The sequence below is a fragment of the Flavobacterium daejeonense DSM 17708 genome (assembly GCF_000425425.1).
In the GTDB taxonomy this organism is placed as follows: Bacteria; Bacteroidota; Bacteroidia; order Flavobacteriales; family Flavobacteriaceae; genus Flavobacterium; species Flavobacterium daejeonense.
The window spans coordinates 1-57,671 of the sequence record NZ_AUDK01000017.1 but is presented as its reverse complement, the minus strand read 5'-3'; the positions used below and the strand labels follow the sequence as shown (position 1 = coordinate 57,671).

General features: G+C 34.0%; 44 protein-coding genes and 1 pseudogene (1 of these 45 running past the window's edge). 14 read left to right on the top strand and 31 right to left on the bottom strand.

What is annotated here, in order from left to right; all coding sequences use genetic code 11:
• From H599_RS0112315 to H599_RS0112215, 21 genes are all read right to left on the bottom strand, one after another.
• Positions 1-1,843: the 5' portion of an exo-beta-1,4-galactosidase gene (locus H599_RS0112315; protein WP_035141559.1), read on the bottom strand. The gene continues 1,058 nt to the left of window position 1, outside the view; only the first 1,843 of its 2,901 coding nucleotides appear in the window; its start codon is at positions 1,841-1,843; the stop codon falls past the left edge of the window.
• Positions 1,844-1,974: 131 nt separating this feature from the next.
• Complete coding sequence (locus H599_RS0112310; protein WP_026714416.1) at positions 1,975-2,958, bottom strand: M20/M25/M40 family metallo-hydrolase; 984 nt, start codon at positions 2,956-2,958, stop codon at positions 1,975-1,977.
• Positions 2,959-2,967: 9 nt separating this feature from the next.
• Positions 2,968-3,300: an L-rhamnose mutarotase gene (locus H599_RS0112305; RefSeq protein WP_026714415.1), complete on the bottom strand. Its 333-nt coding sequence runs from the start codon at positions 3,298-3,300 to the stop codon at positions 2,968-2,970.
• A gap of 9 nt (positions 3,301-3,309) precedes the next feature.
• On the bottom strand, positions 3,310-4,368 hold the full coding sequence (locus tag H599_RS0112300; RefSeq protein ID WP_026714414.1) for a sialidase family protein: 1,059 nt from the start codon (positions 4,366-4,368) through the stop codon (positions 3,310-3,312).
• Positions 4,368-5,702 (bottom strand): sugar MFS transporter, encoded by a 1,335-nt coding sequence (locus H599_RS0112295; RefSeq protein ID WP_035141558.1) that lies wholly within the window; start codon positions 5,700-5,702, stop codon positions 4,368-4,370. Before H599_RS0112295 ends, H599_RS0112300 begins: the two co-directional genes overlap by 1 nt.
• A gap of 82 nt (positions 5,703-5,784) precedes the next feature.
• Positions 5,785-6,507, bottom strand: a complete 723-nt coding sequence (locus H599_RS0112290) for a copper homeostasis protein CutC (RefSeq protein WP_026714412.1) — start codon at positions 6,505-6,507, stop codon at positions 5,785-5,787.
• Positions 6,508-6,640: 133 nt separating this feature from the next.
• Positions 6,641-8,209, bottom strand: a complete 1,569-nt coding sequence (locus H599_RS0112285; RefSeq protein WP_026714411.1) for a SusD/RagB family nutrient-binding outer membrane lipoprotein — start codon at positions 8,207-8,209, stop codon at positions 6,641-6,643.
• 10 nt (positions 8,210-8,219) lie between these two features.
• Entirely contained in the window at positions 8,220-11,327 is a 3,108-nt protein-coding gene (locus H599_RS0112280) for a SusC/RagA family TonB-linked outer membrane protein (protein ID WP_026714410.1), read from the bottom strand.
• A 320-nt stretch (positions 11,328-11,647) separates the two neighbouring features.
• Positions 11,648-14,308, bottom strand: a complete 2,661-nt coding sequence (locus H599_RS0112275) for a glycoside hydrolase family 3 N-terminal domain-containing protein (protein ID WP_026714409.1) — start codon at positions 14,306-14,308, stop codon at positions 11,648-11,650.
• A gap of 16 nt (positions 14,309-14,324) precedes the next feature.
• Entirely contained in the window at positions 14,325-16,565 is a 2,241-nt protein-coding gene (locus H599_RS0112270) for a GH92 family glycosyl hydrolase (RefSeq protein ID WP_026714408.1), read from the bottom strand.
• 9 nt (positions 16,566-16,574) lie between these two features.
• Positions 16,575-18,059, bottom strand: coding sequence for an alpha-L-fucosidase (locus H599_RS0112265; protein ID WP_026714407.1), 1,485 nt, complete (start codon positions 18,057-18,059; stop codon positions 16,575-16,577).
• 30 nt (positions 18,060-18,089) lie between these two features.
• Positions 18,090-19,973, bottom strand: a complete 1,884-nt coding sequence (locus H599_RS0112260) for a glycoside hydrolase family 35 protein (RefSeq protein WP_245600518.1) — start codon at positions 19,971-19,973, stop codon at positions 18,090-18,092.
• 23 nt (positions 19,974-19,996) lie between these two features.
• The gene (locus tag H599_RS0112255) at positions 19,997-22,300 is read right to left on the bottom strand and encodes a glycoside hydrolase family 20 protein (protein ID WP_026714405.1); all 2,304 of its coding nucleotides are present in this window, start codon (positions 22,298-22,300) and stop codon (positions 19,997-19,999) included.
• Positions 22,301-22,370: 70 nt separating this feature from the next.
• On the bottom strand, positions 22,371-23,309 hold the full coding sequence (locus H599_RS0112250; RefSeq protein WP_394330979.1) for a N(4)-(beta-N-acetylglucosaminyl)-L-asparaginase: 939 nt from the start codon (positions 23,307-23,309) through the stop codon (positions 22,371-22,373).
• Between the two features lie 84 nt (positions 23,310-23,393).
• The gene (locus H599_RS19655; RefSeq protein WP_035141556.1) at positions 23,394-25,628 is read right to left on the bottom strand and encodes a GH92 family glycosyl hydrolase; all 2,235 of its coding nucleotides are present in this window, start codon (positions 25,626-25,628) and stop codon (positions 23,394-23,396) included.
• Positions 25,629-25,635: 7 nt separating this feature from the next.
• Positions 25,636-26,733, bottom strand: a complete 1,098-nt coding sequence (locus tag H599_RS0112240; RefSeq protein ID WP_035141555.1) for a family 10 glycosylhydrolase — start codon at positions 26,731-26,733, stop codon at positions 25,636-25,638.
• Between the two features lie 31 nt (positions 26,734-26,764).
• Positions 26,765-27,889: a glycoside hydrolase family 18 protein gene (locus H599_RS0112235; RefSeq protein WP_026714402.1), complete on the bottom strand. Its 1,125-nt coding sequence runs from the start codon at positions 27,887-27,889 to the stop codon at positions 26,765-26,767.
• 37 nt (positions 27,890-27,926) lie between these two features.
• On the bottom strand, positions 27,927-28,994 hold the full coding sequence (locus H599_RS0112230) for a carbohydrate-binding family 9-like protein (RefSeq protein ID WP_026714401.1): 1,068 nt from the start codon (positions 28,992-28,994) through the stop codon (positions 27,927-27,929).
• Between the two features lie 5 nt (positions 28,995-28,999).
• The gene (locus H599_RS0112225; RefSeq protein ID WP_026714400.1) at positions 29,000-29,965 is read right to left on the bottom strand and encodes a glycoside hydrolase family 130 protein; all 966 of its coding nucleotides are present in this window, start codon (positions 29,963-29,965) and stop codon (positions 29,000-29,002) included.
• Between the two features lie 77 nt (positions 29,966-30,042).
• A complete protein-coding gene (locus H599_RS0112220; RefSeq protein ID WP_026714399.1) occupies positions 30,043-31,920 on the bottom strand; it encodes a sodium:solute symporter family protein in 1,878 nt (625 codons plus the stop codon).
• Positions 31,921-31,931: 11 nt separating this feature from the next.
• The gene (locus H599_RS0112215) at positions 31,932-34,175 is read right to left on the bottom strand and encodes a GH92 family glycosyl hydrolase (RefSeq protein WP_026714398.1); all 2,244 of its coding nucleotides are present in this window, start codon (positions 34,173-34,175) and stop codon (positions 31,932-31,934) included.
• Between the two features lie 125 nt (positions 34,176-34,300).
• Between H599_RS0112215 and H599_RS0112210 the strand changes: the two genes are divergently transcribed.
• Positions 34,301-35,359, top strand: a complete 1,059-nt coding sequence (locus tag H599_RS0112210; RefSeq protein WP_026714397.1) for a sensor histidine kinase — start codon at positions 34,301-34,303, stop codon at positions 35,357-35,359.
• Positions 35,360-35,418: 59 nt separating this feature from the next.
• A complete protein-coding gene (locus H599_RS0112205) occupies positions 35,419-36,132 on the top strand; it encodes a LytR/AlgR family response regulator transcription factor (protein ID WP_026714396.1) in 714 nt (237 codons plus the stop codon).
• 102 nt (positions 36,133-36,234) lie between these two features.
• Here the strand turns inward: H599_RS0112205 and nagB are convergent, their stop codons facing one another.
• Both nagB and H599_RS0112195 read right to left on the bottom strand, forming a co-directional pair.
• The gene (gene nagB / locus H599_RS0112200) at positions 36,235-38,148 is read right to left on the bottom strand and encodes a glucosamine-6-phosphate deaminase (protein ID WP_026714395.1); all 1,914 of its coding nucleotides are present in this window, start codon (positions 38,146-38,148) and stop codon (positions 36,235-36,237) included.
• 134 nt (positions 38,149-38,282) lie between these two features.
• Positions 38,283-40,379, bottom strand: coding sequence for an alpha-L-fucosidase (locus H599_RS0112195; protein ID WP_026714394.1), 2,097 nt, complete (start codon positions 40,377-40,379; stop codon positions 38,283-38,285).
• A 200-nt stretch (positions 40,380-40,579) separates the two neighbouring features.
• On the opposite strand from H599_RS0112195, the gene H599_RS0112185 reads away from it, so the two are divergent.
• The 4 genes from H599_RS0112185 to H599_RS0112170 all read left to right on the top strand — a co-directional run bounded on the left by H599_RS0112185 (position 40,580) and on the right by H599_RS0112170 (position 43,762).
• Positions 40,580-41,137 carry a DUF6642 family protein gene (locus H599_RS0112185; RefSeq protein WP_026714393.1) on the top strand — a complete coding sequence of 186 codons (558 nt, stop codon included), beginning with the start codon at positions 40,580-40,582 and terminating at the stop codon, positions 41,135-41,137.
• Positions 41,138-41,239: 102 nt separating this feature from the next.
• Positions 41,240-41,953 carry a DUF4339 domain-containing protein gene (locus H599_RS20355; protein ID WP_026714392.1) on the top strand — a complete coding sequence of 238 codons (714 nt, stop codon included), beginning with the start codon at positions 41,240-41,242 and terminating at the stop codon, positions 41,951-41,953.
• 27 nt (positions 41,954-41,980) lie between these two features.
• A complete protein-coding gene (locus tag H599_RS0112175) occupies positions 41,981-42,544 on the top strand; it encodes a 2'-5' RNA ligase family protein (RefSeq protein ID WP_026714391.1) in 564 nt (187 codons plus the stop codon).
• Between the two features lie 75 nt (positions 42,545-42,619).
• Entirely contained in the window at positions 42,620-43,762 is a 1,143-nt protein-coding gene (locus H599_RS0112170) for a saccharopine dehydrogenase family protein (protein ID WP_026714390.1), read from the top strand.
• Between the two features lie 95 nt (positions 43,763-43,857).
• Here H599_RS0112170 and H599_RS0112165 read toward each other — a convergent pair whose 3' ends face one another.
• Positions 43,858-44,880 (bottom strand): LacI family DNA-binding transcriptional regulator, encoded by a 1,023-nt coding sequence (locus H599_RS0112165; RefSeq protein ID WP_026714389.1) that lies wholly within the window; start codon positions 44,878-44,880, stop codon positions 43,858-43,860.
• 157 nt (positions 44,881-45,037) lie between these two features.
• Here H599_RS0112165 and H599_RS0112160 point away from each other — a divergent pair, with 157 nt between their 5' ends.
• The 4 genes from H599_RS0112160 (at position 45,038) to fucP (ending at position 49,098) form a co-directional block, all read left to right on the top strand.
• Complete coding sequence (locus tag H599_RS0112160; RefSeq protein ID WP_026714388.1) at positions 45,038-46,054, top strand: zinc-binding alcohol dehydrogenase family protein; 1,017 nt, start codon at positions 45,038-45,040, stop codon at positions 46,052-46,054.
• 2 nt (positions 46,055-46,056) lie between these two features.
• Positions 46,057-46,884 carry an amidohydrolase family protein gene (locus H599_RS0112155; RefSeq protein WP_026714387.1) on the top strand — a complete coding sequence of 276 codons (828 nt, stop codon included), beginning with the start codon at positions 46,057-46,059 and terminating at the stop codon, positions 46,882-46,884.
• A gap of 3 nt (positions 46,885-46,887) precedes the next feature.
• On the top strand, positions 46,888-47,679 hold the full coding sequence (locus H599_RS0112150) for an SDR family oxidoreductase (protein WP_026714386.1): 792 nt from the start codon (positions 46,888-46,890) through the stop codon (positions 47,677-47,679).
• Between the two features lie 90 nt (positions 47,680-47,769).
• Entirely contained in the window at positions 47,770-49,098 is a 1,329-nt protein-coding gene (fucP, locus tag H599_RS0112145) for an L-fucose:H+ symporter permease (protein WP_026714385.1), read from the top strand.
• A 96-nt stretch (positions 49,099-49,194) separates the two neighbouring features.
• On the opposite strand, the gene H599_RS0112140 is transcribed toward fucP, so the two are convergent.
• The 5 genes from H599_RS0112140 to H599_RS21025 all read right to left on the bottom strand — a co-directional run bounded on the left by H599_RS0112140 (position 49,195) and on the right by H599_RS21025 (position 52,788).
• On the bottom strand, positions 49,195-50,658 hold the full coding sequence (locus tag H599_RS0112140; RefSeq protein WP_026714384.1) for a hypothetical protein: 1,464 nt from the start codon (positions 50,656-50,658) through the stop codon (positions 49,195-49,197).
• A gap of 135 nt (positions 50,659-50,793) precedes the next feature.
• On the bottom strand, positions 50,794-51,912 hold the full coding sequence (locus H599_RS0112135; RefSeq protein WP_026714383.1) for a vWA domain-containing protein: 1,119 nt from the start codon (positions 51,910-51,912) through the stop codon (positions 50,794-50,796).
• A 102-nt stretch (positions 51,913-52,014) separates the two neighbouring features.
• Positions 52,015-52,392, bottom strand: coding sequence for a YchJ family protein (locus H599_RS0112130; RefSeq protein WP_026714382.1), 378 nt, complete (start codon positions 52,390-52,392; stop codon positions 52,015-52,017).
• Positions 52,393-52,402: 10 nt separating this feature from the next.
• Positions 52,403-52,633: a hypothetical protein gene (locus H599_RS0112125; protein WP_026714381.1), complete on the bottom strand. Its 231-nt coding sequence runs from the start codon at positions 52,631-52,633 to the stop codon at positions 52,403-52,405.
• A gap of 2 nt (positions 52,634-52,635) precedes the next feature.
• Complete coding sequence (locus tag H599_RS21025; protein WP_169736900.1) at positions 52,636-52,788, bottom strand: hypothetical protein; 153 nt, start codon at positions 52,786-52,788, stop codon at positions 52,636-52,638.
• 463 nt (positions 52,789-53,251) lie between these two features.
• On the opposite strand from H599_RS21025, the gene H599_RS20350 reads away from it, so the two are divergent.
• Positions 53,252-55,456, top strand: coding sequence for a PAS domain S-box protein (locus tag H599_RS20350; protein WP_162174262.1), 2,205 nt, complete (start codon positions 53,252-53,254; stop codon positions 55,454-55,456).
• The gene (locus tag H599_RS0112110; protein WP_026714380.1) at positions 55,453-55,845 is read left to right on the top strand and encodes a response regulator; all 393 of its coding nucleotides are present in this window, start codon (positions 55,453-55,455) and stop codon (positions 55,843-55,845) included. The genes H599_RS20350 and H599_RS0112110 overlap by 4 nt, the downstream gene beginning before the upstream one ends.
• On the opposite strand, the gene H599_RS0112105 is transcribed toward H599_RS0112110, so the two are convergent.
• On the bottom strand, positions 55,842-56,402 hold the full coding sequence (locus tag H599_RS0112105) for a hypothetical protein (RefSeq protein ID WP_026714379.1): 561 nt from the start codon (positions 56,400-56,402) through the stop codon (positions 55,842-55,844). The two genes, H599_RS0112110 and H599_RS0112105, sit on opposite strands and share 4 nt — an antisense overlap.
• Positions 56,403-56,487: 85 nt before the next feature.
• Between H599_RS0112105 and H599_RS0112100 the strand changes: the two genes are divergently transcribed.
• Positions 56,488-56,736, top strand: a complete 249-nt coding sequence (locus H599_RS0112100; RefSeq protein ID WP_026714378.1) for a hypothetical protein — start codon at positions 56,488-56,490, stop codon at positions 56,734-56,736.
• 158 nt (positions 56,737-56,894) lie between these two features.
• Entirely contained in the window at positions 56,895-57,335 is a 441-nt protein-coding gene (locus H599_RS0112095; protein WP_026714377.1) for a KTSC domain-containing protein, read from the top strand.
• 36 nt (positions 57,336-57,371) lie between these two features.
• On the opposite strand, the pseudogene H599_RS20900 reads toward H599_RS0112095, so the two are convergent.
• Positions 57,372-57,671: pseudogene (locus tag H599_RS20900) on the bottom strand (hypothetical protein); the annotation flags it as partial.

The window sequence follows — 57,671 nt, the reverse complement described above, 5'->3', positions numbered from 1 at the left end:
AATCCTGTAATCCTAACATTTGGAAACCACCGTAATCAGGAGTGCGAAGTATTTTTTCAATTTCATTTTTATAACAAAGTACTTGTAATTTTCCGGATGCATTCAAGAAATCTTTCGCCTGGTCGCCCATGTGATGATCGGCTAAATCCTGACGGAACATTTCAAAATTTTTGGCACGATACACTCCGGTATATTTTTGGATTTCATCAAAGTTTGGAAACACACAGTATTGCCCAATTTCATGTGCTACAAATGGCACTTGGAACTTTTGAATTTCAGCACTAAAATCGGAAACTGTTTCTAAAGTTTTATCCCATTTCAATCCGCGAACTCCTCCACGAACCAAATATTCGGCATTAGGAACCACTGGCCAGCTTCCTCCTACTGACATTCCTGTATAAACTCTTCTGCTGTCTTTTGTTTTCCAAAAATCAACAAATTCATTGAGATACTTCACCTGATTTCCTGCTGGTTCATTCCCGGCCGAGAGCATTGTAAAGGAAGCATAATTTCCATAATCCTTAACCATACGTTCGGTTTCTTCGTAAAGAAATTTATCCACGGGCTGTCCTAATCCAATTTTTGGCCCGTGATTTGGCCAGCTTGGTCCTTCGGGTTGTAAATAGAGACCAACTTTATCAGCAGCAATAAAAGCTTCTTCCGGTGGACACCAGGAATGAAAACGCACGTGATTCAATCCGTAAGACTTAATCTTTTTAAAAGTAACTTCCCACTCTTCCACCGTTGTTGCCGGATAACCCGTAAGCGGAAATTCGCAGTTATGAACCGTACCTCTCAAAACTACCGGAACACCATTTATCATAAAATGATTCCCTTGAATTTTAAATTCACGCATTCCAAAAGAAACCGTTTTCTCTGTTTGAATTGCTTTTGAATCTAATTTTACTTTCAAATTGTACAAAGCAGGATGGAATTCGTCCCAGGTCAACATTCCTTTGCCAAAAGACAATTCGAGCATAATAGTATTTTTAGACATTTTCTCCACCAAAAATTTCGAAGACACCTCTTTGGCTACATCAGAAGTCATACTATTAAAACTTTTAGCAGCTATTTCTATTGTTCCTTTGAAGGTATTTAAAGAATTGTTTGCAACAGAAATTTTCACAATCGCTTTACGGTTTTTCAAATCAGGATACACCTGAACATCATCAAAATAAACCAATTCGGAAGATTGCAACGCAATATCACCTATAATTCCATTCCAGTTTCCCTGCGTATGATCGGTTACACTATGAGAATCAGGACCTACGTTAATTTTTTTGATACTATTATCTATTCGAATGGAAATGCGCTGTTTTCCGGGAGTTAAAAAGTTAGTCAAATCATAATCATGTGGTGCCACCAATGAATTTTGCATACCCACTTCTTTGTCATTTATCCAAACACGGGTTTCAATATGCGCTCTTTCCAAATGCAAAACGATACGCTTTCCTTTCCAGTTTTCAGGAACATTAACTTCTTTTTGGTACCAGGCCGCCCCCACATAATGTCGGGCTGGCGTTAACCAAAAAGGAATATGAATATTTCCGGGTTGACGGTATTTTTCTAAACTGGGTCTGAAATAAAAAGAACTATCATAAATAGAACCTGTCCATTTGGTTTTCAAAGTAATTTTGTCTCCTTTTAAAAATTCAGCCATGGAACCGGGCAAATGAATTTTATCTGAAAGATTCTTATTGAACCATTTTTGCTGAATTCCTTCATCATTGCGGTCAATTTGAAATTGCCAGTCGCCCTTTAAACTGATTGTTTTTTCCTGAGCAAAACCACTTAGGCTAAAAAAAATCAAAAAAAGACTAAAGTAAAAATATCTTTGTATCATTAAAATGCATTTATAGTGTTAATAAATTTGTTAAACAATACAAATATTATTCTTTATTCCATGACTAACTAATTATTTCATTCAAACACTTAAATAATTAACGTTAATAAGAAATCAAAAAATAGGATAATCTAATCCTGATTGATAAAATACAACGCCTGCGGATAATTTGCTATTGCCATTAAAGCATTGTAAATATATTGACTCACCAAAGCGCCACCTTCAAAATTAATCAAATCAATATCATCCTCCGGAGTATGGTATTGTGGATGACCACCTGTATGAAATCCTACAGCCGAGATACCCGCTTTATAGAAAGAAACATGATCAGAACCTCCTACATCACCGGCATGAATAACCGGATTCAAACCACTATTTTCTCCTATTTTTTTCATCAGTGCTACGCCTTCAGGGAAAGTTCCTGCACCTCCCATATAAATTTGTTTTTCAGCATTTAATCGTCCTACCATATCCATATTCAGCATTACTTTTACAGCATCTTTAGGAACAGCCAGATGATTGATAAAATATTTTGACCCTAACAAGCCTTCTTCTTCTCCACTAAAACCAATAAAAACAATGCTTCTTGCAGGTTTTTCTTTAGACTTAGAAACTTTCTCTAAAATACAAAGTAAAGCAGCAACTCCAGAAGCATTATCGTCTGCTCCATTATGAATCGCCACAGTATCTTTCTTTTTGCTGCCAGAGCCTACTCCGCCCCAACCCCAATGGTCATAATGCGCGCCAATCACAATGTATTCATTTTTGAGTTTTGGATCTGAACCTTCAATAAATCCCACAACATTCTGTGTTTGCACTGTGTCTGATGGCATTTTATTCACCCCTTCTTTTACAAATAATTTGAAAGATTGATAATAACCATCGGCATTCAAAGGCTGTAAATGGTATTTCTGAAAATATTTTTTTATATAAGCTGCTGCTTCATTATTCTCCTTGGTTCCCGGAAATCTTCCTTCCATTTTATCCGAAGAAAGATATTTATCATGTTTATAAAATGTTTTTGCCAAATGGTTATTTTGAGCACGCACAGTACAACTAAAAAAGATTGCAATCACCCACAAATATTTCCATTCTATTCTTTTTACCAATAACATATTTAATGTTTATTTTAATTCAAAAATTTTATCCATCAACAACCATTTCTCTCCTGGTTGCGTATCCGGAAGTGCTTGTTGAAATTTCCACATTAAGGTTTCCCATTCCTGAACTTTTGGATTTATTGCATCCAATTTTGATTTTTTCGCAAAAGAAAAGTTTTCATCAACTTCCATAATCATCAGCAAACGATTTTGCACATTGTATATCTCCAAATTTATAATTCCGGATTTTTTTATACTCTCTATAATTTCAGGCCAAACATTCTGGTGGAAAGTTTTATATTCATCAATTAAATGAGAATCATTTTTTAAATCCAAAGCAAAACAGTATTTTTTCATAAACTACAATTATTTTTTCATTTCAAAACTTACATACTTACTATATCTCCTGTTATAAGTATATACAATGTGAATTTTACGATTAGCCGTTTGAATAATGGCGGGATAGCTAAATTCTCCTTCATTTTGATTTTCAAGATCCAATAACTTCTCCCATTTTATACCATTAGTAGAAAATTCAACATCCAAAACATTTCGCCCGTAAAACCAGTCTTTTCCTTGTGGCAATGGATTGTTAACTAATAAAAAAGAATGGTTTGATAAACTTAAAGCATCAATACCTGAATTAGAATTTACTACATCAATGATTTCAGCATTAGTCCATGTTTCTCCGTTATTAACAGACCAGCTAGTTACCAATTTATTATGCTTACTTCTAAAAAGTAATTGTAATTTTTTATTGGAATGTTCTAAAATTGTAGGCTGAATTATATCGTATTCCTCATCATTTGGGATAGAAATTTTAGACCAGGTATCAGTTAATTCATTATAGATTTCTATATGAGCTCTCCATTGGTTGTTTTCGACACTTTCGGTACTGCTCCCGCATAAAATAACACCTGGATTAACTTCAATAGCTTTATTTCTAATGGGTCCCAAAAATCCATCAGGCAGATATTTTGGTGCACTCCATGAATTTCCATCATCAATGGATGTAATCATTGCTCCAAACCATTCTCTCGGGTTTTTGCCAACTTTGTAAAATAAATATAATTTTTTAGTCTTCTTACTCTTAAATAAAACTGGATTCCAACAGGCTAAAGTATCGCCTTGTTTCACTGCAGGTTTTACAACCAATTGAGGTGGTGTCCAAGTACTTGCTTCTAATTTTGAAATATAGATAGCAACATCTTTTGCTCCTTCATAACTTCCTCCAAACCATGCTGCCATAATTTTATTTGGCTTATATTCAACTAAAGTTGCCGCATGGCTATTAATGGTTACTGGTTCACTTGCAATATAACTGTTTGTAACCTTAATGACAGAAGGTTTCTTAAGCAAGGCATTACAGGAAAAAAACATTGAAACAATCCCTAAAACAAAATATTTTAATTTTAAAAATTTCATTATTTTTCGCCTTTAAGTCCTAATTTATGTCCGGCAACAGCATAATATAAAATAACCAGATAACAAGGTAATAAAATCCAATAACCTTTAGTGGAAGCGGTAGCCGTTGCCAGAGCCTCGTCCATCCCCTGGGTTAAAAATTCCGCTTTATTTGCATCAACCCATTTTCCATACAGAGGAGGAATAATTGCACCACCAGAAATAGCCATAATTAATAAAGCAGAAGCTGTTTTAGTAAATTTTCCCAATCCGTTTAAAGTAAGGGGCCAAACAGCAGGCCAAACCAAAGCATTAGCAACTCCTAGAGCGGCTACAAATAATACTGAGGTAAATCCTGTTGTAAACACAATACAAAAAGATAAAATAATACCTAAAGTTGCACTCAATTTTAAAGCTAATGTTTGCGAAATATATTTTGGAATTAAAATAGCCCCCGTAGCATAAGTGGCTACCATTGCCATCAAAGTAAAAGTGGTAAAAAACTTAGCATCCGCAACAGGAATACCTAATGAAATTCCATAAGCAATAATAGTATCACCGGCAATAACCTCTACTCCCACATACATAAAAAGTGTGAGTACACCCAACCATAAATGTGGAAATTGAAAAATACTAGTTTTAGATGTACTTCCATCTTTTGATTCTTCAATCGGTTCTGCTTCAACATCAGGAAGAGGTGCTTTTCTAATTAAAACAGCTAAAATAAACAAAACAGAAGCCATCACAACATAAGGCATCACCACGCTATCAGCCATAGTATTTAATAATTCTGCTTTTTCGGCAGCGCTAACCACATTTAATTTTTCTTTGATTTCATCAATACCGGTTAAAAGCAATGCCCCAAAAATAAGCGAACCTAAAGCTCCTGCAACTTTATTAGCAATTCCCATAATGGAAATGCGTTTTGCAGCACTTTCAATTGGCCCTAAAATAGTAATATAAGGATTGGACGCCGTTTGCAACAAAGTCATTCCGGCACCTTGAATAAAAATTCCAGTTAAAAACATCCAATACGTTCTTGCTTCAGCAGCCGGAATAAAAACCAAAGCTCCCAAGCCCATAATAAATAAGCCCAAAGACATTCCTTTTTTATACCCAACTTTAGACAAAACATAAGAAGCTGGTAAAGCCATCACCACAAATGAAATGTAAGAAGCCGAAGCAACTAAAAAAGATTGGGCTGAAGTTAATTCATTAATGGTTTTCATAAACGGAATTAAAGCTCCGTTAATCCAGGTAACAAATCCAAAAATAAAAAATAGTCCTGCTATAATTAAGATTGGAATCAAACTATTATTTTTAGTTTGCGGTAAAGTGATGCTGCTAGTATTCATTTTAATTATCTTTTGTATGTTCAACCACATTTATGAGTTGAAACAATGAGTATTTATGTAAGTAGTATGCGCAATAGGCACTTTAACTAACGGATGCTAGTATTTTTTTAATTTTATCATAATCAGAATGAACGAGAATATGTTCATCAAAAAAAACAGAACTATTCATCGGTATTGTTCCCAATTTATTTACATAGTGTATAGTCGAAGCAGAACAATGAATTTCTTTAAATCCTGCTTCTTTAAATTGGAAGACATTTTCTGAATTGATTCCGCTACCGGGAAGGATTATTAATTGATTTTGGGCTTTGGATTCTAAATCTTTAAGGAGTTCAATTCCTTGCTGAGCCGTACTTTTTTTCCCAGAAGTCAAAATCCGATTTACATCAATAGTTTTTAATACTTCAAGTGCTTCAAAAGAATTCTCAACCCAATCAAAAGCTCTGTGAAAAGTAAAAGACAATGGTTTTGCTAAAGCAATTAATTCTTGCGTTCTAATAACATCAATGGTATTGTCTGATTTTAAAACGCCTGAAACAATTCCCTGACACCCCATTTTTTTACACAATTCAATATCGGCTTTCATAATTTCAAATTCTTCATCAGAATAAGTAAAATTTCCACTCCGTGGTCTTATCAATACATGTACCGGTATGGAAAGATTATCCTTTACTCTTTTGATTAAGCCATATGAAGGCGTAATTCCTCCTAAGGCTAATTCAGAACACAACTCTATACGATGTGCACCTGCATTTTGCGCATTTATAGCCGATTGATACGATGAAGCGCAGATTTCAAGTAGCATATTAAGTATTATAAGAATTCAGATAAAATGCAAAATAAAAATTTCACATTTGGAAAAAATAAAAGGAGAATTCCTTCTCCTTTTATTTTAATTATTAAATGAAAGAGACTAAAAAAACATCTCACAGGATGTATTAATTAACGTCCCACCAAAGTTTAGTACTTCCTTTATCAGCACCTCCTAGTAATTGAACCGCTGCATTAACCGCATCACCATTGGTACTATATTCATTAGGTAAATAAGTGATACGCTTCATAATTCCTTTTCCTATTGTAGGATCTTCTGTTGTAAGCAAAGGATATAAAATATTAGCATCCGTTCTGCGTAAATCAGACCAAGCTTCCCATGACTCTGGGAAAAGACCTAAATATTTTTGAACAGCAATTTGCTTTTTTTGATTTGCTACAGTACCTGACCATGCAACTGGTACATTCACAGGTGGTGTAGAATTGGTATACAAACTTCCAAATGTAGGTACAGCACCAGTAGTGGTTCCCGCGATATAAGCAGTTATTTGACTTTCGTCAGTTACACCCCATTGTTGTAGAGATAAGCGAATACCATCTTCATATAATTCTTTTGCGGTACTTCCCATACTCCATCCTTTCAAAGCCCCTTCTGCTCTATTAAAATCTGATTCCGAAGCCATCATTACTTCTATGTCTTTTGTTGCATTATCTGAAAATGTAGTTACCTGATTAGTTCCACTAAAATTTTTACCTTGATAAGGAATTGTTGTTCCAATACCATTAGGTAAGCCTACATACTGTCCTTTATATGTAGAAGTATTATCTAATACAGGGCTAAACCATTTTGCCATACGGGGATCATTATAACCTTTAAGAATACTTTCCATATCTGCAGTCATATAAAATCCCCAGTATTTCATAATATCTACAAAATTATTATAGGTATCTGAAGTAACTTTATAGTATGCATTATCACTATTTGACACCATCACTCCGGCACTTACAGCTGCTTCTGCTTCTGTTTTAGCTTTTGCAGCATCTATATCAGAAATTCTTAAAGCTAAACGCAATCGCAATGAATTTCCAAACTTTCTCCATTTTTCGACATCTCCGCTATATAATGCATCATAATCTTTAAATACACCAACAGTAGTTGCAGAACTGGTACTCAAAGTCGTATTAGCAGCATCCAATAGTTTGAAAAAATCAGTATACATTGCTTCTTGAGAATCATAAGCTACTGATTTACCTCCAATACCTGCCTGAGTATAAGGAATTGGTCCCCACTCATCAGTAAATCTGTGAAACATATAAACTTTCCAGATATCTAAAACAGCTAACGCTTCTGCATTTCCTGCAGCAGCTTTATAGGTATTTAAAAGAGATGGTACTGCTATTGTATAGAATCTTAACCAACCTCTACTTCTCCATCCATCATTTATTCCATTGGCATCTGTTGCTCCACCCGGATAGGCCATATAATGTGAAAAAACCATTGAATGTAAGGCTGTAGCTAATCCATAAGTTCCATAATCATCTCCTGGTAAACTCCAAGAAGCATTCCCTATTCCTTTATATAAAGCATTTGCAAATGATGGCCCTGCCATTGTTGCATCTAACTGATCAGAAGTAAGGGTATTTGGATTTGTATTTACTTCATTAAAATCCGAAGTACACCCTGTTATCTGAAACAAGAAAGCTATCGCTATAAATTTAACTATATTGTTTTTCATAATTTATTTATTAAAAGTTGAATTTTACATTAAATCCAAAGTCTCTTGTACTTGGAATGTTATAAGATTCTATTCCCTGAAGGTTACCTACACTAACTCCTTGTTCGGGATCAAAATATTTTGCTTTATTAACAAAGAAGAATAAATTTCTACCTACTAAAGAGAAATCAACTCCTGTAAATGGTGATTTTTTCAAAAATTTACTTGGAAGTGAATATCCTAGAACTACTTCTCTTAATCTGATGTTCGTAGCGTCAAAGACAAAATCTTCTGCTGATTTAGGATCTCTGCTGGCAACTTGTGACCAATAATTTTCAGCAGTTATGGAAGTTGCATTTGGTGAATAAGTACCATCCCCATTATCATTGACACCATTAACTACAAAACCATCTCTACCAGCTAAAGTAATTTCACTTGCTCCGGCTCCAGCCATTCTTGCCTGAGAGTAAGAAATCGTTTTACCTCCCATACGGAAATCTACCAAAAAGCTAAGTCTAAAATCTTTATATCTAAAAGTATTTTGTAAACCTGCTGTCCAGTCTGGATTAAAACTTCCAGCCAACACGTCAAATCCAGAAGTAAATTCAGGTAATCCACTTGTAGCATTTACAATAATTTCCCCAGCATCATTACGTTTAAATCCTCTAATATACAAATCTCCATAACCACCACCTTTTTTAACAATTGTTTGTGCTAACCTTTCATAACCAGTAGAAAGATTTAATTCATCCTGTCCTTCAGAAAGACTTAAAACTTTAGTTCTGTAAGTTGCAAAGTTTGCTGTTGCATCCCAACTAAATTTTTCATCATCGAAAATTTTAGCATTCAAGACCATTTCAAAACCTTTATTTTGAATTTTTCCACCGTTAATAACTTGTTTAGAATATCCTGAAGACTCTGGTAAGTTAATTGTAAAAATCTGATCCTTAGTATCAGTTTGGAACCAAGTAAAATCTAAACCAATTCTATTCTTAAAAAGTCTTGTATTCAAACCAAATTCTGTTGAACTTGAAATTTCCGGTTTAAGATTTGGGTTGTTCTTTAAAGTTGAAGATTGTACTACACCTCCGTTAAAACCATAAAAATACAATTGGTTAGCCAAAAGATAAGGATCTGTAGCGTTACCTACCTGAGCAAAAGAACCTCTAACTTTTAAGAAAGATAACACATCCGATTTAATATCTAACATATCGGTAACAATCCCTGATAATCCTACTGACGGATAAAAGAAAGACCTGTCATTCTCTGGCAAAGTTGAATCCCAATCATTACGTGCTGTAACATCTAAAAACAAATAATCTTTATATCCTAACTGAGCAGAACCATACAAAGAATTTACTTTTTTGTGACTATATTCTGGAGTTACAGTAGTGCTTTGTAAATTAGTCAATGTAAAATAATTTCTCTTAGTTAAAGTTCCCCCACTACTTAAACCAGTACTTTTTTGATTTCTGGCATTTCCTCCAAAATTGGCATTTAATTTAAAAACACCTAATTCTTTTTTGTAAGACAAAAGGAAATCGGTATTCATTTCTAAAACATCTCCAATCGACTCTGAATAACTTCCATAATCCTGATTTAAGATAGCGACTGCTGCATAACGAGAATTTTTAGATTTATTGGTAGCCTGATCTATACCTGATCTAACCATTAAACTTAATTCTTTTGTAAAATCATACGTTAAAGATCCAAAAGCGATAATTCTGCTTCTTTCATCAGTTCTTAAATTTCTTTTAGCTAACCAAAAAGGGTTTGCTCCCAAAGTACTTAAAGTATTTGCATCCGGATAATTATATCTAATTTGCCCGGCATCATCAATGTATTCAAAATCTTTATATTGACTGTAAGGTAAACTTCTTGGCATGGTGTAAACGGCTTCACCAATTCCTCCTTCACCAGCACCAATAGCATTTTCAATTTTTTGATTAATATAATTAGTTTTAACATCCAATTTTAATTTGTCTGTTAAGTTACTAGTCAAACGTAAATTCACATTATGTCTGTCAAGTTCATTACCAACAACAATGCCTTCAGCTGTAGTGTTTGTGTAAGAAAAATAACCTTGCGTTTTTTCATTACCCATTGATGCTGTTAAATTTTTAGACCAGTTATAACCACCTTTAAAAAAGTCTGAAGAGTTATTTGGTTGTGGGGTAAACGCATAAGTAGCCGGACCATCATAATTAGGGTTATGACTTAATTGCCAGGCAGCAACTGCCTGACCTTCCATTTTTGGTCCCCAACTAGTTTTTGATAAAGGATTATAAACTCCTCCGGCTCCTTGACCGTAAACATTTTGTTGATTCAACAAATTATAAGCATTTGATGCCATGAAATTTGAAGAAACTGAAATTTTTGCTTTTCCTTCTTTAGATCCGCTTTTAGTTGTTATCACGATAACCCCGTTACTAGCACGTGAACCGTATAAAGCTGCTGCCGAAGGGCCTTTCAATACAGTTATACTTTCAATATCTTCAGGGTTGATATTTGAAATTCCATCAAAACTTGTAGTTCCTCCAATATCTGTAGCTGGAGAAGTTACAGAGTTATCCATAGGAACTCCATCAATAACATATAAAGGTTGGTTATTCCCGGTTAGAGAACGATTCCCTCTTAATGTAATCCTGGAAGAACTTCCTACTCCTGAACCAGTAGTTGAAAAGTTAAGCCCCGCTACTTTTCCAGATAGTGAGTTCGCAACGTTTAAAGATCTTGCTTCCGAAAGTTCTTTTGTAGACACCGTCTGTGCCGAATAAGTCAACGATTTTTTCTCTCTTTTAATACCTAAAGCCGTTACAACAACCTCCCCTAATTGTTGTGCATCTTCAGATAAAGCAATGCTAATTGTAGTGGAATTTCCAACTACTACCTCTTTTGGAACAGAACCTATAAAAGTAAATACAAGAACTGCTGATTGATTAGGAACACTTATTGTGTACTTCCCGTCAAAATCTGATGACACCCCATTTGTCGTCCCTTTTACATTAATGTTTGCTCCTGGCAAAGGAACACCACTTTTTGCATCTGTAACTGTTCCTGTCACTTTAATTTGGGCTTGCGAATATTGAAACCCTAACAAGCAAAACACAAACAGTAGTTTTAATACATTTTGATTCATAATTTGGTTTTTGAGTTATTAATTTTGTTTACTTTACAATCAGCCTGAGGTTAATTGTTTGTTAAATTTATTATTATAAAACGTTATAAAAATATAATTTCGACCAATGACATATTTCAAAAGACGTTTGTCGTTTTTTTGTTTTTTAACACAAATAACAACTTTTGTAAACAATTAACAACTAATTACAAATAGCCTTGATTATTATGCAACAAAATAAAAGTTTTACTCAAAAAAAAACATCAACCTTTTATAAAGATTAATGTTTTTTATAATTTTAACAAAGAAAAGATTCTAAATCTTTTTTGTATCAGTAATATTTATTCACTAACACGAAATTTCACTTTTTGAACATCTTTTGAATTCCCTCCCACCATTACTTCAAAATCACCTGGTTCTACAACTCTTTTCATTTCACGGTTCCAAAGTGATAATTCATCAGGAGTTAATGTAAATTCTACATGTTGTGTTTCTCCTTTTTTAATGAATATTCTTTTAAATCCTTTCAATGTTTTTTCTGGAGTTGTAGTACTGCTATAAACATCATTAATGTAAAGTTGTACAACTTCTTCTCCGTCTCTGTCACCCGTATTTTTTACATCCACTGCTACTTTAATTTCACCATCCCTTTTAATTTCTGAAGCATTCAATTTTAAATTAGAATATTCAAAAGTGGTATAGCTTAATCCGTAACCAAAAGTAAATAATGGATTTTCGCTTTCGCTAACATATCTGTGAATGGCAGATGGTTTTTGGTTGTAATAAATTGGTAATTGTCCAACCGATTTAGGAACTGTAATAGGTAATCTTCCGGCAGGATTGAAATCACCAAATAATACATCTGCTACTGCTCTACCCCCCTTCTCTCCAGGAAACCATCCTTCTACTATAGCCGGAATATTTTCGGCAATCCAGTTCGTTGATAATGGACGACCGTTCAATAATACACAAACTACAGGAGTTCCTGTTTGCTGAATGGCTTCAATTAATTCCTGTTGCATTCCGTGTAAATCTAAAGTAGCCACATCTCTGTTTTCTTCAACCAATTCATTTGATTCTCCTAAAACAACAATGGCAACATCCGCTTTTTTGGCAGCTTCAATAGCTGGTTGTAAATTTACTTTTTCTAAATTCCAACGCAAGTGAGCTCTGGCTCCCCAGCCTCCTTCCCACATTTCGATACGAACTTTGTATTTTTTTCCTGCTTCGATATTTTTTGGCGTCGTTACAATACTTGTCGCTCCTTTTGTCCAGTTATCAATCACTAATTGATCATCAACCCACATTCTTATTCCATCATCTGAACTTAAACCCAACCATCCGTCAAAAGCTTTATCTGATTGAATATAGCCTGTCCAACGAATAGAAAAATCATCCACATTTACACCATCACCAGGTGCCCATGGCCAGTCAAATTCTAATTGGCTGTCGATACGGGTTAAAGCTGGAGTTCCTTCTAATTCTCTATTGTTAAAATATTCTCCTTTTAATCCGTTTTGAGATCCGTCTGAAGTAAATAAATATTTTGATGGAATAGCCTGTCCTTTTATAATCAAAGGAACTCCTTCTTCATAAACAACATTGGCCGTTTTTCCAACCAATTGCTGAATTCCTTCAAAAACAGTTACTCCTACACTATTCTTAGGAGCATAACCTCCCATTCTTGAAGCATTGGCATTTGGTCCAATAACTGCAATATTTTTGAGGTCTTTTTTTAATGGAAGAAGATTGTTTTCATTTTTCAATAAAATCATCGATTTTTGAGCTGCTTCTAAAGCAACAGCCTGATTTTCTTTAGTATGAAAACGTTCTTTGATTAGATTTTTTTCAGTAAATGGATTTTCAAATAATCCTAATAAGAATTTCAAACGTAAAACGTCTCCCGCTGCACGGTCAATGTTTTCCATTGTTAATTTCTTTTCATTTACTAATTCAACAATTGTATTTTGCCAAAATTCATTTGAAAAATCATAAAACTGCATATCAACTCCTGCTGAAACGGCTTCTCTGATACTTTCTTTCGGAGAATCAGATACTTTATGAGTCGTTTGGATGTATTTAATAGCGCCTAAATCGGATACAACAAGCCCTTTAAAACCCCATTCATTTCTCAAAACATCCGTTAATAACCAATGATTTGCAGCACAAGGAATTCCGTCTAATTCCGAATAAGCACACATGGTTCCTAAAGCGCCACCTTTTCTAAAGGCTTTTTCGAAAGACGGCAAATGATCTTCACGAGCTGAACGTTCTCCTACCAAAATTGGTGAAGAATTTCCTCCCGCCTGTGGAATACCGTGAACAGCAAAGTGCTTTGGTTCAGCAATAATAGAACGATCCGATTTTAAATCATCTCCTTGCAATCCTTGGATAAATCCTAAACCAATTTCACTATTCAGGTAAGCATCTTCACCAAAAGTTTCAGCAACTCTTCCCCATCTTGGTTCACGTCCTAAATCTAAATTAGGTCCAAAACCAAAATGAACACCATGAGCACGGGCTTCACTTCCAATAACAACTCCTACTTTTTTCATCAGCGCAGTATCCCAAGTAGCACCAAGTCCGATGTTCATTGGGAACGCTGTACTTCCTTCGTCTAAATATCCGTGAAGCATTTCACACATAATTAAAGCCGGAATTCCCCAACGGTTACCTTTAATGACATTAGTCTGTAGATCATTAATCATTTTTGCTGAACGCGGATAAAGGTCATGAATCGCTCCAATTCCTAATTTCCCAATTTTTTCAGCCGATTTAGACTTGGCAAAATCTTCATTTTCTTTAAAAAAATCACCTCTGTACATGTCCATTTGACGCACTTTTTCTTCCAGAGTCATTCGGTTTAATAAATCTTTTACCCGCTCCTCAACTCCTAATTTAGCATCCTGATACGGGTATTTTTTCTGGGCAAAACCGGCTTGACTAAAGCCTACAGCCATCACAAAAAGAATAGCTGTTTTTTTAATTTTTATTTCTAACATATTTTAGGCGTAATTTTTAATTCTGTATCACTTTTAAAGTCTTTCCATTAACCAAATTTTCATGAGAAATAAAATAACTGTTAAATGGTTTTCCGTCTAGTTGTATTGCGTTGATTTTTCCGCCAGTATTGCTTTCTTTTTCAATCACAATACGTTCGTTTTTATAATATTTAGGATCAAGTTTGATTGTTATTTTATCAAACATTGGTGTTGTAATTGTATAAACTGGTTCGCCAGGAACAATTGGGTAAATTCCCATCATTGAATACACCAACCAGGCCGACATGGTTCCGGTATCATCATTTCCAGGCAAACCTTTTGGTATATTTTGAAAATATTCGCGTACCAGTCTTTTTACATTTTCCTGAGCTTTCCATTCTTCGCCTTTTACATAATTAAACAAATACGGATTAGCAATATCAGGCTCGTTAGCCATATCAAACTGTTTGCTGTCAAAGATTTTCTGCAATTGCGACGAAAAGGCTTTATCACCACCCATCATTTTTTTCAATCCATTCATATCGTGTAAAACCATAAAATTATACTGCCACGCATTTCCTTCGATAAAACCAACATTCTCTTCAAAATTAGCTCCGGAATTAGGATCGAAAGGTTCGTACCAATTTCCATTAGCTACTCTTGGTCGCAATAATTTTAAATTTTTATCGAATAATTTTCGATACGATAAGGAACGTGCTTTAAAACGTTTCGCATCGGCTTTTTTCCCTAAAGCATCCGCTAAAAGTGAAATGGCATAATCAGAAATATTATATTCCTGAGTGGTCGAAACCGGACCTTTACTGTCAGTAGTTAAAAACCCTTTTTCAATATAATCTTTCAATCCCGGACGAAGCGGATTATTCTCCATTTGATCAGCTCCTTTCAGCATCGCTTTATAGGCTTTCTGAACATCAAAATCACGGATTCCTTTCAGGTAAGTATCAGCAATTACAATACTTGCGGGATCTCCTACCATGGTAAAAGTTTCCGTTGAATTCAATTCCCATTTAGGCAACCAGCCGTTTTCATCGTACATTTGAATCATACTTTTTACCATATTGGATTGCTGTTTTGGATACACCAAAGACATCAACTGATGTAAGTTTCTATACGTATCCCATAATGAAAATACGGTATAACGAGTACCATCGGTTTTACCTATTTTACTTCTTTTAATTTCCGGATATTCTCCATTGCTATCATTTAAAGTATTGGGATGAATTAATGTATGATACAAAGCAGTGTAAAAAATCGTTTTGTCGTCTTTAGAACCACCTTCGACTGCAATTTTAGATAACTCTTCGTTCCATTCGTTGTAAGTTTCTTTGTAAACTGCTTCAAAAGCTTTGTCTCCCACTTCTTTTGCTAAGTTTTCACGAGCATTTTCTATACTGACATACGAAATACCAATTTTCACTTCAACCGTTTCTTCTTTGTCAAATTTATACGTGAAATAACTTCCAATACTATCGCCTACAACGGTTTTAATTGTATTTTCCATCATCCTTGCTTTTCCATTGTAACCCATCCATTGTGCTTCAACACCATTATATTTCGCAGGTTTTTTCCACACACCAAATTTATCAGCCGGTTTAGAAAATTTGGCCACAAAATAAACCGGATACGCCTCTTCCGGACTGTTATAACAAAACGAACCAACAGAACGAATTCCTTCAATTTCGGTATTAGAAACCACTTTTATCATTGCCCCTTCTTCATTAGTTAAACCAACACCCAGATTTAATAAAACATTGGATTGTCCTTTCGGGAAAGTAAATTTGCTCACTCCTACTCTTTTTGAAGCTGTAAATTCTGCTTTGATATTGTATTTGTCAATATTCAGCCCATAATAAGCGGTTTTGGCTACTTCATTAGAATAAGTTGAACCGTATTTTAAATGATCTATTTCCACTTCACCAGTAGTTGGCATTAGTAAAATAACCCCCAATTCCGGACAGCCGACACCACTCAAATTCACCTGGCTAAATCCTGTCAAAAAAGTATTCTCATTTACATAGGGATTTGAAAGCCACTGACTGTCTTTTTCCAAAGGTCGATTCTGTGGCCCAGACACATTAAACGGACTAATACTTGCCATTCCACGTGGTGCAATAGGCCCGGGAAAAGCCGCTCCAAAATTGGAAGTTCCAATAAACGGATTTACAAAATCGGCTGGCTGCTGAGCAAAAATAGTTGCGCTAAAAAACAGTAAGCCAAAACTTGCTGTTAATCGTATTATTCTTTTATTTAAAACCATACTTGAGTTTTATCTGTTAATTGCTTCCATTTTTAAAGTCCAAGCTTCTTTACAAGGCAAATTATTTCTTAAACTTTCAGGAATTGTAACTTTGAAACCTTGGTCTAATTTAGTCCATTTTAGCGCCGTTTTAGAACCTAAAAGCGTAATCTTAGTTCCTTTTTTAGGACTGATTGATTTTACTGTTACTTCAGCCGGAATTTTGTCTTCTTCGTCTTTAGCTAAATAAAAAGCAAATACATTTCCTGCTTTATTTTGTGTAAAACAGATGTTTTCTTCTTTGTAAGGTTCAATTGGTTTTGTATTGTAAATCGCTATGCTGTTTACTTTCATCCAGTCTCCATAAGCCTGTAACAAATCATAAGCTCCTTTATCCCACTCCCCTCCAGGACTTGGAGCAATGTTTAATAATAAGTTTCCACCTTTTGCAACAATATCTACTAACATATGAATTCCTTCTCTTCCTGTTAAATATTTAGCATCCGGAGTATAGGACCATCCTCCGCCTGAAGTAATACAAGATTCCCAAGGATAAGGTAACGTTTTTTCAGGAACTCTGTTTTCTGGTGTAAGGTAGTTTTGATTTTTACCGTGAACTGCTCTGTCCACTACAATTAATCCAGGTTGTTTAGCACGAGCTTTTATTACCAATTCGTCCATTTTTGGATCCTGATCAACTACTCTGTGTTTGATAAAACCATTTTTAGATTCGTTTTCTGCAAATTTTTCATCATAGTTTTCTTTGATGTTTTGCGCATCTCTCTTTTTAACCCATCCGCCATCAAGCCAAAGAATATCAATTTTACCATAATCTGACAATAATTCTAATATTTGATTGTGCGTAAAATCAACATATTTCTGCCATTTTTCAGGATATAATGAAGGATCATAGTTTACGTTTCTGTCAAAAGGAGGAAAATAAGGATCCCAGTAGTTCTCATTATGCCAATCTGGTTTAGAGAAGTAAGCTCCAACAGAAAGTTTTTCATTTCTAAAAGCATTGAAAACTTCTTTTGCAATATTAGCTTTTGGGTTAGTACTAAAAGGAACCGATTTATCAGTCACTTTATAATCAGAATATTTAGTATCGTACATATTAAATCCGTCATGGTGTTTAGTCGTAAAAACCATATATTTCATACCTGCATATTTTGCCGCTTTAGCCCATTTTGCAGGATCAAATTTTACCGGATTAAATGTTTTTCTTAAATTTTCATAATCCTTAACATAGTCGGTATAATTTGAAGGATTACTCCCTTTTTTACGTTCACACCAGCCATAATCTTCAGGACAAATAGACCATGATTCTACTATTCCCCATTGGCTGTAAGTTCCCCAGTGCATTAACAATCCAAACTTTTTACCTTGCCATTCCTCTAAATTTTTCAATACCAATGGGTCGGTTTCCGGTACATAACGCTCATCTTCATAAATGGCTTGTGAAAAGATTTGTACTGAAAACAATAATGCTAAGATTGCTATGCTTTTTTTCATTCTTTCGTATTTTAATTCTTAAATCTGTTATTACTTAGTCTCTGTATTTAATGTTTCAAGTATCGGTTGGTCAGTAAATGTTAATTGTGTTTGCGCATTTTCATTTAGTTGTTCCAATACTACAAAGCTATTTACACCTTTATTCAACCAACAACCTGGTACATACAGTGTTTGTTGCGGTCCTACTTTCCAATAGCGTCCTAAATTATGTCCGTTTACAAATACAATTCCTTTACCCCAAGCTGACATATCCAGAAAAGTATCAGCAGGTTTATCAATATTTACAATGGATTCGTATAAAACTGGGCGTCCAAATTTTATTGTCTCATTTTTAACAAGCGGAACTTCATTCATTGGCATTTTATACATTTCCCAACCTCCGGTAATTTCATATTCATTAATTATTACAGGAGAAATAATTCCTTTGCTATTGTGAACAATTTCGGCCCCATAATTAATACGTCCCATGTTCTCAACCAAAATTTCTAAAATTCCATTAAAAGGAATTGTAACTGTCAATTCGTAGTTTTTGAAAACTCTGTTCAGTTCACCCACCTTTGATCCATTAACATAAATGGTAGCAAAGTCTCTTAATCCCTGTATTTTCATTGTACCAGAAATAGGTTGTGCGAATCTTTTTCGATATAAAACATAGCCATTACCCTGACCCAGTTTTTCAAAAGTCAAGGGTTGATCGTTTACAACTGCTTTTTCTTTTTTAATCCAGCTTAAAATATCCATGCTGGATTTTAAAGGCTGATTAGGAAATTTTGTTACTGGAATTTTCTCAGGTATAGCTGGTAATTTTGTTTTAGAATATTTTTGCATGACTTCACGAATTGCCATAAACTTTGGTGTTGTCCAACCCGCTTCGCTAATAGGTGCATCATAATCATAACTTGTAATATCAGGTTGTATATCACTTTCTTCATTATAATTAGCACCAGAAGTGAATCCAAAATTAGTCCCTCCATGAGCCATATAATAATTAAAAGACACGCCTGCTTCTAGGTACTTTTTGGTCTGATTTGCAATTTCTTCAGAACCTATTTTAACAAATGGTTCAGCCCAATGATCCAACCAGCCCGGATAAAACTCCGCTACCATATAAGGTCCTTGTCCTTTATGAAATTTATCAACCTGTTTCTTTAAATTTTCAATATTTGATTCTCCATTAGCAGTTGGCAAAACTCCGTCAACTGCTCCACCTTCAAACAACCAGGTTCCGTCAGAAGTAAAAAAAGGCTCCTGAAAACCAGTGGATTTAAGCATATTATAAATGGCTGTTTTGTATTCCTTATGCTCGTTAGGATTGATATCTGTTCTTTGAGAAACATAGGAACCAAATTCATTTTCAACCTGAACCATAATAATTGGCCCTCCCTGATTAGAAAAAAGTCCTTTTAGCTCGGCAGACAAATGTTCCAAGTAGCTTTTACAAGCTTCCAGGAATGCTTTGTTGTTAGTACGAACTACTAAATCTGGGTTATTTTGTAACCACCAAGGATAGCCTCCAAATTCCCATTCTCCACAAGCATAAGGTCCTGGTCTCAAAATCACATACAATCCTTCACTTTTGGCTGTGCGGATAAATTCAGCCAAATTTTTATTTCCCGTTTTAAAATCCCATACTCCCGGAGCTACTTCATGATAATTCCAAAATACATAAGTCGCCACCGTATTCATCCCCATAGCTTTAAGCATTTGCAATCTATGTCTCCAATATTCCTTTGGAATACGTTCATAGTGCATTTCTCCTGAATGTATTTTAGCAATTTTTCCATCTTGCTTGAATTCTCCATTAGCGATAGAAAATCCCTTTGTTTGCGCCTGATTAAACATTGGCATCAAACAAATTAATACTATTCCGAGTTTAAATAATAGTTTGTTCATTCTTTGTTCTAAATTATACATTTATAAAATTTAAAGTTGAATAGTTACTTCACTACAATTTCATCAAAGAACATAAAGGAACTATCTCCTTTAGGACTCTTTTTCAAATTAGTAGCCACCACTTTTACAAATTTTGCAGCAGTAGGTTTAAAGTTCATCTTAAAATCTTTTAATTCTACAGAAGAATTGATGGCAAATGGATGAACTAGCTCTCCAACTTCTTTATAATTTACTCCATCTGTAGACACAAATGCTTTGATCTCTGTAGGAAAATAGATTCCGGCTCCTTGATTTTCTAATGAACCTAAAGCCAGCTGACTGATTGTTTTTGTAGTTTCTAAGTCAATCACTACTTCCATATCATCAACTAACCAAGCCTGCCATTGTCCGTCGTGGAAATTTTTGCTTCCTCGGATAGAATTTACAAGTGTATGATCATCTCCTTTATAATTTGAATTGTAAAGCGTATTGTATTTTACTTTATTTGCAAAGGCTTTATGAAAAACAATCGAATCAATAAATGTTTTTCCAACTGGTTTATCATCTTGAAATAAAGAAGCTTTTAAAATTGTAGACTCTTTAATTTCAATTGGATTCACATATTTTACAGCATCAACTTCAATACTTTTATCACCTAAAACATAACGAATATCTGGATTAGGAAACTCATTTTTTAATTCAATTTTTATTGATTTGTTAGCTAAATCGGCTGAAGAAAAAGCTGTTACTAAATAAGCACTCTTTGAATAATTGATTCCTAAATAATCATAGCGTTTTAATAAAGGGAATAATCTTAAAGTAAAATCATTCCAACTACGATTTTCTTTTGGACTCCAAAGCGTTTCGGACAAAGCAGCCAACCTTGGAAAAATCATGTATTCTGAATCTTTTGGTGAAGACAGATATTCTGCCCATAAATTAGCCTGTCCACCTAAAACATGTGCAGCCTCTTTTGGTGACATAGATGAAACTACAGGATCAAATTTGTACACTTCATTTAAAAAATTATAAGCATTAAAAGCCAATGGTTCTTCGTTTTGAGGTCCCTGATAAAAATTGAAATAACAAGGGTTCTCAGGAGTCATAATCACATCATGACCTTGATCTGCTGCTTCAATTCCGCCTTTAGTACCTCTCCAACTCATCACAGTTGCATCCGGAGCTAAACCACCTTCTAATATCTCATCCCATCCTATTACTCTTTTACCTTTTGAATTGATGTATTTTTCCATACGCTTTACAAAATAACTTTGTAATTCATGGACATTTTTCAATCCTTCGTCTTTCATTCTTTTTTGACAATGAGGACATATTTCCCAATTGGTTTTAGTAGCTTCATCGCCTCCGATATGAATATATTTCGAAGGGAAAATTGAAATTACTTCGTCAATTACATTTTGCAAAAATTCAAAAGTCGATTCTTTACCAGCACAATAAATATCTGTTAACGGCCAAACTCCTCCGGATGGGACACCAATTCGCTGATTGAAACAAGCCAATTCAGGATATGATGCAATAGCGCTACTTACGTGTGCCGGCATTTCGATTTCAGGAATGATTTCAATATTTTTATTTTGAGCATAACTTACAATTTCTTTGAGTTCTTCCTGAGTCAAAAATCCACCATAAGTTCCTTTTTCATCAGGATTTGTCCTTAATCTCGCATTCCATATTAGATTTTCCTGATCTACTCTCCATGCACCAATATCAGTTAATTTTGGATATTTCTTGATTTCAATTCGCCATCCCTGATCGTCAACTAAATGCAAATGCAACACATTCATTTTAAGCATTGCTAAACGATCAATTGTGGCTTCGATATACGATTTATCAAAAAAATGACGGGATAAATCCAACATTAAACCTCTCCATTGAAAGCGAGGTTCATCAACAATATTTACATTAGGAATAGACCAATTTACATTGGCAACCGTTTTTTTACTTTCAATTGCAGTAGGTAATAATTGTCGGATTGTTTCCAAAGCATAAATAAAACCGGCATTTTCCTTTGCTGTTATTACAATATTTTTGGAAGTAACGTCCAATTTATAAGCTTCTCTATTTAAGTTTTTATCAACTTTAAATTCGATAAAATTATTTTTAGACTTCTTATTTGAAATTTGTGGTTTCCATCCTGCTGCAAGTTGAAATTTAGCAATCAATGCCTCTGCTATTTCCTTTTGTGCATCCCCTTTTACAATAAATGTGGAATTTGAAGAAAATTGAAACTTTCCTTCTTTAACTTCTGTATGAGCAGGTTTAGGTATAATGGTTATTTCTTCCTGTGCCACAACCGAAGTCGTAATCAGAAGTAAAAACAAGGCAATCGTAGTTTTAATTATTCTCATAAATTATATATTTAAAGGCTTCGTATATTTTTTAATAGCTATTATAGCTGTTATAATAAATCGAATCAAATTATTTATCCCAAGTCATTTTAAACTTTGCATCTTCCATTCGGTTTCCTTTTTCCTCATCACAAATGGCATAGTTAAAACCGGAACGCAAACTGTAAGCTCCATGTTCTCCTTTATTATTTAAAGCGATGAAACCAACCTGCAAATACTCCATATCACGGTGGTTTTTATGTTTTTCATAAATACGCTCAGTGATTTCTTTACAGGCTTCAAAAGGCGATTTCCCCTGACGCATTAATTCGACCACCATGGCACTACCCGCTGTTCTTATGACTGCTTCACCTAAACCGGTTGCTGCAGCTGCTCCCACCTCATTATCCAGAAAAAGACCCGCTCCGATTATTGGGGAATCACCAACGCGGCCGTGCATTTTCCAAGCAGCTCCGCTTGTGGTACAACCACCGGAAAGATTTCCATCGGCATCAATAACAAGCATGCTTATAGTATCGTGATTTTCTATATTGATAACAGGCTTGTATTTTGATTCTTCCAGCCATTTTTTCCAATCTTTTTCTGCTTCTGGTGTCAATAAATTTTCTACTTTGAAGCCTTCGGATAAAGCAAATTGCAAAGCTCCTTCTCCCGATAACATGACGTGAGGCGTGTTTTCCAAAACTCTTTTAGCGACAGAAATAGGATGCATAATTCCTTCTAAAAAAGAAACCGAACCACAATTACTATTATGATCCATAATACAGGCATCGAGCGTGACTTTTCCTTCTCTGTCAGGATAACCACCGTAACCCACACTTCTAACATTTGGATCGGCTTCAGGGATTTTCATTCCTGCTTCAATAGCATCTAATGTTGGTTTTCCAGCTTTTAATTGTTTCCAGGTTTCAGCATTAGCTGGTAAACCGTGATTCCATGTAGAAATAATTAATGGTTTCTTTTTAACTTTTACTTCGACACTTGAAAAAGGAGCCTCAGCTTTATTCATACCATTAGCGACTATAAAAGTTCCTAAACCTATAGTTCCTAAAGTCGTTTTTTTGATAAAATCTCTCCTGTTTGACATATATTTTTAATTATAAATTTTTGAAGATAAAGCCATACTGTTCGGATTGCTTTGTGGAGAATCTCCCATTGTAAAAACTAAAGTTCCACCTTGCATTATTTCTTTATGAGTGATGTAATTTCTATGTATTATTTTTCCATTTAATGCAACACTTTGGATATAAATATTTTTATCACAATTATTAGTAGCTTCAACTCTAAATTTTTTACCATTTTCTAAATTAATAGTCGCCGAATCAAACATTGGAGAACCAAAAACATAAATACTTTGTGCTGGATTTACAGGATAAAAGCCAAGTGAACTCAGAACATACCATGAAGACATTTGCCCGCAATCTTCATTACCACAATGTCCATTAGGTTCATTTTTGTACTGTGTCTCTAAAATTTCTCTAACTAATTTTTGAGTTTTCCAAGGTTTACCAATGTAATCATACAAATAAGCCACATGATGACTTGGTTCATTTCCATGGGCATATTGACCAATCATTCCTGTACTAAATATGGGTAATTTATCTTCTGCTGATGGTTTTAAACTAAACATCGAATCCAGCTTTTGTTCAAAACCAGTATTCCCACCCACTACTTTTATTAAACCTTCAATATTTTGTGGAACCGACCAGAAGTATTGCCACGCATTACTTTCACAGAAATAAGCAGTATACTCTTTAGGTACAAACTCATTTATAAACTGACCGTTTTTTAATTTAGGACGCATAAAAGTACTTTTGGTATCATAAAGATTTCTCCAATTTTCGGAACGATTCAAAAAATATTTATAATCGTCATATTGGTTTAAAGCTTTTGCAAATTGTGCCAAACACCAATCGTCATAAGCGTATTCTAAAGTTTTAGAAACCGACCAATTTTCGCCACTTTCATCCACTGGAATAAAACCTAATGTTTTATAACTATCTAATTGCCTAGAATCCACCATTGCACTTTCTTTACAGGCTTTATAGGCTAATGCAACATTGAAATTTTTAATTCCTTTAAAATAAGCATCTACAATAACAGGAATAGCATGATTAGCAATCATCATATTGGTTTCATTTCCTTGCAAAGACCAAACAGGTAATAATCCAGTCTCTTTATAATGAGCTAATAACGAATTGATCATACTTGACACTCTTTTAGACTGTAAAATAGTGTACAAAGGATGTGCAGCACGATAGGTATCCCAAAGTGAAAAAGTATCGTATCGATCAAATCCAATGGCTTTTTCAATCTTTCCATTAGCTCCTTTATAATCTCCATTTAAATCACTCAAAAGCGTTGGTGCCAACATAGATTGGTACATCATGGTGTAAAAAATTCTCTTTTTAACGGTATCTTTTGTTGTTACTTGAATTTTTTGCAGTTCTTTTTCCCAAAGATTTCTAGCTTTTGCTTTGTATTTTTCAAAATCAAAATCAGGTGTTTCAACAGCTAACGATTTATATGCTCCATCAATACTAGCCGTAGAGAGTCCCGTTTTTAAAATGATTTGGTCATTATCCGCTGTTTTATAATTTAAAATAATTTTAGTTTTTACGGCTTCAACTGGACTAATTGTCAACGAATCATTTTTATAAATTTGATAGGATTCAAATGGTTTAGAAAATTTCATTACAAAATATACTCTTTGATCTTTTGCCCATCCTGTAGATTTTCTAAAACCTTCAATGGTAGTACTATCAACTACTTTAATATATGTTTTTGTGGGTGCATCCCAATTTAAAGCATAACCCAAATCAATATGAATTTGTGAGGCATCATCTTTAGGAAAAGTATACTTATGAATTCCTGTTCTTGCTGTAGTTGTTAATTCTGCTTTAATATCAAAATCCAACAATTCTACGGCATAATAACCAGGAGACGCTTTTTCTTTTAGATGAGAAAAACTTGAAAAAGGCATAAAATTATTGCTCTTAATCCTTTTTACAAATCTACTATTGGTGGGCATTACTAAAATATCATATAAATCACCTGCACCAGTACCCGTTAAATGCATATGAGAAAACCCCGTAATAATTGAATCTTTATGAAAATAACCTGCTATTCTATCCCAGCCTGGTATTCCTATATCTGGACTTAATTGTACCATACCATAAGGAACAGTTGCCCCAGGATAAGTGTTTCCTGGACCATCTGTACCTATAAATGGATTTACATAACTCGTTAATTCAACAGCCTCAGCTTTCTTTAAATTACAGCTACATAAAAAGGTGGTTAGAAATATAAAAATTAGTCGAATTCTCATTCTAGTTTTATTTTAGACTTTCTTTAGTTGCTGCAATCACTTTTAAATAAGCATCAGATATCACATTTCCGTCAAAAAAAGCAACACCTTTAGCACCGTTTTCTTTAGCTGTCAAAATAGCTTTTCTTAAATCAGCTTCATTTTCTATTCCGGGAATATAAATCCCTGTATTTAATTTAGTTTTTCTTCCTTGCAAATCGGTAACCCCTTGCTTAGTAGCATACCCAATCCAATTGATTCCTTCATTATAAAAGTTATGATAAATCATTGGATAAACCTCATCAATATCCCATTTATCCCAACGCTGACGCACCATATGATCTGCCATTTCAGGATAAGGAAACACTGCTGCTGTTAATGTTTTTCCATATTTATGTGCAATTTCATAAGCGTGATTGACTACATTTCTAATTTGGTTCATACGAAATTGTTTCCATTCCATATCAATTTCAGGATGTTCTATTTTTCTTGGATCTCTGCCAAATGCCGCCATAAAAGCATTGACACTGGCATCTGAATAATCAAAATCATAATCCGGTAATTCGGTATTTTGAACTAAATTGTATTTTGGCAACAAACCAATTGGCAAAAACACATCAGGGTAACGAATATAATCTAAGTGTACACTTTCTACTCCTTCTACTTTGGCTAATCCTTCTAATAAATCATAGATATGCTCTCGTGCCTCAGGATGGCTTGGAGACAACCATTGATAATAATCTACATAAGGACGATTATCAAAACAGGATTTTCCGCTGCGGCTTACCATGTACCAATCCGGATGTTGTAAGGCAAGTTTATCACCAGGACGATTCATCGTCATAATCCAGGCATGAACTCTTAATCCTTCTTTCTTAGCCAATGGAGCAACACGTTTCAATAAATCAGGACTTGTACCTGTATTAATTAAAACTTCATCAATTCCGGCATCTTTATATTTTTTAAATTCTGCTGTATACGAATCATCTGAACGTTTAGCATCTGCTGAAGTCCAAACTGCAAATTCAAATTTTTGATCTTTTTGCTCAACTTCTGAACTTTGAACTATCTTATTCGAACAAGCGGTAAAAAGAATTCCTAAAAATAATAGTTGTACATATTTCATAATATCCAGTTTCTGTTAGTTAATCTTAAAACTATTTTTTCATACTTTCAAAAAGTGCATTTAGCAATTCCTGCTTATTATCCAGACTATATTCCCAAAACATAGCTCCACCTAAACCTTTACTTTTAATAAAATTTGCTTTCAATTCTATTTCATTTGGGGTTTCATAAGAGATGAAAATGCTGTCTTTTTCATTCCACAAATAAGAAGCCTTGGCTGATTCATCATAAAGCTGTTTGTATTTTCCGGTAGCCAATTCTTCTTTGATTTTCCAATAAGCAATAATCTCTGCACCCGTTTGCGCCGATTGATACAAACCATTATTTTGTGGATTTACTTTAGCCCATTTTCTTCCGTAAAAAGGAATTCCTACCACCAATTTATTGGCTGCTATTCCTGTTTTCAAATAAGCCTGAACTGTTTTAGTCAAATTATCTCCATCTAATTTTTCAAATTTTGAAGCATTTAAATTAGCATGATGACCGGTTTGATACATCCAACCGTTATAAAAATCATAGCCCATGATGTTGATGTAATCCAGGTATTTTTGAGCTTCTTTTAAATCAGTATGGTCTAAATAATTTTGGTCAGCACCAGAAGCTATACTTAATAAATAATGAACTTTATCGGAGGCGGTTTGAATTTCTAGTTGTTTTCTTAATTCAGCCAGAAGCAATGTGAAATTTTCTTTATCCGATGGTCTGAACACATTATCCTCTGCTCTCTGTCCCGGAAATTCCCAATCGATATCAATTCCGTCAAATTCATATTTTTTCATCAATTGAACAGCGCTTTGTGCAAACTGTACTCTTGATTTTTCATAGGCAGCTATATTCGAAAACTGATCTGACCAAACCCATCCGCCTATTGAAAATAAAACTTCCAAAGAAGGATTTTGTTTTTTAAGTCCCATCAAGGCTTTAATTTTAGTATCATCAGTTGCCAATTCAAACTGAACGTTGCCATTTACAATATTTGCAAAAGCATAATTGACATGAGTTAATTTAGAAACATCAACTTTAGCCGGATCAAAATCCTCATAACCTGCAACGTAACCAATAATTTTAGCATTCTCTGCTTTGCTCTTCTTTTTAGTTTCTAAAATAGAACAAGCAAAAAAACAACTGATAATCACTATGTAAAGACTTAATTTCATCCTTTATTTTCTTTATCCTATTTATAATTAAATTGCACTATTTCTCAATTAACTGACCATCTTCTTTGATGATAAACGTTTTGCTTGAAAAAGGACTTTTTACTAATATATTCCAACCAAAACTATAGTTCTCTAATTTAGGAGTTATCACATTTGTACCAACTTTAATCACCCTTTTTGTTAATTCATTTATTGTTACTGCCCATTTTTTATTTTTAGCTAAATATTGTTTTTGAGCTCTGTACAACTGAAACAATTCCCATTTAATTTTTTCATCCTGAGGAATTGTAAAAGCAACACTACTTCCTGTTTCTTTAGAAGTAAAATATACATATCCCCATTTTTCAGGTTCGTGCATGTTTATGACACCTTGTGGAGACCAAACCCAATTGTATTCCGGTAAATATTTACCTGACGCATCTTTTTTGCGTACGTATTTTCCGTTTACAATATCATGTTGCCAATTGACTCTGGAAAAATTCACCCTCCAAAATTTATCTCTTGGAACATTATCTTCTCCATAAGATTTTTGATAAGCAGCCCAAGGAATTGCAATTTCTAAAGTCCAACCTTCGTCTGTATCAGCAGGATTATTTAATGTCCCCTGAATTTTTACCGCCGATTGTAATCCCGTATTATTCCAATCATTAAGCACGACATTTTTTTCACGATAAGGCTTGGTTAAAAACAAATCCCAAGCCGTATTCAAAGCATTGATTTCTAACTCGTAATAGTTAAAAGTATCACCATCAGGATCAATAAAAACTTCAAAATCATTATTGTAAAATATAATTGTATCGTGTTGTTTCAAATTTGCCCAAACATGTGGTTCTTGAATTTTTGCCAGGATATAATAATTTTTATCATCCCAAAGCATTTTTACCTTTGTATTGTATTTAGGTTTTTCAACACCTTCAATATCAATAAAAGCATCTGTCCATTCCGCTTTTGACCATGAAGTTTCTAATTCATCACCGTCAATTTGGATTTTTTCTGATGTTTTGTAAGCCACATAGTTTTTGGGTATAATTCCTTTTGATTGGGCAAAGCCAATAGAAGAAATGAAACTTAAAACAAACACTATACTTTTAATTTTACTAATCATACTTTTTACAAGCTATTATCTTTTGTAAATTGAATTACTTCACTTAATTTTCCAAAAGCCATCGCAACTACTGTATCAGCAGCTCCATAATAAACCGTCAATTTATCTTCCTCTGTATCATGCAAAGCCGCACACGGGAAAACTACATTTGGCACATCACCAACTTGCTCATAATTTACCGCTGGTCCTAATAAATACGGTTGCGTTCTGTATTTTACTTTATCAGGTTGATCTGTTTCTAAAATGGCAGCTCCCATCGCATAACGGAAACCGTTACAAGTGTTGATTACACCATGGTAAATCATTAACCAGCCTTCTTCAGTCAAAATTGGAATAGGACCCGCACCAATCTTAGTACATTGCCAGGCACTGTCTTCAAAAGGAGTTGGCTTCATTACCAAACGATGTTCACCCCAATACTTCATATCCGGACTAAAACTAATCCAAATATCACCAAAAGGAGTATGACCATTATCACTAGGACGGCTTAACATCGCATATTTCCCATTAATTTTTTGTGGAAATAAAACTCCGTTTCTGTTGAATGGTAAATAAGCATTTTCACATTGGAAAAATTCTACGAAATCAAAAGTGTATCCAATACCAATAGTTGGTCCATTGTAACCATTACACCAGGTAATCCAGTAACGATCTTCAATAAAAACCACACGAGGATCATACTTATAAGCTGATTCGATCATTTCGGTATTACCCGCTTTCATTACAATTGGTTCATGATTAATCTCCCAATTGATTCCGTCTTTACTAAATCCGGCAAAAATATTCATTTGTACCGCTTTATTATCACATCTGAAAACACCTGCAAAACCATCTCCAAAAGGAACTACAGCACTATTAAATACACTGTTTGATGATGGAATAGCAAATCTGTTAATAATGGGGTTTTCAGAATATCTCCACATAATATCATTACTATTTTCAGGTCTATCTTGCCAAGGAATTGCACTCACTTTTTTATTATTTATAAATTAAACGTTCTGAATTTTATCTCTGAAATTTGTACTCTAAACTCTAAAATACAAACATTTTAATTAACAATTTTTCTAACTTTATCTAACCAGGTATATTTTAAAATAATGGATGTTACTAAGAAAACAACCAAGGAAATTAATGCTTTGGGGTAATCGCGAATAATAAAATATACCGGCAAAACAATCATACTCGATTGCCAAATGATACCAACAAGACAATTAAGCATATCTTTGATAAAATCATTATTTTTTTCAAAACTCTGATTCTCATTTTTCAATAACTCATATACAGGTTTCCACCATCCCCAAGGTCTTACATTGGTATAAAATGATTTTAGAACCTCCATATCTGTTGGTTGACTCAAATAAGTTCCAAGAATACATCCTAAAGTAGAAAATCCTAAAATTATTGGGAATAAATAAATAGCCTGCATTTCTGATAAAGTATACAATAAACTTCCTTCAACGAAACTTCCTTTATTTTGCTCTAATACAAATTCTAAAGATGCGATAATAAGTCCGGAAAACATTCCCCAAAAATACCCCCAACCATTAAATCGCCACCAAACCCATTTAAGGAAATTAGCTGCCACATAACCTCCAAACAATGCACTAGTTATCCACAAAGTCAATGAATTGATTGATTCAGCAAAAAATCCCATAAAAATACCTAAGCCAACCACTAAAAAAGAAGCAATTTGGCTAACTTTAATATAATGTTCGCTAGTTTCGTCCGGTTTAAAATATTTCTTATACAAATCATTTACGATATAAGCAGGCCCTGCATTCACGAATGCTGAGAAAGTTGACATAAAAGCAGCTAATAATCCTGCTAATAACAAACCTTTAATTCCTACCGGTATATGAAGATTAATTACTTTTGGCATAATAACCTCCAAATCTGCACCACTCAAATGAGGATTAACTGCCATTTCAGGTGCCAAAGTAACCAGTGCAATTACAACAATACCGGCTATTAAAAGGTATCGTGGAATAAATAAAATAAGATTTGTAAAACCACTCATGTAAGCCGCTTCTTTAACTGATTTGGTAGAAAGAATACGTTGCAAATCATAACTAGGTGTAGGTCCTGCAATACTGGCAAAAAAACCTTTAAATAAAGACATTCCAACCAAGGCTCCAAACATTTTATAACCTTCTGAATCAATCAAATTGTTAAAAGCTTGAAATTTTTCACCCCAATGCGATTCAAGTTCGGGCGAGAAAAATACATTCTTCCACTCTTCTGTAATCACCGAACTAATTTGAATATCTGTATAGGTAATTAAAGTGTAAGCCGCCACTAATAAACCTGAAACAACCATAATACCGTATTGTAAAACCTCAGTGGCAACTACAGAAAACATTCCTCCCTTGATAGTATAAATTGTAGTTAAAAAAATAACTAATAAGGCATAACTTTGTTCAGAAGTCAATAAAGAAATATCACCAAAATGCAGTGCTAAATCCCAAGGTAAAATAATCGTCATAAACTTACCGATTCCCTCAAAGAAGTAAGCAATAAAACCAATGGTAGATACAATTGCAAAAACCGCTACAATAATATGTGAAGCTCTCCCCGCTCTATCATTTCCAAATCGGGTCAAAATCCACTCAGATCCTGTCATGGTATTCGATTTTCTAATCCAGATTGACAAAAACATCATGACAAAAACCTGATTCCAAATAGGCCAAAGCCACATTAAAAAGAAACTTTTAATACCGTATAAAAAAAGGACTCCAACCATCCAGGCCGTTCCGGAAACATCAAACATTCCCGAACCATTACTCAATCCTAAATAATACCATTTTATCGAATTTCCACCTAAAAAATAATCATCAAGACCCTGAGAGGCTTTTCGTGAAATCCAAATTCCGATTCCTATTGTTAATAGGATATAAAAAACGATTATTGATACATCTATGCTATCCATGCTTCTTTTTGTTATTTCGTTAATCCCCAATTTTTATTTGGCTCAGACCCCATAACAAAATGTAAAGTCCCACCTTGTAATAGCTGTTGATGCGTAATTGTTGTTTTGTTAAATTCAACACCATTAAGTGTTGCTGATTGTATGTAAAAATTCTTAGTTGAAACATTTTCAGCTTCAATAGTAAAACTTTTACCTTCCGGAAGTTTTATGGTTGTTTTTTCGAATAAAGGACTACCTATTTCATATTCACCCGAGGCAGGATTCATTGGATACAATCCTATTGAACTAAAAATATACCAAGCTGACATTTGTCCGCAATCTTCATTACCACTTAATCCGTTTGGAGTCGTATTGTATTGAGTATCTAAAATATGATGTACCCAATATTGTGTTCTCCAAGGCTGATTAGCATGATTAAACATATAAGCAATGTGATGACTCGGTTCATTCCCGTGAGCATATTGCCCGATTAACCCCGAAATATCTGCAGAAACATTATTTCCGGTTATCTCTGAACTTTCCGTAAACAATTGTTCTAATTTTTGAGAGAATTTTTGATTACCTCCGTGCAAAATGATAAAATCATCTACATCTTGTGGTACAAACCAACTGTGTTGCCAGGCATTACCTTCAGTATAATCGGTATGTTCTCTGTGGTTAGAGTGTTTTGGGTCAAAAGAAGGATTCCATGTTTTTCCATCAGCTGCTTTTCCTCTCATAAATCCGGTTTGAGCATCAAATAAAAACTCATAGGCTTTTGAACGTTTTAGAAAATAGTTGTAATCATCTTCTTTACCCAGAGCTTTAGCCATTTGAGCCACACACCAATCATCATAAGCATATTCTAATGTAATCGTTACCGACTCATCCAATAGATTATAAGGAATGAAACCGTATTTTTTATACAAATCTAATCCGCGTTCGTTTTGCATCATAGTATTTTTCATAGCTTCAAATGCTTTTTCGGCATCAAAACCTTTAATACCATTTTTATACGCATTTACAATTACAGGAATCGCATGATACCCAGTCATTGTATTGGTTTCATTAGCATATAATGTCCAAACGGGCAATATTTTTTTTGTTTCATAATAAGCCAACATCGAATTGATAATATCCGAAACTTTATCTGGAGCAAGTAAAGTCAACAAAGGATTTTCAGCTCTAAAAGTATCCCAAAGTGACAAAGTAGAATAGGCAGTGTAATCTTTAGCTGTAATAATGGTATCATCCTCTCTTCTAAACTCCCCGTTTTTATCGCTGTAAGTAACAGGTGCTAATTGCGCATGATACATAGCGCTATAAAAAATAGTTTTTAAAGAATCAACCGGGGTTTCCACTTCAATTGTAGACAAAGAGTGATTCCAGTTTTTTTGAGCTTCTGATTTTACTTTCTCAAAATTAAAATCTCCGGCATTCAAATTATCTTTAGCATTAGCTACACTTACTGAAGACAGTGCTACTTTAGCCAATAATTCATTTGAATTTTGTTCATCAAAAAACAATTGTGCAATGACTTTTTCTCCTGAAGCGGTTGCAGATTCCTTTTTTGTTTCATCAGCAACTATATTATAATGAGAAATTGGCTTAGAAAATTGAACTACAAAAAATACTTTTTGATTTTTGGCCCAACCTGTACTGTAACGGTAACCGCTAATCGTAGTTTTATTCTCAATTGTAAGTTGAGATTGAGTGGCTTTATCCCAGTTGATTGCAAAACCAAGGTCTATAACAACTGCCTGCTCATCATTTTTAGTAAATGTATACTTATGGTAAGCCTTACGCTGTGTAGCTGTCAACTCAACATTAATTTTAGGATCATTCAAATACACCTGGTAATAACCAGGTTTAGAAGTTTCATTTTTATGAGAATAAGTAGATTTATAGGATAATGAATCTCTGGAAGTTGAAGTTGTAGTTAATACTACTTTTTTATTGATTGGCATCAAAAGAATATCAGCTAAATCACCAATTCCTGTTCCGCTTAAATGTAAGTGACTAAATCCGGCAACAATCGAATCGGAATAATGATAACCCGAACACCAATCCCAACTTGAAATTCCATTATCAGGGCTAACCTGTACCATTCCAAAAGGAACCGTTGCTCCCGGATAAGTATGACCGTGTCCTCCAGTCCCTATTAAAGGAGCTACATGACGCGTTAAAAAAATATTTTTATGTTTATTTTTGTCTATATTTACCCTGCAACCCGCGACCAGAATTACACCTAAAATAACGATTCCGAATTTCCTCATATCAAACAATCTTTAATTTAACTTTAAATTTAGATAAATTTGATTTCTACTGAAATTAATTTAGACGGATGACATATAAACTTAGCTAAACATCAAAAAAAAACGAATAAACAATCCATTTTTTTATGCTTTTTAACAATAACAAATTATACCGATTACCACTGCGCTACCATATACTTTTTTGGATAGTCTATTTTATATTTAACACCTTTAGATGGGGCAGTTATTTTAATGATTACCTCTATTCTTTAAAAACAAACTTATTAGGTTTCCCTATTCACATGAGTCTTTGTTATTTGAATATTTTTATCTTGATGCCTTATTTATTATTTCGAAAAAAATACTTCTTTTATATAATTACCCTGCTAGCTGTTATATTTCTTATGGTTGTGGTAAAATTTAATCTTACTTATTTTTTAATTAATCACAATGTTTGGCCGGAAGGTCCGGAATACATCGACAGCCTTTCCCTCAATTACTGTATCGACATGATGCTGGGCGAACTTTATGTAATCACTTTTGTTACGGCTATTAAAATTACATTTGACTTTTTAGAAGAACATAAAAGAGTAACCGATCTTGAAAAATCACAATTGGAAACCGAACTCTTATTTTTAAAATCACAAATTTCCCCACACTTTTTCTTCAACACCTTAAATAATATTTATTCCTTATCAGTCGAAAAATCAAATAAAACGCCTAAAATTATTTTGAAGTTATCTGAACTAATGCGGTATATGCTTTATGAAACACAGAGTAAAAAACAAAGTTTAGAAAATGAAATTCTTTGCATTCAAAATTACTTAGATCTGGAACGAATCAGACATGATGAGAGGCTGGAAGTCAATATGTATATTTCTGGTGACATCCAGGATAAAGAGATTTCTCCTATGCTCTTACTGACCTTTATAGAAAATTCTTTCAAACATGGTGCTAATAAAAATGTGGGAAATGTTAAAATCGATATCAAATTTAAGATCAAAGAAGATTATCTCTATTTTTCGGTATCAAACCCGATGCCTACAGTAACGAATCATGTAGATAAATTCAACAAATCAAGCGGAATAGGAATCGAAAATGTTAAAAAAAGATTGGAATTAGGATACAACAAAAATGATTATAAACTGTCTATTAAGAATAAAAATAATATTTTTGTAGTAAAGCTAAAAATCAAAGTTTCATAAACAAACTTTCAAAATTCAGCTTACAAACTTTCCGATTATTTTGACCCTAAAAATTACATATGAAAATTAAATGTCTAATAATAGATGATGAACCATTAGCAATTAATGTCATTAAAAATTATATTGAACAAATTGAAGAGTTAGAATTTATAAATTCCTTTAGTAATCCCATTGAAGGACTCAATTTTTTAAAAAACAATTCGGTCGATGTCCTTTTTTTAGACATCAATATGCCTGTTTTAGATGGTATTAATTTTATAAAAAGTTTAGAAAATCCGCCTTTGCTAATTATAACAAGCGCCTATGGTGAATTTGCTATTGAAACGTATGAATTAGACGTTTTAGACTATCTGGTAAAACCAATTGAATTTCCCAGATTGATGAAAGCGGTAAACAAAGTCCACAAAAGACTCAGTACTGCTAATAGAATCGCAATCGATAATAGTAAAGAGAATCCTTTTATTTTTGTAAAAATTGACAAAAAAAGGATGAAGAAGATTTTTTTAAATGAAATTTTAGTCATCGAAAGCCTGAAGGATTATTTAAAAATCAACACCACAACTGGCAAATACATTATTCACAGTACATTATCTGATTTTACCAGTTTGCTACCCGAAAAAGATTTTTTAAGAATCCACCGTTCCTATACCATTGCTATTGATAAAATTGATGCCGTTGAAGGAAATAGCATTGAAATTGAAGGCCTTCGATATGTTATAGGTCGTTCTTATATAGACGAAGTAAAACAACGAATATTAAATGCTTCAATATAAGTTTAAATACAATACTAAAAAAAAAGCAACCTTTTTCAGGTTGCTTTTTCAATATAAATAACCAACCAAACAAATGTTATCTATATCTAGTTAAAAAAAAAGTTAAAAATGATAGCGTTTAAACGCTTCAATTGCCGCATATTCGGCTAATCCTAAATCATTATATTTTTTAGCTGTCGCTCTGTTTCTGTCTTCGGCTCTTACCCAAAATTCGCGGGAATCATCTCCTTGGAACATCACACCATCTTTTTGGGATTGATGATAGAAAATGGCGTAACGTTTTTTAAGAACCTGATCAGGACTCATTGGTACCGCCATTTCAATCTCATAAGTTTCCCACTCATGCCAGGCACCACGATACAACCAAACCCAACAATCGTCCATAAAACTTTTGCTTTTTAGTCGCTTTAAAGCCTCAAACAAACTATCCAGACAAACCTTGTGAGTTCCATGCGGATCGGCTAAATCTCCGGCGGCATATATTTGATGTGGTTTTACCTCTTCAATAAGATTACACATAATATCAATATCTGCATCGGTAAGATTTCCTTTCTTTACAGTACCGGTTTCATAGAACGGAAGGTTCAAAAAGTGAACCTGCTCGTCCGGAACGCCTAAATACCTTGTAGCTCCCAGAGATTCACTACGCCTAATAAGTCCTTTTAATTTTCTAACCTCAAGAGTATCAATATCATTTTTAGATTTATTTTTTAAAAAATTAATAATACTATCCGATTCGCTTGATTTTGAATTTAGAACTGTGGAAACTTCTGCAAATTTTAAAGCTTCTTCATTAGAAACTGCAATATTTCCGGATGTTTGATAAGCAATATGTACTTCATGCCCTTGTTCTACCAATCTGTCAAATGTTCCTCCCATCGAAATCACATCATCATCCGGATGCGGACTAAAAATGATGATACGTTTCTTAGCCGGAGTTGAACGTTCCGGTCTGTAAGTATCGTCAGCATTAGGTTTTCCGCCCGGCCAGCCTGTAATAGTATGTTGCAGGGTATTAAACATCTTAATATTTAAATTATAAGCTGTTCCCTCTTCGGCTAACAAACCTGACATTCCATTATCATTATAATCTTTATCGGTAAGTTTCAAAATTGGTTTGCTTGTTAGTTCACTTAACCAAACGACTGCTTTCAATTTTAATTCATTTGTCCAAAAACATGATTTAACTAGCCAGGGAGTTTTTACTCTCGTTAGTTCAGAAGATGCTTCGGTATCTAAAACAAAAGTTGTATTTGGATGTTCCTGTAAATAGGTTGCCGGAACCTGAGAAGATATTTCTCCTTCAATCGTTTCTTTGATAATATCAGCCTTACTGATTCCCCAGGCCAGAAGCACAATTCTCTTTGCATTTCTAACAGTTCCTATTCCCATAGTAATGGCTTTTCGGGGTACATTATCTACACCTAAAAAAGCAGGTGCCGCATCTACACGTGTAATATGATCTAATGTGATACTTCTGGTTGCTGAATTAACATGTGATCCTGGTTCATTAAACCCGATATGACCGGTTCTCCCAATTCCTAATAATTGAAAATCCAAACCACCATAAGAATTAATTTTCATATCGTAATCAATACAATATTGACGTAATTCTTCGGCACTAACTTTTCCGTCAGGAATATTAATATTTTCAGCCGGAATATCAACATGATTAAATAAATGTTCATGCATAAAATAATAATAACTCTGAATATTATCTTTATCCATAGGATAGTATTCGTCTAAATTAAAAGTTATTACATTTTTAAAACTTAACCCTTCTTCTTTATGCATTCTAACCAATTCTTCATATACTTTTATAGGTGAAGAACCTGTAGCCAGCCCTAAAACACAAGGTTCATTTAATTCTTCTTTTCTCTGAATCAAATTAGCGATTTCATGTGCTACCAATAATGAAGCCTCTTTTGAAGAGTCAAAAATTACATTGTGAATTTTTTCAAAACGGGTTTCTTCAAACCTTCCTGCTTCTTTGAAATTAATATCTTCTTTAATCATTTTATTTGCTGAATTAAATTATTAAGATAAAATTACTGTTCTTTTACAGCTTAAAATTATTTATTCGACTAACAACCTTTGTGCTTCGGCAAAAAACACAATTAAAACTTTTAATCTTTTTTTACCTTATTTTATTATTTCTCAATCACACTCAACTCCCCTATAGAAACCCTTTCTCCCTTACCAATCGCGGATAATGCCACAAAACGCAAATATCGTGCTTTAACCTTTTTAAATATTTTCAACTGTTCTATAGGATTATTTTTAATATTTGAAAATTCTCCTTCTGATTGTTTTCTCCACTTTTTAGCGTCTTTACTTGTATAAAACTCATAATTTGAAATTAAATTGAGTTGGTTTCCCATTTGTAAAGGCATATAACTAAATCCCTTGATTTTTGATACTTTTCCCATATCTATAATAACCTCCTGTGGAAGCTTATGAGTATTATCTCCAAAAGTCCAACACGTATCAGGATTCTCATCAATAATCTTTTCTGCTTCTTTGATATCACCGCTGGAAACTTTCCATATTTTCCAATTCGTTTTAGAAAGACCAAATTTTACGGTTTTAACAGCGCTGTTTATTTGCTCTGAAGTATTTCTGGCAATAGTTTTTACAACCGCAGTTTTATCAAACATAAAAGATCCTTGATATAATTGACTCTTTTCAGTTGGTTCTGTTCCATCAACGGTATAATAAATTGCATTTCCTTCGGTGGTTTCCATAGTAACAATCCCGTTTTTATCTCTTTGAACTATTGGCATTTTTACAAAAGTAGGCGCATTATAAGCCTTAATTTCAGAAAGTACTATATTGGCTTTTGCATCAGTAATACTAACTCGTAAAGCTGTCGCCTTTACGCGGTTTATCCTTACTATTCGCTTGTATCCAATGGTAGTTTCATTAGCTACAGTTATCCATTTTCCATCTGCTTCAGCTTCAACAGTAAAAGCTTTAACTCTTTGTCCCAGCTTAATGTACTCTTGAAGCAATATTCTATTAATGGCTGTTGGTTTTTCAAATTGAAATTCGATACGGGCATTTTTAACTCCGTCATCGGTAGCCCAATACGTATTTTTATCGCCATCTGTTAAATTTTCAGCCGAAAAAAGACGATTATTATCTCTAAAATTTGAAGCTTTAACTTTCGTTCCTCTCAATAATTCCGTTTTAAAATCGGCTTTTACAACTGCTACTAATTCTTTTAATCGCTTTTCATCATTCTCATTCACCAAACCTCTTTTATCCACCGGAAGATTAAGCAAAAGATTCGCATTTCGCCCTACCGATTTATAATAAATATCCACCAATTCATCTAATGAACGTACTTTATCATCTTCAGCAGCATGATAAAACCAACCCGGTCTTATAGACACATCTGCTTCACCGGGAACCCATTTTTCTCCATCTTCATGCCCCGACATATATTCCGTATAATGTACTTTCCCAGCTAAATCATCTTTTTGGCGTAAAAGACTCCAATTGGTTTTATTAGCATAACCTTCTTCATTTCCTATCCACCTGGCTTCTGATGGACCAATTCCCCAAACCAAAGTATTAGGTGCCAGATTATAAATCATTTTATACGTTTCTTCCCAATTGTAATATTCCAGCGTATTTATTTTTCTGATTTCATTAGCCCCTCCATAGTAACCATCACCTCCATTGGCTCCGTCAAACCACATTTCAAAAACATCTCCATAATTAGTCAACAATTCTTTCAATTGATTTCTGAAATAAGTAATGTATTCCGGCTTACCATATTGCGGATGATTGCGATCCCAAGGCGAAAGATAAAGTCCTAATTTAAGATTGTACTCTTTACATGCTTCGGTTAATTCTTTGACCACATCTCCTTTTCCATTTTTCCAAGGTGAATTTTTCACCGAACGTTCAGTATATGCCGACGGCCATAAACAAAATCCATCGTGATGTTTTGCTACCAAAATAATTCCTTTCATTCCGGCATCTTTAACAATTCGCGCCCATTGTCGTGCATCTAAATCCGTTGGACTAAATAATTGTGATGATTCATCTCCAAAACCCCACTCTTTATTTGTAAAAGTATTTAATGAAAAATGGATAAAAGCATAAAATTCCATCTCCTGCCAGTCAAGCTGTTTTTGTGTAGGTATTGGTCCAAAAGGGCTGGGTTCATTAATTAACTCCTGGCTATAAACAGAGTAAAATATCGAAAAAAAATTTAATAATAAGAATAGTTTTTTCATTTGTATTTACACTTTTTCTTAAGTTATTCAATTAAGTTAAAGTATAAATTTAAAACTTAATAATTTTCCAAACATATAATTTCGACCAACAACAATTATAAAAGCACTTAAGAAAAAAAAGCCGTCTTTTATTGATGTTGCTAAACCAAAAGAAAACAAATAAATCATATTTTTATGGCTTCAAAAAGCAAGTGTTATTTATGGGAAATGAGAATTTTATCTTTTGTCTGGAAGCCGTTCCGGATATAGATCATTTAATAGAAACTGAAGTGGTCAAAAATTTGGAAACGCTTGCTTTTTCTCACGGAATTGCCAGTATTTACAAAACTTGCGACACCATTGAAGGACTGGAAGAAAGTTTGAATACCCTGCTTTATGACGAGCATTTTAAAGATTACGAAATCATTTATCTGGTGATGCCCGGTCAGCAAAACAACATTTGCCTTCACAATTATTATTACAGTCTGGAAGAAATTGCCGAAATATTTGAAGGAAAATTAAAAGGTAAAATCATCCATTTTTCGAATAAAAAAATTCTGGATTTAACCGAAGATGAAGCACAATATTTTTTAGATATTACTAATGCCAGAGCGATTTCGGGATACGGAATCGAGCATAGCAAAGTGGACAGTATTCACCTTGACAGAGTATTTTTTAGTCTGTTTCAGGATTCCGACGATCCTATCGAAAATGTGGAAGAATTGCATCAAAAACATTATGCCCTTTGTAAATTCCTTGATTTCAGATTGTATTATTAAAAGCTTCGTTCTTTTTAACACTTCTTCAAAAGCAGATAAAATTCTACGGCATATTTTTTGTTTTTGGGTTAATCAATATAATTTTACACAAACTTATCTGTAATGAAAAAATATTATTTACATAACGGTGTGGAGAGCAGCGGTCCATTTAGTTTAACCGAATTAGAAGAAAAACAAATCACTGCCGCAACACCGGTATGGTTTTCCGGAATGCCCGATTGGAAAACTGCAGGTGAAATCGAGGAACTTCAAACGCTGTTGAAAGTAACTCCGCCTCCTTTTAAAAGCAATTCGCCAACTCCCAAAAGCAAAGAAAAAAGCAACAAAATTATGGGGCTGAACAAAGGACGATTCTATTTGTTTGCATTTTTAACTTTACTGGTAATTGGAAGTTTTGCTTTAAATTTTATTAACGAAAATCGAAAACAGGAATTAGAAGCAAGAAACGATAAAACCGAAAGGGAAAATCGTCAATTTCTATTGCAGGAAGAAGAAATTAAGGCGCAAAAAGAACAACTGGCTGAAAAGGAACGATTAGAAGCCGAAAGATTGCTTAAAGAAAAAAAAGGAATCATAAACAAACGCTTATCTGAAATTCAAATTGAACATCTTGAAAAACAAAATCTTTTTGAAGCAACTAAAAATGAATTGGTTAAAGCAAATCAATTTCATTTTTTTAGAACAGAAGAGGAAAAGAATAACGAAATCAACATTATCCAAACCAAACTCAAGCTTTTGCAAGACGAACTGGAATCACTAGACCGAGAACGAACTCAATTGAATTTGGAATTAGAAAACATTCAATTAAAACACTAAAAAAAGTCACCTTTAGTATTTAAAAATATGCAAAATCGTTATTCGTTAGTCATCAGTCCTACTGAGGAAATCATTGCTTTTGTAAAAAAAATGAAAGAAGATTTAGCCAAAGAAATAGGCTGGTTCAACAGTAAAAACTCATTGGCTCATATTACGATAAACGAATTCATGGCTACTGAAAGCGAAATGGAGTTAATCAAACAACAATTATTTCAAATTTGCGACTGCCTTAGCCCAAAATCAGTCTGCTTAGATTCTTTTGCTACTTTTCCAAACGGTGCTTTTTTTATAGCTCCTAACGAAAATTCCAAAAAAGAATTGAAAGAAATCATGAAACATGTTAATCAATCCTTTCGTCCCAAAACGATTTTTAAAAACAATGAGCCTCACCTTTCCATTGCACGCCGGCTAGGTCCTGAAAAAATTGCCGCAGCCTATCATCTTTTTTCTGAGGAAATTCAATTGAATTTTATTTGCGACAATATTGCACTTCGGCTTTTTAACCCAAAAATCAAACAATTTGAAATTATTGACCGCTTTCATTTCAACAGTAATTCCAAACCTTCACTCGAACAGGGAACACTTTTTTAAAAACTTAAACAATTAACTTTTAGCTATTTTCTAAATTTATTTCGGCATCAAACCGAAAAAACGTAAATTTAGAATATGGAAAAGCATTACAACATTATCATTGCCGGAGCCGGCGGTATAGCCGAAGCAGCCGCTTTAATTCTCGCCGAATGGAGCCTTATTACTCCCATCATATATATTGGAAACCGAACCCTTTCTAAAGCCGAATCTGTTGCCGGATGGGTTGAAAAAGGAACAACCAGAAACTGCACGGTTAAAGCTTTTCATCTCAGTCCGGACGAAATCACACCGGAAATGAGAGCTATTTTCACTCAGGGAAACATTATTTTAGATTGTCTTCCGGGAAGTCAGGCTCCTAAAATTGCGCAAATTGCCAAAGATTATCATTTACATTATGCTAATCTTACTGAATATGTAGATGAAACTGCCAAAATCATGACTTTAGCCAAAGATGCCGAAACGGGATTTGTTCTACAAACAGGGATTGCTCCCGGTTATATTGATGTTTTGGCAAATCATTTGTTTCAGGAATTCTGTTCTGATTTTAATGTAAATACAGCCGACAAATTAGAATTTAAAGTTGGGGCGCTGACTAAAAATGCCGTTGCACCACATTACTACGGATTCACCTGGAGTCCAATAGGCGTTGCAACCGAATATTTGAAGAATGCGAATGCTATTCGAAATTTCAGCAAAATCGAGCTTCCCGCTTTATCCGAAAGGAGTTCCATAATCATTAATGACACAACTTATGAAGATGATTTAACTTCGGGCGGTGCCGCTGATTTACCGGATGCTTTAAGCGGAAAAGTTCGCGATTTAGACTATAAAACCCTTCGTTTTCCAGGACATTATAGCTGGGTACAAAACAAATTAAAAACAATAGATTCTTCCAAAAACAAGATAAAAGAATTAGAAAAAATCATGCAGAAAGAAATTCCGTTAATGGAAGATGATCAAATAATCCTTTACGCAGCCGTGGAAGGAAAAGACATCAAAGGTATTTTAAGAAGACGCGAAATTGTCAAAGAAATTCAACCTTTGCAAGTTGGAAAACACAAATTAAGAGCCATACAAGTCACAACAGCAGCTTCTTTGGTACAATCAGCTCAATTATTACTGGAACAAAACTTAAAAGGTGTGATTTTGCAAAGTCAAATCGATGCTAAATCATTTTTAAACGGAAGTTTCATCGTTCCGGTTTATGGAAAAATTTAAAAAACCATTTATTTTATAATTTTAACCATTAAGACATTTAGAAAATTAAGCCTTAACTCCCCTTAATTTCTTAATGCTCCAACTTTAAAAACGGTTTAAATTCTTTTCGAAGACTGTCTGACTATCAATTCCGGTTCTAAAATAATTCGGTTAACCGTTTTTTTCTTCGGATGGCTCATTCGATTTAAAAAAGCTTCAGCCGCCAATTTACCAATTTGGTCACTATGCTGATTAATCGTAGAAATGGAAGGTTGTGTAAGCGAAGTAAACGGCTCATCACTAAAACCAACCAAAGCTATTTCTTCGGGAATCTTAATATTATTTTCCAAAAGCACCTGTAAAGCTCCTAAAGCCGCAATATCACCCGCCACGTAAACCGCATCCGGTCTTTCTGGAGCATTCAATAATTGCTGCATGATTTGGCGTCCGTCCTCAATGCGCAAATTACTTTCAATAATCCAATTGTCCTGAATATCTAAATTCCATTTCTCCAGTGCGTCTTTATAACCGCGAATTCGTTCTTTATAAATTCGAATATGATGAAAACCGGCTATATGTGCAATGCGTTTACAATTTTGTGACACCAAATGATCAACGACCAAATGACTACTTTTATAATCATCAATCCCCACATAATCCACATTCAGCTCCTCTTCACCTCTGTCAAACAAAACCAATTCGGTTCCTCTGGATTTTATTTTTTCGTAAAACTCTAAATTGGTCGTTTCATTAGCCATCGATGCAATAATGCCGTCTACCTGAATTTTGAGTAAAGTATCGATTTCCTGACATTCTTTGGCATACAATTCATTCGACTGCGTCATGATGATATTGTAACCGTTGAGGTTGAGCATTTTTTCAATATTTTCAACTACAGAAGAAAAAAAATGGCTGTTCACACGTGGAATTATCACACCTACCAGATTACTTTTTCCTTTTCGCAACGCACTCGACAAAAAATTCGGCTGATAGTCCAATTCTACCGCCATTTCTTTAACGGCAAGCTTGGTTTTTTCGCTAATTCTGGGGTGGTTATTCAAAGCTTTTGATACCGCCGAAGGGGTTAATCCCAGCACTGCCGCAATATCTTTTATCGTAGATTTTTTTTTATTTTCCAATTAGTTTTTATATTTGTTCAAACGATGGAACAAAAATAGCATTTTAAATGAAAAACACAATAATTATCAAATTGTGTTTTTTTTATTTCTACAACTGTTCAAACGTTGGAACAAAATAAATAATTCATCAAAAAACCAAATAAACAATCAATATCAAATGAAATACATTGTTTGCGAAAAACCGGGAGAATTTATTCTAAAAGAAAAAGAAGCTCCGATTAGAAAAGAAAATGAAGCACTGTTACAAATTAACAAAGTAGGAATTTGCGGAACCGATTTACACGCTTATGGCGGAAATCAGGCATTTTTTACCTATCCAAGAATTTTAGGACACGAATTAGCATCCACTGTTTTGGAAATTGGAGACAATCCAAAAGGAATTAAAGCCGGAGACAATGTTGTGGTAATGCCATACGTGAGCTGCGGAACTTGTATCGCTTGTCGAAACGGAAAAACAAACTGCTGTACCAACATCAAAGTTTTAGGCGTTCACGCTGACGGCGGAATGCAGGAACAAATTACCGTTCCTACCTCTATTCTTTTACCGGCAAATAATTTAACTGATGATCAAATGGCAATTGTAGAACCATTAGCAATTGGCGCACACGCTATCCGCAGAGCAGCCATTGTTCCGGGAGAAACTGTTGCAGTGGTAGGTTGTGGACCAATTGGAATCGGAATTATGAAACTGGCACAAATTGCCGGTGCCAAAGTAATTGCCATTGATATGAATGAGCAACGTTTAGCTTACGCCAAAGAAAAAATTGGAGTGGATTACACGGTAAAAGCAGGTGAAAATACCGTTGAAGAAATCACTAAAATTACCAATGGCGATTTATGTACCGCTGTTTTTGATGCTTCCGGACACAAAGGCGCTTTAGAAACTTGTCCAAATTATATGTCTCACGGAGGACGTTTTGTATTAGTTGGTTTATCAAAAGGGGAATTGACTTATAGTCATCCGGCTATTCACGCCAAAGAAATGACTTTAATGTGCAGCCGAAACGCTACCACTGAGGATTTTGAACATGTAATCAATGTACTAAATCAATTCCCTACCGATTCTTTTATTACACACACGGTCCCTTACACTGAAATGATTGAAAACTTTGACAGCTGGTTAAATCCTGCAACCGGAGTAATTAAAGCTACTGTTGATTTTAAATTAAAATAATTATGGTAATCGATTCACATCAGCATTTTTGGATTTACGAAGCCGAAAAACACGCCTGGATTGACGATAACATGAAAGTCATTCGTAAAAATTTTTTACCGGAAGATTTAAAAATCATTTATCAGCAAAACAATATTGATGGTTGTGTAGCGGTTCAGTCCGACCAAACATTGGCTGAAACCGGTTTCCTTTTGGATTTGGCAGCCAAAAATGATTTTATCAAAGGAATTGTAGGTTGGGTTGATCTGAGAGCAGCTAATATTGATGAAGTTTTAGAAAAACACAGTCAATTTCCAAAACTGAAAGGTTTCCGTCATGTGGTTCAGGGTGAAGCCGATCATAATTTTATGTTACGCCCTAATTTTTTAAACGGAATTGCCGCTCTGGAAAAACACAATTTCACGTATGACATTCTTATTTTTCCACATCAATTAGGAGCTGCTTTAGAATTAGTCCGTCGTTTTCCAAATCAAAAATTTGTTATTGATCACATTGCAAAACCATACATTAAAGACGGATTTTATGATGGTTGGGCAACTTCAATGAAAGCGATAAGCGAACACCAAAATATATATTGCAAACTATCAGGAATGACCACCGAAGCTGATTATAACAATTGGAATCCGGAACAAATTGAACCTTATATGCAATTGGTTTTAGACTCATTTGGAACCGATAGAATCCTTTTTGGCTCCGATTGGCCGGTATGTTTAGTAGCCGGAAACTATACAAAAACAAAAGAATTAGTAACCAATTTTATTGCAAAATTAAGTCCGGATGAACAATCCGGAATTATGGGAAAAAACGCAATTAAATTTTATAACTTATAAATTATGGATTTAGGATTAAAAGGAAAAGTAGTTGTCATCACTGGTGCAGCTGGAATTAAAGGAAGTATTGGAGAAACTATTTTGCAACATTTAGCTTCCGAAGGTGCTATCCCGGCGGTTATTGACCGTAACGACAGAGGTTTTGGATATATTGAAGAAATTCAAAAACAGGGAATTGATGGCTTGTTTTGTAAAACCGATGTTACTGACCCAAAACAAATCGAAGCTGCAATTGCACAAATTACTGCTAAATATGGTCGTATTGATGCCCTAATCAACAATGTAGGTGTAAATGACGGTGCCGGACTTGACGCTTCGTACGAAGAATTTATGGATTCTTTAAAACTGAACATGGTAAGTTATTTCGTAACGGTAAAAAGCGCACTTCCTTACTTAAAAGCTTCCAAAGGACCTATTTTAAATATTGGTTCCAAAGTAGGCTTAACAGGCCAAGGCGGAACTTCAGGTTATGCAGCCGCCAAAGGTGGTGTTTTAGGTTTAACCCGTGAATGGGCAGTGGATTTAATCAAATATTCTATCCGTGTCAATGCGATTATCATTGCCGAAAGCTGGACACCTGCTTACGATAACTGGATTAAAACTTTAGAAAACGGAGAAGAAAAATTACAATCTATCGTTAAAAAAATCCCTTTGGAAAATCGTATGACCACACCTGATGAAATTGCAGATACTTGTTTATTCACCATTTCTGAAAGATCATCACATACCACAGGACAATTTATTTTTTGTGACGGAGGTTATGTTCACTTAGACCGTGCCTTACTAACGGAATAAAACTTTCAAAACAACAAAGAACAAATCATAAGTTTTTTTATGCTTTGTTCTTTTTTTTACCAATCAACCAACTTTTTTAATTTAAAAAAAATGAATTATTCCACCTCAATTGCTGTAGTAAAAAAGGATTTACTTTTCCCTTTTATAATTATTACCTCCTTATTCGCACTATGGGGAGTAGCCAACGATTTAACCAATCCTATGGTTTCTGCCTTCAAAAAAGTAATGCCTGAATTATCAAATACTCAGGCTTCATTAGTGCAATTTGCTTTCTACTTCGGTTATTTTTTCATGGCATTACCCGCAGCTTTATTCATCAGAAAGTACAGTTATAAATCCGGAATCATTTTAGGCTTATGTCTATATGCTACTGGTGCTTTCTTATTTTATCCTGCAGCAGCCTATCAGGACTATAATTTCTTCCTGATCTCTCTTTGGGTAATCACCTGTGGATTAGCCTTTTTAGAAACAACATCTAATCCCTTAATTTTAGCTTTAGGTGATAGTGAAACAGCTACCCGAAGATTGAATCTCGCTCAATCTTTTAATCCTGTAGGTTCCTTAATGGGAATGGTAGTAGCCCAACAATTTATTATTTCAGCGCTTCGATCCGACGATAAAGATGCTTCTGGAGCCTTAATTTACGATACACTATCTGAAACTGCCAAAGCAAGTATTCGCGAAAATGATTTAGGAGTAATTAGTGTTCCTTATATCATATTAGGTTTAGTCGTTTTGAGTATTATGGCAATTATTCTTTTTACTAAAATTCCAAAAACTGCCGATCACGATAAAATGTCTATTTCGGAATCTTTTAAAAAATTATTTGTAAATAAAATATACATTCAGGGAGTGATTGCACAGGCATTTTATGTAGGCGCTCAAATTATGTGTTGGACTTTTATATTTCAATACGTGGATAATATTAACGAAGGCTTACCACAAGAACAACAACTTACTGCCTCCTGGTATAATATTTCGGCAATGATTATTTTTCTGAGCGGAAGATGGATAGGAACAGCACTTATGAGAACGATTAATCCGTCTAAAATATTAATGCTTTTCGGTATTGGCGGTGTTTGCTGCTGTGCTGGGGCTATTTTGTTACCGGGAACTATTGGGCTTTATTCTTTAATTGGAATTTCTTTATTCATGTCAATTATGTTCCCTACTATTTATGGAATTGCTTTAAAAGGAATGGGTGACGAAGCCAAAATAGGTTCAGCCGGATTAGTAATGGCAATTGTAGGTGGAGCATTGATGCCTGTTTTACAAGGAAGTATTTTAGACTGGGGCGGACCTGGTTTCTCGGATATGAAAATTTTAGGCTTTATCCCTGAAGTCAACTTTTCATTTATTTTACCGCTAATTTGCCTTGTTGTAGTAGCAAATTATGGAAGAATGACACTTAAGAAATAATTCTTATCTACATCATACAAAAAGTTCTTCATCTGTTTTTAACAAATGAAGAACTTTTTCATTTTAAACCGTTGCCAAAACTTAATCCCTCTAAAATTACAACTTACTGATGTAACTTCCATAAATATCTTTAAACTGATAGCCTTCAAAAATTCTATCCTTGCTTAATTTTCGAAATTCAACCAATCCCCAAAGCACAAATTCTTTCATAAATAACTCATCTTCTTTAACTAAATCAGCCTGGTACTCTTTTAATAATATTTCTAAAGGAACTATAGCTCCTAAGATAGTTTGGTATTCTTCATCAGAACAGTCATCCAACAATTGAAAACCATTTTCGGCAAAAAACCATTCTATCAAATCAGAATAAGCTGTTTTTTCATTCGGTTTTTCTAATTTTTCAATTTTAGGAAAATAATTTGGGAATAAAGTGCGAACCGCAGCTGCAATTAAGTGCTCGGCTACAACAGCAGCTCCCTCCTGCTCCCCTTCGTAAACCAACTCTACTTTTCCGGTAATGGCGGGAATAATTCCCATAAAATCCGACAAACGAACTGTAGTTTGAGTTGCTCCTGATTTCAATGCGCGACGTTCAGCAGTGCTGATTAAATTTTCATAAGCCGTGATACTCATTCGGGCACTTACACCACTTTTATGATCAACATACTCACTTTCTCTGGCTTCAAAACTTATTTGTTCCAATAAATCTTTGGCTAACGAAGGCACATAAACGGTGTTATCCTGATTAGAATCAAATTGAGCTTCCTGTTCTGTAATGGTTCTTGCAATTTGAATATTTTCGGGATAATGTGTTAAAATTTGAGAACCAATTCGGTCTTTCAACGGTGTTACAATACTTCCTCTGTTTGTATAATCTTCCGGATTGGCCGTAAATACAAATTGCATATCCAATGGCATTCGCAACTTAAAACCTCTGATTTGAATATCACCTTCCTGCAAAATATTAAACAGCGCCACCTGAATTCGGGCTTGTAAATCAGGTAATTCATTTATCACAAAAATACAGCGATTGGCACGCGGAATCATCCCAAAATGAATCACACGGTCATCTGCATAAGATAACTTTAAATTAGCTGCTTTTATCGGATCAACATCCCCTATTAAATCAGCTACGGTAACATCCGGAGTAGCTAATTTTTCATAAAAACGTTCACTTCGGTGCAACCAGGAAATCGGTGTTTCATCACCTTTGGCGATAATTAAATCCTTAGCAAATCGGGAAATGGGACAAAATGGATCGTCATTAATTTCGGAACCACTTACATACGGAATGTATTCATCTAACAATTCAACCATTTTACGCGCCAGTCGGGTTTTAGCCTGACCACGAAGTCCTAATAAATTGATATTATGACGCGAAAGAATTGCTCGTTCCAATTCCGGAATCACCGTATTTTCAAATCCATGAATTCCTTCAAAAGTTGAACTTCCTGATTTGATTTTCTCCCGAAGATTATCTCTCAATTCGTCTTTAATACTTTTGCTTTGATAACCAGATGCCCTTAACTCACCTAAAGTATTCATATTTTCTATTTTCATTTTTGTATGTTTAACTACAAAGTGCACTAAGTTTTACGCAAAGCTCACTAAGTTTTTTTAGATTGTTTATTTTTTATTTAACCGACAAGAACACAAAACTTCCTGTCTATCTACTTTCTGAATACTGCTTTCTGATTACTTAATTCTCTTTTTCCTATTCGTTTCGTAATCTTCAAAAATCATTTCACCCAAACCTTTCAAACCGGTATAAAACGCTTTTCCCTGATTGGCTTCGGTGAATCTTTTGACAAATTTTTGCAAATAAGGATCACTCGCAATCATAAAAGTGGTGATGGGAATGTGCAACTTTCGAGCTTGTTGCGCCTGCGTATAACATTTATCCACAATGTATTCATCTAAACCATTACTGTTCATATAATACGAACCATCCCGCTCTTTAACGCAGCTTGGTTTGCCATCAGTAATCATAAAAATTTGCTTATTGGTATTGCGTTTTCTACGTAACATATCCATCGCCAATTGCAAACCGGCAACTGTATTGGTGTGAAAGGGTCCAACTTTTAAATAAGGTAAATCTTTGATAGCTATGGGCCAGGCATCATTTCCAAAAACCAAAATATCGAGCGTATCTTTAGGATAACGTGTGGTAATTAATTCAGCCAAAGCCATCGCCACTTTCTTGGCGGGAGTTATCCGGTCTTCGCCATACAAAATCATACTGTGGCTAATGTCAATCATCAAGACCGTACTCATCTGGGCTTTGTATTGTGCATCTTCAACTACCAAATCATTTTCAGTGAGCATAAAATCGGCAACGCCATTATTGATTTGGGCATTTCGCAAACTTTCAGTTAACGAAATTCGTTCCAAACTGTCTCCAAAATGAAATTCACGAAATTCTCCTGTGTGTTCATCGCCACTACCGGAATATTTGGTTTTATGATTTCCGTTTCCGGAACGTTTTAATTTCCCAAAAATCTGATCCAGGGCTTGCTGACGAATGGCTCTTTCGGTTTTTGCAGTAATTCCTAATCCCGAAGTTCCATCTTCTTTGACTTCATCTTTAATATAACCTTTCTTCTTCAGGTCTTCAATAAAATCATCAATGGTATAATTTTCGTCGGTTAACTTGTATTCTTTATCTAATTCGCGCAACCAACTGATAGCTTCGTCAAAATCTCCCGAAGTATAAGTGATTAATTCTTTGAAAATTTCAAATAATTTATCAAATGGAGACTGATTAGGAGCCTGATACTGTTTAAAATAGAATCCTTTTTTAATACTGTTTTCCATAGTCCTTAAAATTACAGCATTTTAAAGAGTACTTCAAGCAAACAGTTATTAATTTTTAGTTAAAAAGAACTTTGCAACAGCAATAACAAATATTAAATTTTTCTATTCATAATACTCACCACCAACATAATACCAAATTCCATCTTCCTGAACGAAAGTGGAAAATTCATGATGAATATGCGGTTTTTTATTGGAATCCAAATAATAAGCTTTAAACTCAACGGTTGTTGGAGTAGCGTTTAAAACTTCTAATTTTTGCCATTGGTTAGCCGTAGCCCAAAGCAAAATATCAGCTTTAGAATGCAGCGCTCTTTGAGAAACATGAGTGGTTTCCACCAAATAATACGCCTGATGAGTAGCATAAGCACTATATCGGGAACGCATTAACGCTTCGGCTGTGGGTACATTTTTTTGACCTTTAATATAAGGTTCGCAACAATCTTTAAATTGTTTTTGAGAATTACAATAACATAAATTCATCCTGAAAATCTTAAACCTGACCGTTAAGAGCTACTATTTTTTGATACAATTGATTTAACAACACCTGATATTTACTTAGCTCGATTAAATCCTCATCTTCATCGCTGGTGTCCAGTAAATCATCCAGTTGCTCGCTTACGTCAACTAATTTATTATTGGCTTCTTTAGCATTTTTTGCCGCGATTAAATCAATTATTTCCTGAACTTCCGCTTTTAGTGAAGCATATTTATCGTTTGTCATTTTTATTTGTTTTCTTCGTTTTTATCTTCATTAAATTTCTTCACCATCTCTTTCAACTTTTCTTTTCTAAGCATTTCGGATTTTTTAGCTTTGGCTTGAGCCTTATGCAACTTATCGTTATGCTTCTTTATATTCTTTTCATTATTTCTCCCCATGACTTTATTATTGGCTAAAATAAAAACTGCTATTTTGACGTTTGTTCACTAAAAAAAGCTTCTTATTTGAGACATTAAATTTAGTTTTCAAAATTACTTATTTTTTATTCTTTTTTTGACAAATTATCGGCATTTAAAACATAAAATTAAACTGATTAAATCACCGTAAAAAAAACACTTCTGTGTCATTATTTATTAATTATTTTTATTAGTTTTGAACTAAATACAAGCTGTTTTATTGAATGTTTTTTATCATTTCCCAGAAAAAAATGATAAATTAATCCTTATTACTGATTTTATATAATAAAAAATGAATCTAACAAAGTCGTTACTAAGTCATAACAAATGGTTTACATTAAAGCCGAAATTGACTGGTATTTTCATTTTTTTATTTTTTTGCGTAATCTTTTCTTTAATCATTTCACAACAATATCGTATTGCTCAGAAAGCTAAAGATGATGAAATGAGTGGAATACTTCAAAACATTCACAAAACCATAGAACAATCCTTAAAAGATAATTATGTAGATGCCTTAACATTGGCATTAACAATTAATGACAAAGGAATTCCTAAAAATTTTGAAGCCGTTGGAAAACAAATTTTGGCAAATAACGAAAATATTGATGCCGTTCAATTAGTCCCTGACGGCATTATCCGTTATACTTATCCATTAGAAGGAAATGAAGCCGCTATAGGAATCAATTTACTCAAAGATAAAAAATACCGACATGAGACTTTGAAAGCCATTCAAACCCGAAAAATGTATTTTGCAGGCCCTTTTGAATTAAAACAGGGCGGATTAGGGATTTTAGGCCGTCTGGCTATTTATAAAAACAACAAATTTTGGGGATTTTCGGCTGTCATTATTCGTTTCGAAACCTTATTGAACAATCCCGAAATTAAAAGCATTGACCATTCGAGATATGCTTTTCAAATTTCTAAATTCAGCAGCATTACCCAAAAAGAAACTTTCTTTTTAGGTTCTAATCAAAAACCGAATCCTAAAAATACCGTTACTGCTTTTGTACCGGATGGCGACTGGAAACTTTATTTGATTGACAAACAGCCTAACGAATTTTTTGCAGCTTATATACTTAAAGGAGTTTTAGGCTTTATAACGGCGCTTCTTATAGGATTTTTAACGACTGCTTTTTTCAAGAAACCAGCCGAATTAGAAAAACTACTCAAGGAACAAGCTAATGAACTTTTAAAAAACGAAATAAAATTTAAAAGTGTTTTTGATCAGGCAGCCGTAGGTATCACTTATGTAGACACGGTTACGGGACAACTTTTAGAAGCTAATAAAAAATATTGTGACTTATTAGGCTATACTGAAGAGGAAATAAAGCAAAAAAACATAATAACGATAATCCATCCAGATGATTTAAAAAAGTCTTTTAAAAATTTTGAAAAATTAAAAAAAGGAATCATTCGTGAATATTCAACTGAAAGAAGACACATTACAAAATCAAATGACACCATCTGGATTAAACTTACCATTTCTCCACTTTGGGAAATAAACGGAATTCCAACTAATCATATTGCTATAGCCGAAGATGTAACCGAACGCAAACTTGCCGAACAGGTTATATTAGATTCACAAAAAAGAATGGAATCACTTATCAATACTATTGACGGAATTGTTTGGGAATGTAATGCCGAAAATTTTGAATTTACTTTTGTAAGCAAAAAAGTAGAATCCATTTTAGGCTATACCTCTGAAGAATGGCTTAAAACGCCTAATTTCTGGGTAGATCATATTCATCCCGAAGACAAAGACTACGCTGCTAATTTTTGCGTAGATCAAACTAAAAAATTAAAAAATCATGATTTTGAATACCGAATGATTGCTAAAGACGGTTCGGTTGTTTGGGTACGCGATATTGTAAATGTAATTATTGAGAATGGTAAAGCAAAAAACCTGAGAGGAATTATTATTGATGTAAGTAAAAACAAAGAAACTGAAAAAGATTTAAACAACTCGTTTAACTTAGTAACAGAACAAAATAAGAGACTACTCAATTTTTCGTATATTGTATCCCATAATTTAAGATCACACACTAGTAATATTTCTTCGATTGTAGATTTAATTGATAATTCGGAATCTGAAGAAGAGAAAGAAGAAATGATTCAACTCTTAAAATCCGTTTCTGATTCATTAAACGAAACGATGTTGAATCTAAATGAAGTGGTCAATATTCAAACCAATATAGGCATTGTAACCGAACAACTGAATTTAAAACAATATTTAGACAATACACTGGCTGTACTTGCGGATCAAATTGAATTGAAAGGGATTAAAATAATTAATTCAATTAAAGAGGACATTGAAGTTATTTACAATCCGGCTTATCTGGAAAGTATTTTATACAATCTTATCTCAAATGCCATCCGATACAGTCACCCTGAAAAACACCCAATAATCACTATTGATTGTTATACAGAACACAACAAAACGGTGCTTAAAATATCGGATAACGGAATTGGGATTGATTTAGCCAAAAACGGTCACAAAATATTTGGAATGTATAAAAAATTCAGCACTCATAAGGATTCAAGAGGTATTGGATTATTTATTACCAAAAATCAAATTGACGCTATGGGTGGCAGTATAACCGTGGAGAGCGAACCCAATTTAGGTACAACTTTTAAAGTGTATATATCATGACAGAAAAAACAATTTGGGTTGTAGATGATGATCCTATTTATCAAATCATCATGAAAAAAATTATCCTTAAATCAGGGATTTTTTCGGCTGTACGCTCTTTTTCAAACGGAAAAGAGGCTATTGATGTTTTAAGAAGCAATATTCTGAAACAGAAAACACACCCCAATATTATTCTGTTAGACATCGAAATGCCGGTTTTGGACGGTTGGGGATTTATGGATGAAATTGCCACATTGAAACCTCAAATTACCGGCGAAATTCAAATTTACATTTCCAGTTCTTCCATTGCCATACAAGACAAAGAAAGAGCCAAATACAATCCGGATATTTTTGGCTATATGTCTAAACCAATCAGTCTTGAAGATTTGGTTAAAATTTCAGCTGTTTAAGATTCTAATTTTTCAGCTACTTCTCTTTTTATTTCTTCCAGACTCTTATTGGTATTAATCAATTCATCAATAATTAATTTTCGCAAAAGACCAATATCATCGCAATCAAAATGTTTCGCCCAGGAGCTGAGTTCAATCAAATTCCGAATTTGTTTAATTCTTTTTGTGGTGGCTAAACTGGTACGAAGTACTGCTTGCTGATTGTAATTCGGATTATTTTTATGTTGATAACTAACCGTATTCTTAGCATAATCCATTTCTAAATAATACAACTCATCCGTTGCGTTATCGGGATAAAAACCATCCCATTTAGCAAAACCAATTTTATATTTAGAAGTCGTTTCGGGTTCCATCGGGATCAGGCGCCATTTACTGTTAGCCAATCTCCCCCAATGATTAGAAATCCGATACATTCCTTCGGTTGAATAATAATAACTACTTCCCGCTTTGCTTTCAAATTGTTTTTTTAAACCTTCAATGGCCTCAGGAAGGACTTCATAAAAAACACAAAAAGTATTTTTAAACGAATTAGGATGTGGTTTGTAATTTTTTTGCATGCTGCAAATATACTTAGAAAGCTTAAAACTCTCTAAAGCCAATAATTAATTAACTACCTTTGCACTGAATTTTAAATAAAATATCATGAGCAAGGCTTCAGAAGAAAAGATGTTGCAAAAAGGCGTGTTTACAGGGATTATTGAAAAAGATGAAAACAACAACTTTTTTTGTGGAGAATATCTGTTAGATTATAAAATGGTTCAGGCAAAATTTACTGTAGGAGATTGGATAACAATAAAATCAGTAATTGAAAACCCAAGTGACATCAGTTATGAAAAATACCCTAAAAAATCTAAAAATTTCGATAAAGCCAACAACAAGCCGGAACAATAAATACTGATTATCTGATACTTAACTTCAAAAAAACTTTTTTCTTTTTTTTAAATGAAAAATTGAAAACTTAAAAAAAAGTGTACCTTTGCAAAAATTTTGTCAAATACGAAACCAAAAATAATTGGTTACAAACTAAAAGACAAGTAGTTACATAATTTATGAAAAAAATAGTTGAATACCGCAAGCTCTTAAATGTTGATAAAACTGTACAGCTAAAAGAATTGAAAACCATTTATCGTAACGCGATGAAAGAAGCTCACCCTGATAAATTTCAAGGAGATGAGGCTGGTTTAAAAGCAGCTGAAGAAAATAGTAAAAAAATCATTGAAGCTTACCACCATTTAGTAAGTATCAATCCTGAAACTATCAAACAAAACTTGCCGGAATATCAGGAAACTATTGCAACTGCAACCATTACAGATTATAAATTTGAAGAAGCAAGACTAATTGTGAACTTTTCAAACGGGAGTGTTTACGAATACATCAGTGTTCCTAAAGCTACTTATGTAAAAATGGTTAATGCTGATTCTCCATCTCGTTTTGCTAAAAGACACGTTTTTGGTTCTTTCCCATACAGAAAAGTAACTAATCAGGATTAACTAGATTAATTAGTCATTCCTTAAAAAGCCACTATTTTAAATCTCGATTAAAATAGTGGTTTTGTTTTTAGTAAAAAAGTTGAACAATAATTGTAGCCAAAAAATAATTTGCTCTTTGATTTGATTAAATCTGAGCTTTAGATTGTATCCAATTCCCGCTAGTAGTGCATTATGAACATCTCCAGTCACGCCTTTAAGGAAGTTTAGTCCTAAAGAATGATTTTTTTTCAAGTGTGAGATTGTAGGTTCGATGGCTGCTCTTGCTCTAAATCTTTTTCTAGCTACTTCTTGTTTGTATTTTGTTTTTTCTTTATTGTTTTTTGGTATTAATACCTG

Excerpts from the sequence above, each read along its gene's own strand:
- H599_RS0112285 (WP_026714411.1), bottom strand. The coding sequence starts at position 8,209 with ATGAAAAACAATATAGTTAAATTTATAGCGATAGCTTTCTTGTTTCAG.
- H599_RS0112130 (WP_026714382.1), bottom strand. The coding sequence starts at position 52,392 with ATGAATTTATGTTATTGTAATTCTCAAAAACAATTTAAAGATTGTTGC.
- H599_RS0112150 (WP_026714386.1), top strand. The coding sequence starts at position 46,888 with ATGGATTTAGGATTAAAAGGAAAAGTAGTTGTCATCACTGGTGCAGCT.
- H599_RS0112300 (WP_026714414.1), bottom strand. The coding sequence starts at position 4,368 with ATGAAATTTTTAAAATTAAAATATTTTGTTTTAGGGATTGTTTCAATG.
- H599_RS0112310 (WP_026714416.1), bottom strand. The coding sequence starts at position 2,958 with ATGTTATTGGTAAAAAGAATAGAATGGAAATATTTGTGGGTGATTGCA.
- H599_RS0112110 (WP_026714380.1), top strand. The coding sequence starts at position 55,453 with ATGACAGAAAAAACAATTTGGGTTGTAGATGATGATCCTATTTATCAA.
- H599_RS19655 (WP_035141556.1), bottom strand. The coding sequence starts at position 25,628 with ATGAGAATTCGACTAATTTTTATATTTCTAACCACCTTTTTATGTAGC.
- H599_RS0112235 (WP_026714402.1), bottom strand. The coding sequence starts at position 27,889 with ATGAAATTAAGTCTTTACATAGTGATTATCAGTTGTTTTTTTGCTTGT.
- H599_RS0112175 (WP_026714391.1), top strand. The coding sequence starts at position 41,981 with ATGCAAAATCGTTATTCGTTAGTCATCAGTCCTACTGAGGAAATCATT.
- H599_RS0112260 (WP_245600518.1), bottom strand. The coding sequence starts at position 19,973 with ATGTATAATTTAGAACAAAGAATGAACAAACTATTATTTAAACTCGGA.
- H599_RS0112185 (WP_026714393.1), top strand. The coding sequence starts at position 40,580 with ATGGGAAATGAGAATTTTATCTTTTGTCTGGAAGCCGTTCCGGATATA.
- H599_RS0112280 (WP_026714410.1), bottom strand. The coding sequence starts at position 11,327 with ATGAATCAAAATGTATTAAAACTACTGTTTGTGTTTTGCTTGTTAGGG.
- H599_RS21025 (WP_169736900.1), bottom strand. The coding sequence starts at position 52,788 with ATGGGGAGAAATAATGAAAAGAATATAAAGAAGCATAACGATAAGTTG.
- H599_RS20355 (WP_026714392.1), top strand. The coding sequence starts at position 41,240 with ATGAAAAAATATTATTTACATAACGGTGTGGAGAGCAGCGGTCCATTT.
- H599_RS0112210 (WP_026714397.1), top strand. The coding sequence starts at position 34,301 with ATGCTTTTTAACAATAACAAATTATACCGATTACCACTGCGCTACCAT.
- H599_RS0112220 (WP_026714399.1), bottom strand. The coding sequence starts at position 31,920 with ATGGATAGCATAGATGTATCAATAATCGTTTTTTATATCCTATTAACA.
- H599_RS0112240 (WP_035141555.1), bottom strand. The coding sequence starts at position 26,733 with ATGAAATATGTACAACTATTATTTTTAGGAATTCTTTTTACCGCTTGT.
- H599_RS20350 (WP_162174262.1), top strand. The coding sequence starts at position 53,252 with ATGAGTGGAATACTTCAAAACATTCACAAAACCATAGAACAATCCTTA.
- H599_RS0112195 (WP_026714394.1), bottom strand. The coding sequence starts at position 40,379 with ATGAAAAAACTATTCTTATTATTAAATTTTTTTTCGATATTTTACTCT.
- H599_RS0112100 (WP_026714378.1), top strand. The coding sequence starts at position 56,488 with ATGAGCAAGGCTTCAGAAGAAAAGATGTTGCAAAAAGGCGTGTTTACA.
- nagB (WP_026714395.1), bottom strand. The coding sequence starts at position 38,148 with ATGATTAAAGAAGATATTAATTTCAAAGAAGCAGGAAGGTTTGAAGAA.
- H599_RS0112295 (WP_035141558.1), bottom strand. The coding sequence starts at position 5,702 with ATGAATACTAGCAGCATCACTTTACCGCAAACTAAAAATAATAGTTTG.
- H599_RS0112205 (WP_026714396.1), top strand. The coding sequence starts at position 35,419 with ATGAAAATTAAATGTCTAATAATAGATGATGAACCATTAGCAATTAAT.
- H599_RS0112290 (WP_026714412.1), bottom strand. The coding sequence starts at position 6,507 with ATGCTACTTGAAATCTGCGCTTCATCGTATCAATCGGCTATAAATGCG.
- H599_RS0112250 (WP_394330979.1), bottom strand. The coding sequence starts at position 23,309 with ATGAATAAAGCTGAGGCTCCTTTTTCAAGTGTCGAAGTAAAAGTTAAA.
- fucP (WP_026714385.1), top strand. The coding sequence starts at position 47,770 with ATGAATTATTCCACCTCAATTGCTGTAGTAAAAAAGGATTTACTTTTC.
- H599_RS0112305 (WP_026714415.1), bottom strand. The coding sequence starts at position 3,300 with ATGAAAAAATACTGTTTTGCTTTGGATTTAAAAAATGATTCTCATTTA.
- H599_RS0112155 (WP_026714387.1), top strand. The coding sequence starts at position 46,057 with ATGGTAATCGATTCACATCAGCATTTTTGGATTTACGAAGCCGAAAAA.
- H599_RS0112265 (WP_026714407.1), bottom strand. The coding sequence starts at position 18,059 with ATGAAAAAAAGCATAGCAATCTTAGCATTATTGTTTTCAGTACAAATC.
- H599_RS0112270 (WP_026714408.1), bottom strand. The coding sequence starts at position 16,565 with ATGGTTTTAAATAAAAGAATAATACGATTAACAGCAAGTTTTGGCTTA.
- H599_RS0112160 (WP_026714388.1), top strand. The coding sequence starts at position 45,038 with ATGAAATACATTGTTTGCGAAAAACCGGGAGAATTTATTCTAAAAGAA.
- H599_RS0112095 (WP_026714377.1), top strand. The coding sequence starts at position 56,895 with ATGAAAAAAATAGTTGAATACCGCAAGCTCTTAAATGTTGATAAAACT.
- H599_RS0112255 (WP_026714405.1), bottom strand. The coding sequence starts at position 22,300 with ATGAGAATAATTAAAACTACGATTGCCTTGTTTTTACTTCTGATTACG.
- H599_RS0112170 (WP_026714390.1), top strand. The coding sequence starts at position 42,620 with ATGGAAAAGCATTACAACATTATCATTGCCGGAGCCGGCGGTATAGCC.
- H599_RS0112125 (WP_026714381.1), bottom strand. The coding sequence starts at position 52,633 with ATGACAAACGATAAATATGCTTCACTAAAAGCGGAAGTTCAGGAAATA.
- H599_RS0112135 (WP_026714383.1), bottom strand. The coding sequence starts at position 51,912 with ATGGAAAACAGTATTAAAAAAGGATTCTATTTTAAACAGTATCAGGCT.
- H599_RS0112215 (WP_026714398.1), bottom strand. The coding sequence starts at position 34,175 with ATGAGGAAATTCGGAATCGTTATTTTAGGTGTAATTCTGGTCGCGGGT.
- H599_RS0112105 (WP_026714379.1), bottom strand. The coding sequence starts at position 56,402 with ATGCAAAAAAATTACAAACCACATCCTAATTCGTTTAAAAATACTTTT.
- H599_RS0112230 (WP_026714401.1), bottom strand. The coding sequence starts at position 28,994 with ATGATTAGTAAAATTAAAAGTATAGTGTTTGTTTTAAGTTTCATTTCT.
- H599_RS0112275 (WP_026714409.1), bottom strand. The coding sequence starts at position 14,308 with ATGTTAGAAATAAAAATTAAAAAAACAGCTATTCTTTTTGTGATGGCT.
- H599_RS0112140 (WP_026714384.1), bottom strand. The coding sequence starts at position 50,658 with ATGAAAATAGAAAATATGAATACTTTAGGTGAGTTAAGGGCATCTGGT.